The following is a 55,712-nucleotide window of genomic DNA, read 5'->3' as shown; positions in this document are numbered from 1 at the left end:
AGCAGATTGAAGTACTTCCACATCATGTCGTCGGAGATGCTCATGATCTTGGCGAACATGGTGTTACCCGCCTCGGTGATGCCGATGTAATTGTTCTTCGACTTCGACATTTTTTCGACGCCGTCCAAACCTTCCAGCAGCGGCATGGTCAAAATACATTGAGGCTCCTGGCCGAAGTCCTTTTGTAGTTCGCGCCCAACCAGCAGATTGAATTTCTGGTCGGTGCCGCCCAGTTCCAGGTCGGCTTTCAAAGCGACCGAGTCGTAACCCTGCATCAGCGGGTACAGGAATTCATGCACGGCAATCGGCGTGCCATTTTTAAAGCGCTTGGTGAAATCGTCGCGCTCCATCATGCGTGCCACGGTGTAGCGCGAAGCCAGCTGGATCATGCCGCGCGCGCCCAGCGGATCGCACCACTCCGAGTTGTAGCGGATTTCGGTCTTGGCCGGATCCAGTACCAGCGAGGCCTGCTTGAAGTAGGTCATCGCGTTTTGCTCGACCTGTTCCTTGGTCAGCGGCGGACGGGTGGCGTTGCGGCCCGATGGATCGCCGATCATCGAGGTGAAGTCGCCGATCAGGAAGATCACCTGATGTCCGAGGTCTTGCAGCTGGCGCATTTTGTTCAGCACCACGGTGTGGCCGAGGTGCAGGTCCGGCGCGGTTGGGTCCAGGCCCAGCTTGATGCGCAGCGGTACGCCGCTTTGTTCCGAGCGCGCCAGCTTCTGGGCAAACTCGCTTTCGATCAGCAACTCGTCGACACCGCGTTTGGTGATGGCGAGTGCCTCCTGTACGTTGTCGGATAACGGCAATGCTTTAGAGGGAGCCGGCGGTGTCGAAGAAGAGGTAGTCATAGTGATGTAAGCGTATTTTTCAGAAAAAGGAGGGGAGCTTCAGGAGTTTGATATAATCCTCGATCCATCAATCTTGCCGCACAAAAACTAACAAAACTCATAATTAGAAGAAATAAAACGTTCCTGAATAGTTCAAGCGGCAAATTTTAACTGATTGCATGAACCAAATACATAAATTCACAAGCTCACGCTTGTTCAGTCTGCTAGGTTCTACGCGCAAGGCGCGCATCATCAGCGCGTCTGCATTGTTTCTCGCAGTATGTGCTTTTGGTGCGGCCGGCGTAGCTCCGCTCGCGCCTGACGCATCCGATCTGCCTGTGAAGACTGTGCAGGAATCCGTAGTTGCCCCGGATCTGGCTCCCCAGATCAACGCGCTGGAACAACAGTCTTCTAATGCCCATTTCGTCCACGAAGAGAAAATCCGCGCCGGCGATACCCTGGCTACGTTGTTGACCCGCCTTGGCGTGGACGACGAAGCGGCCGAGAACTTTATCAAAAAAGATAAAGTTGCGAAAGGCGTGATGCAGCTCAAGACCGGCAAGCGCGTGCAAGCGCAGACCGATGACGAAGGCAACCTGCAGTGGCTGCGCGCCACCGTGGTGGACGGCAAGGACGATCCAGTCACCAACATCAAGATTACCCGCAAGGGCGATGGCTTTGTTGCGACCGCCGAGCCAGCCAAGCTGGAACGCCGCGTGGAAATGCACGCGCGTAACATTACCTCGACCCTGTACGCGGCAACCGATTCGAGCGAAGACGGCGCCAAGCTGCCAGACACCATCGTCAAGCAGATCATCGAGATGTTCTCGACCAACATCGACTTCCGCGGCGACCTGAAACGGGGCGACAATTTTAACGTCGTCTACGAAACTTTCTGGCAGGACGGCGAGTTCGTGCGCGCCGGCCGCGTGCTGGCGGGCGAGTTCACCAACAAGGGCATTACTTACCAGTCCGTGTGGTTTGAAGATCCGCAAAGCAAGCAAGGCGGCGGTTACTACAGCTTTGATGGCAAGTCGCTGAAAAAAGCCTTTCTGAAATCGCCGGTGGAGTTCTCGCGTATTTCGTCCGGTTTCGCAATGCGGGTACATCCGCTTTCGGGCCAATGGAAACAGCACAAAGGCATCGACTTCCCGGCGCCAACCGGCACCCCGATCCGCGCAGCAGGCGATGGCGTGATTGATTTCGCCGGCACCATGAATGGCTACGGCAACTTCATCATCATCAAGCACTGGAACAACTACACCACCGCTTACGCCCACATGAGCCGCTTTGGTACGGGCATGAAAAAAGGCGCCAAGGTCAGCCAGGGTGATGTGATCGGTTATGTCGGCACCACCGGCTGGTCGACCGGCGCGCACTTGCACTACGAATTCCGCGTGGGTGGTGAAGCCAAAGATCCAGGCAAGATGAACGTGCAGGCACAGGCGCCGCTGACGGCCGCCGAGATGAGCCGCTTCAAAGTCTACGCCAACGACATGACGCACCGCTTCGCGCTGTTGCGCCCGGCAGGCGGCGGTGGCGCAGCTACCCGCGTCGCAGCAAAATAAACACCACAGGCCAGCTCAGACTGGCCTGTTTTTTTATTTGAACACCTGCTTCAGCGATGTAGCCTCAAGCACCACCTCGCCCCACGCATCCACTTGCTCCAAGCTTGCCTTCGCCAGCTTCCTCTGAACGGTTTGCGGTAGTGGCCCAAAACGCCGTGCCAACTGCCGCTCCAGCAGCGCAACTGCCCCTTGCTTGCGGCCCTGCTTCAAACCTTGCTCCATGCCTTGTTCGAGGCCTTTCTTCAATCCCCTGAACACGCGCCGCGCCAGCGCAGCATCACGCTGGGCCTGCACTTCAATGTGCACCAAAGCCGAGTGCGGCCAGTTCCTTGTCGCGGAAGCGCGGTCGTTTTTTTCTGTCGATTTCCACACCAATATCAGGGAAGAAGAAATCCAGGAAATCGTAGACAGCGTGCGTCAGCGCCAGCTTCCAGGGCATGTCATAGCGCCCGTTGGGGGCAGTGTTGGACATCGGCCCAGTCTATCGTCGCGTCCTGTTGCCATATTGAGCGAATTCAATCGACTATAATTTTGCGTATCACTTGGGGGACGCTATGGCTTTGTATATCGGTTTAATGTCGGGCACCAGCCTGGATGGTGTGGATGGCGCGCTGGCGCAGTTTAATGGGCCAGCCATCACCACGCTGGCGGCGGCTTACATCGCGTTCCCACCGTCGCTACGCGCGGAACTGATGGCCTTGCAGGCTGCAGGGGCGAATGAGATTGAGCGCGAGGCTTGGGCTGCCAATCAGCTGGCGCAGTTTTATGCGCAGTGTGTGACTGAGTTGCTGCGCGAATCGGGCAAGCAAGCGCAGGAAGTACGCGCGGTCGCTGTGCATGGGCAGACGATACGCCATCGCCCCGAGCTAGGCTTCACGCGCCAGACTAACAACCCTGCCCTGCTCGCCGAACTGTGCGGCATCGATGTGATTGCCGATTTCCGCAGCCGCGATATCGCCGCCGGTGGACAAGGTGCGCCACTGGTGCCGGCGTTCCATCAGGCTTTGTTTGGGAGGCCGGGACAGGCGCGCGTGGTCGCCAACATTGGCGGCATCTCCAACATCAGTGTGCTGGCCGATGACGGCAGTGTGATCGGTTTCGATACCGGCCCAGGCAATGTGCTGATGGATGGCTGGATTCATCGCCATCAGGACAAGGAATACGATGCTGATGGCGCGTGGGCGGCAAGCGGCAAGGTGATTCCTGATCTGCTGACTGAATTGCTGAAGGAGCCTTATCTGGCCCTGCCTGCGCCAAAAAGTACAGGACGCGATTTGTTCCATCTTGATTGGCTCGATGCACGCTTGGCCGTGCATCCACCGGCCGCGCCGGAAGATGTGCAGCGCACGCTGACGCAGTACACCGCCGTCACACTCGCCGATGCCATCAAGGCTTACGGCGGTGGTGCAGATGCGGTCTACATTTGCGGCGGCGGGGCTTACAACAGCGTGCTGATGGACACGCTGGGCGCAGAATTGGGCAAGCAGGTGCTGGTCGCGTCCACGCAAGCGCTGGGTGTTGCGCCTAACCGGGTGGAAGCGCTGGCGTTTGCGTGGCTGGGATATCGCTTCAGCGAGCGGCTCGCCGGCAACCTGCCTGCCGTCACCGGGGCGAAAGGCGAGCGCGTTCTCGGCGCGCTCTATCCTCGTTAAGAGCGAGGGGCGGCGCTGCGGAACTGATCAGGTTGCGTCTCGCCTCGGTGATCACCCGCGCATGGATCATCTTGGTCGGACTCTGCCCCACCGCCGCCGCACATGCTGCGCACAACTGTACCAGCGACACGCCCATCATCGACGCATAATTCTGTAGCTGCAAATTCTCGCGATAATACTGGTCGATCAACTCGCGGAAACGATCTGCCAGCAGCGCCTCGGTGCCGGCCACGTGGCCAATGGTCTTAGCCACCACCTCATGCGATAGCTTGCTGATCACATTGAAAAATTCACCAGCCGATTCGGCCGCATAAGACAGCGGAATCACACGCGGCGAGGCCCACAGCTTGATGAAGTCCTGCAACTTGCTGTTGATCTGCTGCAGATACGCCACCTCGATGGTCACTACCCAGCGGTCCACATCGACCTCGTAATCGCGTCCGAACCAAAGCCAGTAGCGCATCGCGCTGTGACTGGACTTCAATGTGAATTAGCACCTTCCGTCCATCACGCAGCCAGACTTCAACCAGCTCCTTGTCACAGAAACGAGGGCTTTTCGACCAGTCGCCGAGAGCTGTCCTTTGACAGCGCGCAAAAAAACGGCGACCCGCAGGCCGCCGTCTTTGTGGACAAGTCCGAATTTATACCGAGAACGAGGAGCCGCAGCCGCAGGTCGAAGTAGCGGTTGGATTCTTGATCACGAATTGGGCGCCTTCCAGGTCATCCTTGTAGTCGATCTCTGCGCCAACCAGGTACTGGTAGCTCATCGAGTCGATCAACAGCTGTACGCCGTTCTTGACCATGGTGGTGTCGTCTTCATTGACGATTTCGTCGAAGGTGAAGCCATACTGGAAGCCGGAGCAGCCGCCGCCCTGCACGAATACGCGCAGTTTCAGGTCGGGATTGCCTTCCTCTTCGATCAGTTGGGCGACCTTTTCAGCAGCGCTATCGGTGAAAACGATAGGTGCTGGCATTTCGGCAACAGCGTTCATTTCATACTCCTACGAGAAAACAATTAAGGGTCATTATAGACCCTTGGTGTGATTTATGCTCCGCAGCCCGCAAAATCAGCGAGTTTTACGGCAACAAGGCGATTTGCGTCAAGCCAGTGGTTTCTTCCAGGCCGAACATCAGGTTCATACATTGCACCGCCTGGCCCGATGCGCCCTTGACCAGGTTGTCCTGCACCACCAGTACGATCACGGTGTTGCCGTTGTCCGGACGGTGCAGCGCCAGGCGCAGCATGTTCGAACCACGGGTCGAGCGGGTTTCAGGATGCGAGCCGAACGGCATCACGTCGACGAAGGCGCTGTCCTTATATTGGTCTTCAAACAGCTTCTGCAAGTCTTCGTTGCTGATCTCTTTGGTCAGGCGCGCGTACAGGGTCGAGTGCATGCCGCGGATCATTGGCACCAAGTGCGGGGTAAAGATCAGGCCGACTTTATCAGCGGTGAACTTTTGCAGCTGGGCCGAGGTTTCCGGAGTGTGGCGGTGACCAGCCACGCCGTAGGCCTTGAAGTTATCCGACGATTCCGAGAACAGGGTGGCGATTTCCGCCTTGCGGCCAGCGCCCGACACGCCAGATTTGCAGTCAGCGATCAGCGAGCCGGCATCGACCAGCGCGTTTTTCAGCAGCGGGTAGTAGCCCAGCTGCATGGTGGTTGGGTAGCAGCCAGGGTTGGCAACCAGACGGGCGTTCTTGATGTTGTCGCGGTTCAGTTCGGCCAGGCCGTAGGCTGCTTCTTCCAGCAGTTCCGGGCAGGTGTGGTCGATCTTGTACCATTTTTCAAAGACGGCCTTGTCCTTAATGCGGAAGTCGGCGGCCAGGTCGATCACCTTGACGCCAGCTTTCAGCAGCTCAGGCGCTTGCGCCATGGCGACGCCGTGCGGAGTGGCGAAGAACACCACGTCGCACTTGCTCAGGTCAGCCTTGTCCGGCGACGAGAAAGCGATGTTCACGCGGCCACGCAGCGAAGGGAACATATCAGCCACTGGCAAGCCGTCCTCTTTACGCGAGGTGATTGCCGTCAGTTCCACATCCGGGTGGACTGCCAACAAACGCAGCAGTTCTACCCCGGTGTATCCGGTGCCGCCGACGATGCCAACTTTGATCATGTTCTTTCCTTGAGGTGAAATGCGTGGAGAAATGGGAGCCATTTTATCAGGCAATGGCTACAGCCGTATGACGGCAGCCAGATGGAAAAAAAGCCGCCTGACACAAGGCCGGCGGCTTTTTTTGCAGTGCGCCGCAAGCAGCGCACCAGAGCGTAAAAATTAACGCTTCGAGAATTGTTTTGCGCGACGTGCTTTGCGCAGACCAACTTTTTTACGTTCAACTTCACGTGCATCGCGGGTTACGAAGCCAGCGCGTGCCAGATCACCTTTCAGGCCCGAATCGTAGTCGATCAGAGCGCGGGTGATGCCGTGACGAACTGCACCTGCTTGGCCGGACTCGCCGCCGCCGTGTACGTTGACTTTGATGTCAAAACGTTCTACGTTGCCGGTCAGTTCCAGAGGTTGACGAATGACCATCAGGCCGGTTTCGCGCGAGAAGTATTCCGACGCAGGCTTACCGTTGACGATGATGAGGCCAGTGCCAGCTTTGATGAACACACGAGCTACTGCACTCTTGCGACGGCCGGTGCCGTAATTGTAGTTACCGATCATGTCAGTTCCTTAGATTTCGAGTGCTTTAGGTTGCTGGGCAGCGTGCGGGTGCGAACCTTCGGCGTACACTTTCAGCTTCTTGATCATTGCGTAGCCCAGTGGGCCTTTTGGCAGCATGCCCTTGACGGCTTTTTCCAGAGCGCGACCTGGGAAACGCTGTTGCATTTTCAGGAAGTTGGTCTCATAGATGCCACCTGGGTAGCCCGAGTGACGGTAGTAGGTCTTCTCGGTTGCTTTGGTGCCGGTCACGCGCAGTTTGCCTGCGTTGATGATGACGATGAAATCGCCGGTATCGACGTGAGGGGTGAACTCAGGTTTGTGTTTGCCGCGCAGTCGGAGTGCCACTTCGCTGGCAACACGTCCGAGGACTTTGTCCGTCGCGTCAATCACGAACCAGTCGCGCTGGACTTCATGTCCTTTAGCGGAAAAAGTTTTCATGTGATGACTTTCTGTATATAGAAATTACCGCTCAAATGGTGGTTCCGCTAGCAACATCAGCGGACTCGGCCTTTTTATTTACTTTCCTGAGCGAATGGAAAGCCGACAATCATAACCGCTTGAAGGCTGTCAAGTCAAGCCCGATATAGCGTTCAGGCCGCGCAAACACAGGGCTGGCGCGGTCCATTACAATATGGACAAAGTTTCTTATGACGGAGAATGCAATGGAATGCAAAGTTAGCTGGAATGGCCCGTCGGGCATGAGTTTCCTGGCCCAGACCGGCTCCGGCCATCTGGTCAATATGGATGGCGCCCCGGAAGGCGGCGGCCACAACCTGGCGGCGCGTCCGATGGAGATGGTCCTGCTGGGCACCGGCGGCTGCACGGCTTACGACGTGGTGCTGATCCTGAAAAAAGGCCGCGCCGACATCCGTGGCTGCGAGTGCACGCTCAAAGCCGAGCGCGCAGACACTGAGCCGAAAGTGTTCACCAAGATTAACTTCCATTTTGTCGTGACCGGCAAAGGCCTGAAACCGGAAGCGGTGGAACGTGCCATCACCCTGTCGCACGACAAATACTGCTCCGCCTCGATCATGCTGGGCAAGACCGCTGAAATTACCCACTCGTTCGAAATCGTTGAAGTCGCCTAAGGGACAGCTATGATGAAGTCGGCTTATCTGGCATTACTGTTTAGTGTGATGTGCGCGGCAGCCCAAGCGCAGGACGGCGGCAACTCATCATCCATCAACGCCAGTGGCGACCAGCATGTCGCCACTATTCGCGGCAACGCCGGTATCGCTCAGCTGGACGACGACAAGATCGAGCTACTGCAGCGTGTGGTATATGTGAACGGCGTCTCATACGGCGCAGTGCCGGCCAACTGCGAAATCAAATTCATCGTCGCTAACGGCAAAAAGACCTTGTACGTGAACGGCAAGCCACGCACGCTGCCAGCCAAGCCGTGATCCGTCAACTCATCACAACCCTGCTGGCGTTGGGCGCCGCGCAAACCGCCTCGGCGGAGACCTACCTCACCACCAAATGCGCGCAGTTCGGGCAGCCGGAATTTCAGATCAATGTGATGAGCTCCAGCATTCCGCGCGCGGATGTGGACTGGGCGCTCTCCACGCTGGAAGGCATGGTCGCCTCAGGCGAGAAATTCAAAGCCGGCGAAACCATGCAGCTGGGCTGGATGCTGACCAAGCTGCAGGCGGGCGACAAAGGCCAGCTCATCGTCACCGAGCCGGACATGAAGTCCTTCCCCATCGTCTTCGTGGATTCGGTGGATAGCACGCTCAAGCATTTACGCAGCCAGAAAGACACCGTCGAAAGCGTCTTGGCTGCGGACGCCCTGGCCTTCCCATCATTGATTCAAGCGGTAGTCGTGCACGTCAACTACGACAAGTCACCGCGCCTGATGCTGGAAAGAAGCGCTCCGAACGGCAGGAACTCCGGCCTCAAGGTAATCGACCTGAACGACAAGACCGCATCGCCCAACAACTACACCCTGATTTCGCTGTACCAGCTGGCCAAAGAGCGGCCGGACCTGGTCAAGTTCTTTGCCATCCCGCCAGGCGTGCAAGCCACCATTGACGGCAAAATCAGCTTCAAGAAAAACGGCCAGGCCTTGCCTATCAAGCCCGGCTCATTTATTGAACTGCTAAACCGTCAGATGTAATAAGCAGTGCTGGTCATGACTTTGCCCATGACCGACATGACTTGCTGCACCGGCGCCGGCACATTGGCAGCGCCGAGATTTTGGGCGGCTTGGCCGTGTTCAATTTCATCGATGCGCATCTGGTCAACGATGGCGCGTGATTTCGCGTCTTGCGGCGGCAGGCGGTCGAGGTGGCTTTCCAGATGCGCCTCTACTTGCCGCTCAGTCTCCACCACAAAGCCGAGGCTGCGCGCATCGCCCAGCACGGCGGCCACCGTACCCAGCGCATACGCGCCGGCGTAAAACAGTGGATTCAACACGCTGATGTGCGAGTTCAGCTCGCCCAAACGCTGCGCGGTCCACGCCAGATGATCCTCTTCCTCGCGGCTCGAATGCTCGAACTGCGCCCGGATTTCTTCCGTGCGGGCAAAGCGCGCCTGCGCGTTGTACAGCGCTTGCGCGCACACTTCACCGACATGGTTCACGCGCATCAGGCCAGCCGCGTGGCGGCGTTCTGCTTCGCTCATCTCCGCATCGGCCGCGTGCGCCGCCGGCGTCGGTCGCGAGGCCGAAGCGACGCCGCTTACTACGCGCAGCGCTTTGTCGGCGCCGGCAATGAATCGGTCCAGTGGAGTGTGATGATGTGCGGCCATGGGCAAACTCGCGTCGTCAAAATAAAACGATATTTTAACTTGCGTCCGCTGCTTCGCGCAGCTGTCGCTGGCGTTCAATGTAATCGGCTACCGGACCGCGCACGTCGATCCTGGAAATGTCCTTCGCCACACCCAGGTTCAAGCCCAGCAGGAAGGGGATGTTCTCCAGCGGTACCTCGGTGCAGCATTCGCCAAACGCTTTCAGGAAGCGCTTGGACTCGACCACTCGCACCACCTTCTCGCCGCTCATGTACTGCAAGATGCTGGTGATGCTGTGGCCCTTGCCGATCGAGTGATAGATGAAGCGGTTGAAATCGCGGTCCAGCGTCTTGAAATCCAGCGCTTCCTTGGTGATCAATCCAGACAGGTAATACAGCCCCAGCGCCACACGGAAGAAACCGGTGGATTCTTCACGGTCGACGCCGCTATGCATCACCGCCAGTATTTTTTCCTTGAGTTGTGCATTCATATTTCGCCGAGCTCCCCTGTGCGACTATAACAAGAGTTTTGTAAAACCAGTAGCTTGCGTACAAGAATTTTGACATGCTATTCTTGAAACTTTCCATTTTGGGGCAACCACGATGATCGAGGTAAGGAGCCTGGCCAAACGCTTTCGCCTGCCCGCGCGCGGCGGCAAGACGGCTATGGCGCGCGATCCGCGCGATCACGACGGCTGGTTCCACGCGGTGCGCGACGTCAGTTTCCGCTGCGCGCCGGGCGAGGTACTGGGCCTGCTCGGCCCCAACGGCGCCGGCAAGACCACTACCCTGCGCCTGCTCTCCACCGCCCTCAAACCGGACGCCGGCAGCATTCACGCCAACGGCATCGACCTGCTGGAAAATCCCCTCACCGCGCGCCAGCATATCGGCTTTCTGTCCGGGTCGACCGGACTGTACGGCCGCCTGACAGCGCGCGAGAACATCGAATACTTCGGCCGCCTGCACGGCATGAGCCCTGCCTACCTGAAGCGCCGCTGCGATGAATTGTTCGAGCTGCTGCAAATGCACGAGTTCGGCAACAAGCGGGCCGACCAGCTGTCCACCGGCATGAAGCAGAAATGCGCCATCGCCCGCACCGTGGTGCACGAACCGCAAATCGTCATCCTCGACGAGCCGACCACTGGCCTGGATGTCATGTCGGCCAAAATCCTGCTGGACTTTATCGCCAGCTACAAGGCGCTGCGCATTCCGCTGATTTTCTCCACCCACCACCTGCACGAGGTGGAAAAATTGTGCGACCGCGTCTGCATCATCAACCACGGCAAGACCGCCTTCCACGGCACCATGGACGAGCTGCGCCACCTCGGCGGCAGTGCCGATTTGTATGACGCGTTCGTCGGCGTCATCCATCAGGGAAGCTGAACCATGTGGACCATCTACCTCAAGGAGTTGCTGGAACTGGCGCGCGACCGCCGCACTTTTTTCTTCACCGTTTTCATTCCCGTGTTCGGCATGCCGCTGATTTTTGGCGGCTTCGGCATGGTGTCCAGCAGCATGTTCAAACGCGCCAGCCAGGCCGACATGACCTACGCCATCTTCGGCCAGCAGCACGCGCCGCAACTGGCCGAGCGCTTCGCGAGAGAAAAAGGCTTCCACGAAATCGTGCTGGCCAGCCCGGATGAGATCAAGCCCGCCATCGCCGCCGAGCGCATCAAGTTCGCGCTGGTGATACCGCCCGGCCTCAACGGCCAGCTGGAGGCCCAGCAGCAAGGCGTCATCCAGCTGCACTACAACAGCGCCGCCACCGTTGACCTGACGCGCAAGCGTGTGATGTCCGTGATCGGCGGCGCCAACCGCGAGCTGCGCGAGCATGCCCTATCCGCGCTCAACCTCAACAAGCACCAGCTGGCGTTCGCTCTCGATCCCATCACGCTGGAAGACCACTCCACCGCCGACAAGCGCGAGCAGATGGGCGCCATCGTCGGCGGCATGCTGCCCTACGTGCTGCTGATGGTGTGCCTGATGGCGGCGATGTACCCGGCCATCGACACCGGCGCCGGCGAGAAAGAGCGCGGCACGCTGGAAACGCTGCTGCTGGCACCGGTCTCGCGCACCGCCATTGTGCTGGCCAAGTTCCTGATGCTGTTCACTGTCGGCCTGTGTTCGGCGCTGCTGATGATCGTCAGCGTGGGCGTGCTGCTGCATTTCTTTGGCCCGCAGATCGGCGGCGACCTGGTGCTGATGATGCGCGCCATCAGCCCACTCGACCTGGCGATGGTGGCGCTGATGCTGGTGCCCACCGCCGCCATCTTTGCCGCCGTGCTGCTGTCGATTTCGGTCTACGCCAAAAGCTACAAAGAAGCGGCCGGCTTGATCTCGCCGCTGATCCTGGTCACCATCCTGCCGACCTTTGTGGCGCTACTGCCCGGCGTGGAGCTGAACTGGAAATGGGCGATGGTGCCGCTCACCAACGTATCGCTGGCAATGAAGGAACTGGTCAAAGGGACAATGGACTACCGCATGTTTTCCGTGATACTCCTGTCAACTACGCTGACCGCCGGCCTGCTGCTGGCCCTGTGCCGCTGGTGGTTCAACCGCGAGCAGGTTTTGTTCAGGAATTGATTAAGTTGTCTATTCAACCATGACCCCATCCCTCCGGCCTGTTCCGCCAAATCTGCACTCTGGCGCACCATTGTGCGGCCCATCGCAATGGGACCCCGGCTATGGACCAAATTCAATACAATGCCATCATGTGAAAAGTGTGTGGTCGTGCAGAATCAGGAGTTAGCATGGAATTAAGCATCAGCAATTTGTCCAAAACCTATAGCAACGGCGTCGTTGCGCTGGACAATATTTCGCTCACGATCCCGACCGGGATGTTCGGTCTGCTCGGCCCCAATGGCGCCGGCAAATCGACGCTGATGCGTACCCTCGCCACCTTGCAGGAATGCGACTCCGGCTCGGTGTTCTTCGGCGACCTCGACGTACTCGATGAAAAGGATGAAATCCGCCGCCAGCTGGGCTACCTGCCGCAGGATTTCGGCGTCTACCCGAAAGTGACCGCTTACGAACTGCTCGACCATTTCGCCGTGCTGAAAGGCCTGAGCAACCGCCATCGCCGCCGCGAAGTGGTGGACGGCCTGCTGCAGCAAACCAATCTGTTTGAAGTGCGCCACCAGCGTTTGGGCGGCTTCTCGGGCGGCATGCGCCAGCGTTTCGGCATCGCGCAGGCACTGCTGGGCGATCCAAAACTGATCATCGTCGACGAGCCGACCGCCGGCCTCGACCCGCAAGAGCGCGTGCGCTTCCACAACCTGCTGTCCGACATCGGCGAAGACAAGACGGTGATCCTGTCCACCCACATCGTCAGCGACGTGGCCGACCTGTGCGCCAACATGGCCATCATCAACAAAGGCCATTTGCTGCTGTGCGGGCCGACGCAGGAACTGATCCACGAAGTCAGCGACAAAATCTGGGCCCGCTTCATCAACAAGGCCGACCTGCCTTCGTTCCAGCTGCGCCATCCGGTAATTTCGTCGCGCCTGCTGTCGGGCCGCACGCTGATCCATGTCTACAGCGACGATGATCCGGGCGACGGCTTTGAGGAAGCCATCGGCGATCTGGAGGATGTCTACTTCGCCACCATCGCTGGCCGCCATCGCGCCGCGAACAGCTGCGATTAAGGGCGTATCATGTTTGCCATTGCCTACTTTGAAGCGCGCCAGCGCCTCAAACTGTTATCGACCTGGGTCTACTTCTTCGGCTTCCTGGCGCTAACCATGCTGTGGATGGCTGCCGCCGGCGGCTTCTTCAAAGGCGCTTCGGTCACCTTCGGCAGCCAGCTGATCGACTCGCCGCGCTCGCTCATGTTCACCACCAGCTTCCTCGGCTCGATCGGCGTGATCGTCATCGCCGCCATGATGGGGCGCTCGGTGCAGCAGGACTTCGAGTACGACATGCAGCACTTCTTCTTCAGTGCGCCGATCAAGAAACACCAGTACATGTTCGGTCGTTTCCTCGGCGCCTACATCACGCTGGCGGCGATCTTCACCAGCATCCTGATCGGTGCGTGGCTGGGCAGCTTCATCCCCGGCATCGATCCCGAGCGGCTGGCGCATGCGGATGCAATTGCTTATGTGATCCCCTACTTTGTCGTCATCCTGCCCAACATCTTCATCTTTGGTGCGGTGTTCTTCATCCTGGCGGCGCTGACGCGGCGCATGCTGCCGGTCTATATCTCCAGCGTGGTCATGCTGATCGGCTACATGGTGGCGCCCGGCCTGGCGCGCGACCTCGACTACAAAACCTTCGCCGCCCTGATCGACCCATTCGGCACCACCGCCGTGATCCGCCTGACCGAGTACTGGCCCATCATCGAGCGCAACACCCGCTTGTTCCTGCCGGAAGGCGTGTACCTGCTGAACCGCGTGATCTGGGCTTCGGCTGCGCTGGTGGGCCTGATGGTCGGCTACTGGCGTTTCCACTTCATCGCCACCAGCGATAGCGGCCACGGCAAGCGCACCAGCACCGGCGAAGGCGAAATCCCGCAACACCTGTCGCAAACCTCCACCAACACGCAAGAGAAGCCTGACTTTCAGGCACGCAGCCTCGGCTGGCTGTTGTTGCGTTCCAGCTGGCTCAACCTGCGCGAGACTACCAAGAACATCTACTTCCTGGTGATCGTGCTGGCCGGCGTGCTGATGATGGGCGCCTCCTCGCTGGACATGGGCTCGCTGTGGGGTACCAATACTTACCCAGTCACCTACCAGGTGCTGGAAATCGTCAGCGAAACCTTCGCGCTGTTCATGATGGTGATCACCACCTTCTACGCCGGCGAACTGATTTGGCGCGAGCGCGAAGCCCACATGGCGCAAATGCTGGATGCACTGCCGGTGCCAAGCTGGCTGCCGCTGCTGGCCAAGCTGTTCGCGCTGATCGGCCTGCAGTTGGTGCTGATGGTGATCGTTATGCTGACCGGCATGGCGGTGCAAATCTTCCAGGGCTACTTCCTGCTGGAGCCGGGCCTGTACCTGCATCACCTGTTCCTGCTGCAAATGCCAGGCTATGCGCTGACAGCGGTGCTGGCGATTGCGCTGCAAGTGCTGATCAACCAGCGCTACATCGCCTACTTTGCGATGATCGTCTACTACATCATCAGCGTGACGGCGAGCAGCATCGGGCTGGATAACCCGATGCTCATCTACGGCAACATGCCGAGCATTACCTACTCCGCCATGAACGGCTACGGCCACTTCCTGCTGCGTGAACGTTGGTACGAAGCTTACTGGGGCGGTGCGGCGCTGCTGCTGACCGTACTGTCGTTGCTGTTCTGGGCGCGCGGCACCAACGACGGCTGGCGCCAGCGCCTGCAACTGGCGCGCCATGCGCTGACCGTGCCGGTGCTGACCACCATCACCGTCGGCGTGCTGATTTTCGGCGGCGCCGGCGGCGTGCTGTTCTACAACCAGTACATGGCCAACTGCTTCAAATCGACCTATTACAAGGAAGCGGAAAAAGCCAGCTACGAGCGCAAGTACAAGCAATACGCCGTGCTGCCGCAGCCGCGCATCACCGACGTCAAACTGAACGTCGACATGTGGCCGGACAAGCGCGTGCTGATCGTCAAGGGCCGCTACGTGCTGCAGAACAAAACCACGCAGCCGGTCAACGACATCATCATCACCCAGGACAACACCGTAGCGCAGTACCGCGTGCGCTTCAGCCAGGAAGTACGCAACGGCTTGCAGGACGACGATCTGGGCTTCTACACCTACAAACTCAGCAAGCCGTTGGCGCCGGGCGCGCAAATGGCGATGGATTTTGACATCAGCTACACCCCGCAAGGCATTCTCGGCCTTGGCCGCGACACGCCGGTGATCGGCAATGGCACCTTCTTCAACAACGGCATCATGCCGCACATCGGCTACCAGCAGGATTGGGAACTGAGCGATGCGAGCGACCGTAGAAAGCACAAGCTGCCGGTGCGCGAGCGCATGCTGCCGCGTGACGATGTGGGCGGCCTGGCCAACAACGCTGTCAGCAACGACGCCGACTGGATCAATTTCGACACCACCGTCAGCACCAGCGCCGACCAGACCGCGATTGCGCCAGGCACGCTGGTCAAGGACTGGAGCAGCAAGGGTCGCCGCTACTTCCACTACAAGATGGACCAGCCGATGCTGAATATGTACGGCTTCCAGTCAGCGCGCTATCTGGTCAAGCGCGACTGGTGGCAGGACGTGGGTATCGAGCTGTACTACCATCCGGGCCATGAGTACAACCTCGACCGCATGGACAAGGGCATCAAGGAATCGCTGGATTACTACACTAAAAATTTTGGTCCGTACCAGCACAAGCTGGTGCGCATCGTCGAGTTCCCGCGCTATGCGCAGTTTGCGCAGTCGTATCCAAACACCATTCCGTATTCGGAATCGGTGGGCTTTATTGCCAAGGTCAACGACAAGAATCCGAAGGATATCGACTACCCGTTCTACATCACCGCGCATGAAGTAGCGCACCAGTGGTGGGGCCATCAGCTGGTGGCCGGCAACACGCGCGGCAGCACGGTGCTGAGCGAAACGCTGGCCGAGTACTCGGCGCTGATGGTGATGAAGAAGAATTTTGGCCCGGGCAAAATGCGCCGCTTCCTGCACTATGACCTGGACCACTACCTGATCGGCCGCGCGCTGGAACGCAAGAAGGAACTGCCGCTGGCGGAAAACGAAAACCAGAACTACATCCACTACCGCAAAGGCAGCATGGCCATGTACCAGCTGCAGGAAATGCTGGGTGAGGACAAGGTCAACGGCGCGCTGAAAGAGCTCCTGAACCAGTACGGCCGCAAGTCCGGACCGTATCCGAGCGTGACGGTGCTGGTGGATGCGCTGCGCAAAATCACGCCGGCCGACCAGGCTTACCTGATCGACGACCTGTTCAACTACATCGTGCTGTATGAGAATCACGCCGTCGCGGCGACTGCACGCAAGCTGAATGATGGGCGTTACGAAGTCAGCTTCACCGTCAGCGCCGCCAAGGTGCGCGCTGGGGAGCAAGGCGAGGAGAAAGATAGCGCGCTGCGCGACTGGATCGACATCGGCATTGACGACAAAGACGGCAACAGCCTGCTGCGCCAGCGTATGCTGATCACGCAGAAGGAGAATCGCTACACGGTGGTGGTGAGCGGCCGCCCGGCCAAAGCGGGCATCGATCCAGACAACAAGCTGATCGACCGCAAGCCGGACGACAATATGATCAACGTCGAGCTACAGGCGCAGTAAGCGCAGCATGGATTCCCGCTTTCGCGGGAATGACGGCAACGCGCAACGCCGTCGTCCCCGCGCAGGCGGGGCCCCATGCTGATTAAGCGCGGAGTTGCAAGTGCCGACCAGCCGGCGCCTCGTGCAGCTTGAACACCGCCACGATGGCCGTCAGCGCATCTGCCTGATCGTGCAGCGAGCCTGCGGCGGCGGCGGCTTCTTCCACCAGCGCCGCGTTCTGCTGTGTTACCTGGTCCATCTGGCCGATGGCCTGGTTGACCTGCTCGATACCGCTGCTTTGCTCCAGCGAAGCCGAGGTGATTTCGCCCATGATATCGGTCACGCGCTGAATGCTGTCCACCACTTCGGTCATGGTGTTACCGGCCTGCGTCACCAGCGAGCTGCCGGCGTTGACCTTCTCCAGCGAATCGTCGATCAGCGTCTTGATCTCTTTAGCCGCCGCCGCACTGCGCTGCGCCAGGTTGCGCACTTCCGACGCCACCACCGCGAAGCCGCGGCCCTGCTCGCCCGCACGCGCCGCTTCAACCGCCGCGTTCAACGCCAGGATATTGGTCTGGAAAGCGATACCATCAATCACGCTGATGATGTCGGCAATCTTGCGCGACGAACCGGTAATCGCATCCATCGTCGTCACCACTTCCGACACCACGCCGCCGCCGCGCTGCGCCACTTCCGACGCCTTCACTGCCAGTTGGTTGGCCTGGCGCGCGTTGTCCGCATTCTGCTTCACCGTCGCGGTCAACTCTTCCATCGACGACGCGGTTTCTTCCAGGCTGGACGCCTGCTCTTCGGTGCGGCCCGACAAATCCAGATTGCCCGCCGCGATCTGGCTCGACGCAGTCGAAATACTCTCGGTGCCATTGCGTACTTCAGTCACGATGCCGATCAGGCCATCATTCATTTGCTGCAACGCTTGCAGCAGGCGGCCGGTTTCATCCGTGCTGGTAGCTTCAATATGCGAGGTCAAATCCTTGTTCGCCACCGCCACCGCGATCTCCACAGCCTGGCTCAGCGGCACCGTAATGCCGCGCGTCAGACGCCATGCGCATACGCCGCCCAGCACCAGCACTACCAGTCCGCACACAGTCATGAAAGTGCGGCTGCTTTCGTACTGCTCTTCAATACGTGCGGCGTTGGCGTCGATGCTCTTGCGCTGCAAATCCAGCAGGCCGCTCAGCGAACCCAGGTAAGCCTTGCCGGCCGGCGTAAAGCGCTGGTCCAGCACCTCGGCCGCCTCTTCCAGCTTGCCGTCCTTCTTCAGGGCGACAATGGCGTCGCGGGCAGACAGATAACGCTTGCGGTTATCCATCATGCCGCTGAAGATGGCTTTTTCCTCATCGCTTTCCAGCAGCGGTTCAACCTTCTTTTGCAGGCCGTTGACTTCGGCCGTGGACGAGGCAGTCTCCTCGGCAAAGAACGGGCCCAGCGACGGATCGGAGCTCTTCGAAATCGCCGAGGTGCGGCGCACGCTGGTGTGGATCAGGCGATACCAGTCCGAAATCATGCGCTCCTTGGCCAGTGGCTGCTGCATCATGTCGCGGGTGGCGCTGGCTACCGTGCTCATGTGACGGATGCCAATCACCGTCATCAACATCATCAACGCCAATACCAAGCCAAAGCCCGCCGCAAGGCGCGTGCCGATTTTCAAATTTTTCATGATGAAGAGTGCCCGCGAAGGCAATGTTGGAATTAAAGAAGCGTTACCACTATTGAAACTGCGATTCGGGTAGATGAATAATGATTTCCCGATAGAACGATAAGTTTATCACGGAAAACAATTAAGCGCTTACGCGGTGACCGAAAGCGAGTTCACGAAACCTTGGTCAAAGGAACTGGAGATGAGGGTACTGGCGAGGTTGGGATTGGTTTTGAGTACTTCCGCCCAGTTGGCGGAGGCTTGTGCGGACAGCGCGCCGCTGAGTGCGCCAGTACCGGTGTAGACACCGGAGCCGACAGCGCTGGTGGCCAGCGAGGAAACGATGCCCTGGTCCAGTGCCTGCTGGACCGAGGTCGATGCATCAACGTTATTATTCTTATCAGCCACATTGACGGGTTCTTCGACGGTGCCGGCCTGCTGCAAGGTATTGAGCAAGCCGCTGGGCGTGTACACCGTGGCGCCAGTGGAGCCACCGAGCGACGCCACCACCGCCGACTGCGCCGACAAACTCACCGCCTGCGACGTCAACGCCTCTGCCGACGTCGCCGGAGAGACGGTCGGCACATACGGCTGGTAAGCCGCATTGGAGGTAACAGTGTTGAGCGAGACGGTCATGGTGACTTCAATATAGCACTAAACCGGGCGTTTTAAAGGCGCCCGGTTTTGAGTGAAAAGAGAATCAGATTTTAGCTGCGTCGTGGTCGCGCTTGACCTTCTCGTCATGACGCTCCACTTTTTCATCGTGGCGGGCCAGTTTGGCGTCTTGCTTGTCGGTCTTGCGATGGGCGATCACTTTCTCGTCGTGCTTGATCTCCTGCTTTTGCTGCTTGATCGCTTGCTGCTCGCTGCGGCGCGCCTGGTCCATTTGCTGGGCACCTGCCAAATCGCCTTTTTTCACATCGGCATTCTCGGCGCGGGCCAGCGCATTGCGCTCGTGGCGTTCCGCTTGCAGCTGCTGCTTGCCGGCGGCGACTTCACCTTTTTTGACTGCAATCACCGCGTTGTCATGCTTGATCTCGCGGGTGTCCTGATGAATCTGTTTGGTGTCCTGGCGGATCTGCGCATTGTCTTGCTGGACTTGGGCCACTGGGGTCTGCGCAAATGCTGCAGCGCTGATCATCGAAAGCAGGCCGGTAATCATCAGGGTCTTGGTTTTCATGGCGTCGTTCCTTTTCGTTGGGTTTGCAGATCGCTGTTCATCAGCGTCTTGAGCATATAACGCGGCCTCCTCAAAGCAAGACGACCACATTTCCGTAAGAAAAGTTACGAGTTGTATCCGGCCAGCGACTGCGCCAGCTCGCGCTGCCAGCCGCTGGCCTGTGCGCGGTTCCACACCAGCGACACGTGCTCCACGCATTCAAAAGCGCAGTCAGTGACCTGGATGCGGCGCAGCTCATTGTCCGCCAGCGCGAAATCTGGCAGGTAAGCCAGCGCCTGTCCTGCCTTCACCAGCGTCAGCAGCAGTTGCAGGTCGTCGGTCCAGTAGCGGATCTTGCGCGGCAGTTGGTCGTCGCGCCAGCCGTCCGAATGCGCACCGCGCTGTACGCCACAAAACAGCGAACGCGATGGACAGGCGAAGTCGTGCTTCAACACTTCCGCCGTGTTGGCCTTCAGCTTGCGCGCCTTCACCAAGGGGTGCTGCGTACCCGCCATCAGGTGCAGTGTGATGCTGCCCAGCGGCGTGGCTTCCCACTCCTCCGACCAGTGCTCGCCGCGCCCCTCGATCACATCGCTGGTAACGATGGCGGCGTTGATGTCGCCGCGCGCCAGCGCCGCCAGCGCTTCGTCTTCGAACATGGCTTGCATGCGCAGGCTGGCTTCGGGATAGGCTTGCAGCGCTTGCGACAACATCCCGCCATGCCGCCACAGCAAAATTGCCGGGCCGCCAATACGGCTATCGATGGCGGCTTGCTCGCCCATCAGGTCGGCCTTGGCCTGGTCAGCCAGCGCCAGCAAAGTCTGCGCGCGGCTCAGCAGCAGCTGGCCGCTGTCATTCAGCACCAGTTGCTTGGCGCTACGATCGAACAACGGCTTGCCCAGCACATCCTCCAGCCGCTTGAGGGCTTTGGAGACGGCCGATGGCGTCAAATGCATCTCTTGCGCCGCCGCGCCCAGCGACGGGCGGCGCGCAGCGCTGACAAAGATGCGCAAATCGCTGAGATTCATCGTTTCCTAACGGGATACAAAAGGTGAATTTAAGTTGCTTTACTGGATATGAACATCATCATACCATTTCAGGCTATGACTACCATCTCGCAAAAACAATGGATCTACCGCCGCCAGCCGACGGGCCAGATCACCACCGACCACTACCAACTCGTCGAACAAGCGCTGGATACCACGCTGGCCGACGGCGAAGTGCTGATTGAGTCGCGCTACTTCAGCGTCGATCCCTATATGCGCATCGGCCAGTCGAGCAAGCCGACTTACGATGCCGATCCGCATCCGCTCAACACCGTGCAGCAAGGCGCCGTCGTGTCGCAAGTGCTGGCCTCCAACGCGCCTGGCTTTGCCGACGGCGACTGGGTGCAAAGCTACACCGGCTGGCAGACCCACGCCCGCGTGCACGCCAGCGCTTTGAAGCGCATCGATCCTGATCTGGCGCCGGTCACCACTGCGCTCGGCGTACTCGGCATGCCGGGCCGCACCGCGTGGTTCGGCCTGACCGAATCGGGCAAGCCGCATGCAGGTGAAGTGGTGGTCGTATCCGGCGCGGCCGGCGCGGTGGGTTCGCTGGTGGTGCAGTTCGCCAAGCGCCACGGCGCGCGCGTGCTGGGCATCGCCGGCGGTCCGGCCAAGTGTGACTGGGTGCGCAACACCCTGGGCGCCGACTGGGCCATCGACTACAAAGCCTTCAACAACGCCGACGCGCTGGGCGCGGACATCCAACGCCTGACCGGCGGCGTCGACGTCTACTTCGACAACGTTGGCGGCATGGTGACCGACGCTATCATCCCGCTGATCAACCGCCGCGCGCGCATCGTGATTTGCGGCCAGATCAGCCAGTACAGCGGCGGCCTTGAAACGCCGGAACTGGGCCCGCGCCTGCTGCACCACATGCTGTACCAGCGCGCCACAATTCAAGGCATGCTGGCGCGCGACTACCTGCACCGCATGGATGAAATGACCCGCATCGTCGGACCCTGGGTGAAAGCGGGCGAAATCGTATTTGAAGAAACCGTGATCAACGGCTTCGAGCAACTGCCATCGGCGCTGAACTCGCTGTTCACCGGCGATCACCGCGGCAAGCTGCTGGTGAAAGCATGAGGTTCGCGGCGCTCTTAGCAACGGCAATGCTGGTGAGCGGCGGCGCCTTTGCCGCCGACGTCACCTATGGCGAGCACGGCATGGCGCTATTTGGCGGCAAGGATGGCTTGTATGCCTCGCACCTGCCGATGTTCCATGCGCCGCATGATTACCAGGTCATCCTGCAAGTGCACGTGGCCAATGCCGCCACCGACGCCGCATTGCGCAAGCGCCTCGACGGCAAGACCGCCTTATGGACCATCGCGCCGGAGAAGTTTGAACTCTCGCGCCTGGCGCCACAAGCGCCGTCGCCGCTCAAGCAGTTCAAGGCCGACCTGGTGCAAGGACACTTCGAGCAAGGCGGCAAAACGCAATACGCGGCGTCGACCATCGTGGTCGACAACGTGCTCATGTTCCGCAAATTGTCGCCGGAGCAGCACGCCAGCAGCATCGCCACCTATATGCAAATCGGCAGCGGCCAGCAGCGCTATCTGGTGAAGCACATCGACGGCCGCCCCGACTACGACCACATCCTGTCCTACCGCGCCGCACCGGGCGCCGCGACTGATGACATCACCGTCATCAAACAAGACCTGCGCCAGCCGAGCCCGGCAGAACTGGCCACCGCCCTCCACACCCGCTGCGACGCCATCAAGGGCACCGTCTACTACTATACCGACGATCTCAAGTGACAGAGATAGCGCAAGCAACGCATGCAGCGGCTTGCCGGCGCATCCAGCAAAACGCGTAGTTCGGGACGTGCCGGTAGATCCTCCGGCAACCGCAGGTTCCACGCCAGGCCTGCGGCGCGCATCGCACACAACACCCACCAGCCCGGGTCCCACTCATCCACCTTCAGGCCCAGCCGCGCTGAGCCTGGAAAAGCATGGTGGTTGTTATGCCAGCACTCGCCCATCGTCAGCAAGGACGCCAGCCGGATGTTGTGCCCTTGTACAGCAGCGCCGTGCACCTCATACTCCATTGCGCCATGATTGTGGGCGAAATAGCCGATCAGCCAATGGCCGAACACGCCAGCAGTGACCCGCGCGCAAGTGCCGAAAAAAACATAAGCCCATCCGCCCCACCAGTACAGCAGTAGCGCAACCGGCAGCTGCTGCAGCATCCACGTCCGCTCCAGGAATTGATAGCAGCGGTCCTGTGCGATACGCGGTTCGATATGGATATGCGGCTCGTTCTGCAAGCGCAGCTCGCAGTTCAGCTGCCACCATGCATCGACCCAGAACGAACGGCCATGACGCAGATAGTCATGGCAATCAGGCAGACGCTGCCATAGCAAGAAACCATAACGACTTCGCCGGCGCGTACTTCACTTCACCGGCAAGAATATCGACAGGCGCGACCGCCTTCACCCTATGCTGGTCACTATGCGAGAACGACATGCTGTACCTCCTCTCAGGATATGCTGACTAGACTGCCTTCTTTTTTTGCTCAAGGCCTTGGGTTCACGCTTCAACGGCCGGCCGACGGAACAAACCTCCAGCGCATAGCCGGTCAGCGTATTGGCGAGGCTATCGGCGTTCAGCTTGTAAAACACGAACTGTCCTTTGCGCGCGCTGGTCACGAGACCTGCATGTTGCAGTATCGACAAATGACGTGAGATCGCCGGCGCGCTCATCTCAAAACGCGCCGCCAGGTCGGAAGTCGACAGCTCCACTTCCGATAAGTAAGCCAATATCTGCCGCCGTGGCTTGGACGCCAAGGCTTCGAACACGCGGTCCAGTTCCATGAATTTAAGTATTAACGAGTAAGTTAATATTTAAATCTTCTTCAAGAAGCCAGTAAAAAATTGTCAGATAATCATCATTTTAGCAAATCTTTGGAGAAATGCTCCGTTACCTGCGCGCAAAAGCCGACTGGCAGCACGTGGGGATATCAATGGCGCTGCCGTTCAGTACTCTTAATCATTAGGTCGCAATTAACATTTTTGAATGATAGTATGGTAACCATCGCGCTCCCACGAGCCGAACTACACTAGATATTTCCGCAAGAAACGTGTAAAGGAATTGAAATGCGCCGTAAAAATATGCACCAATTGAAACTGGCTGTTGCCAGTTTGGCATTCAGCGCCATTGCTATGCCCGCAATGGCCGAAATAATTGATTTTGACGACGTCAATGGTTTTGGCGACCCTCTTCTCCAAAACACATTCGTGGATCCCGGCTATCATGGATTTAACCTGACCGGCGGCTTCGGCAGCAGCAGCTGGGTCATCAGCACGGCCAAGCTTCCTACCTTCCCTCAGGACAATGCCCATTCCGGCAAGCTATACGCTTACTCCAATGCGGGAACTGACCTGCATTTGGATTCAGTCAGCGGCACGTTCCGCTTGAACGACTTTTGGGCCCGTAGCGGCGATAACGACACACCGTACAGCCTCGTCGTGACAGCCTATAAGGGAGGTGCGGAGGTGTTTTCACAAACACTGGCAATTGACACCACTTATAAGTTCTACTCCATGAATTTAGTCGACGTAGACTCTGTGCGCTTCAGTACGAACGGCGCAACGAACTTGCTGCTGGACGACATTAGCGTGAATGCCCCTACACCTGTCCCGGAACCTGCAACCTGGGGCATGCTGGTAGCTGGTCTGGCAATCGTGGCTGGCGTAGCACGACGCAAGAAAAAGCTGGCTTAACACCATCATCAACCGCAAAAAGCCCGGCCTGTTAGAGCTGGGCTTTTTCGCATCTTAATCCCCGTCCACGGAACTCGCCGACAAAGACGCGAGGTTGAACAGATTGTTAGGCCAGCGCACGGCGCAAATTGTTACCTGCTGAACATGTTGTCTGATCCATGGCGGGAAATAGATTGACCAGCGCGCCTTCCCAGTCCTTCGATTGAAGATGCACACAACATTGCTGGATGCGTCGGCTAACGCCGGTGGGCTTTAGCATCTTGCAGCCTAACGTGATTGTTCAGCGGCGGCATCAGGCGTCCACTGGAGCTCAGAAGCGAAATAAGCACGATCCTTTGCAGCCACCGTAGCCTCCATCTTCGGAAGTGCAACGGAGAGAAATTCGTCTACAGCAGTGGCAACGTCACTCGGCCCAGCGTAAAAGTACTACCTGCGGCACAAAGCGTAAGTAGGAGCAAACCAGGAAGCAAGGAAATCAAAGAAGGTAACACGCCGTCGTAGGGCCAACCGGCCAATACAATGCGAATGACCGAGCCCCCCAGGATAAGCTAACCAACAAAGCAATACTGTGCCACAGATAAAGGGACCAACGTTTTCTTAGTAAAAGGCCTACGGCTGTGACCAAAGAGATGAGAGCGGGAATCAACCAAAGAAAAGACGCAGTAGAAACCACCCACCAACCAAGGTAGATTGAAGCGATAACAAGGACTACCGCCAGAAATTTGATCGCCATGACAGATGCGCCCTAACGTTGAACTAAGCGGCTGGCCGCCCGTAAATTAAAAATATAAACCGATCTGTGTCCGGTCAGTCCGCTTGAGTTAGCTGTTGGCGCGTGCGGTTCACGAACCTAACACAAACCGGAAGCGTATGCTCTAGGTGTTTTTTGTGATCTAGCGCGGCCGGATTCAATGATAAAATTTGCAATATTCTTATCTATCCGGATTGGCACATGCACGCAACTGAACTTCGATTGATTCAACTGGCGCGGCAGATTGGTGGGGTGGCGCAGCAGGCGGCGCTGGCTTATGAACAGGCGCAGGCGGGGTTGCAGTTGGGACGGCTTTTTACGCTGGAGAGTGTCGCTACCACTGAAGGTACGCGCCAGGCGCTCGATATCGTGGACCGGCTCACAGAGCTGCATCAGGCGCATCAGCAGATGTTTGCCAAGTTTGTGCCAGCGATGATGCAGCAGATTTCGGAGGCCATCGCGGCGCTGCCGGCGGAGAAGGTGCATGAGTATGAGCAGGGCCTTATTCCATCGCTGAACACCACACTCGCGGGACAGGCGGAGTTCTACGCCAACCGCGACCGCTGGATCGCAGCGGTGCGCGAGATGTTCGCTATCGTTGATCGGAACCGCGATGTCATCAGCTTTGACGACGGCCAGATACTGTTCCATGACGATGATGTGATCGACCGCTACGAAGCCGCGCAGCAAGTCATCAACGATATCCACGAATACGAGGTCGCGCACATGCAGGAGAAGGCGGCGCGGGCGATGGCCGCCAGCGCCTATCTTGCGGCGTTAGAGAACGGCGCAGCGCAATAAGAAACGGGACCCGAAGGTCCCGTTGTTTTACTCTGCTGTGGCAGCAGCTTTTTTGACTGCTGGTTTCTTCGCTGCCGCTTTCTTGGCGGCTGGCTTTTTCACCGCAGCGGCTTTTTTCGCCGGTGCTTTTTTCGCGGCGGTTGCGGCGCCGTCGTCACCTTCGGAAGCGGCAGCGGCGGCTTTACCTTTGGCCGGCGCTTTAGCTTTGCGCTCTTCAAACTCGAAGCTGATCTTGCCGTCCTTGCCCTTCACCAGGAAGGCCTTGAACGGACGGCGCGTACGCTGCGATACAAAGCCTGGCAGCAGGTCGGTCTTGCCGTCGTTGAGCAGCTTGGCCATTTGCTCCGGCAGGATTTCCTGCTGCAGGATGATGCGGCCGCTACGGAAATCGCACGCCTTCGGTTTCGCTACGCTGTGCTCGCAAACGTAAGCCAGACCCATCTCGTACACACCACCATTGCACTTAGGGCACGGGCCCAGCGCGGTTTGGCCGGTGAAATCGACTGGTTCCGAATCTTCCGAATCGTCGTTCTGGCCGAAGTCGAACTCCAGCTTGAAGTTCTTGATCTCTTCATCTTTCACGATGCGCAGGATGGCGGCAAACGGACGGCCCATCTTCGAGCGGAAGCCTTGCAGCGGACCAATGGTGCGGTCTTTCAGCAGCTGTTCCACTTCGTCGATTTCAAACTGGCGGCCACCCGGCGTTTTGCTCATCGAGAATTCGCACTTGGTGCAGGCGAAGCGACGATAGTTTTCCTTCACCACGCCGCCGCAGTTCGGGCACGGCGTGTGCATGGTGTGGTAATCACCAGGAATCGTATCGTTGTCGTATTCCTTGGCACGCTTGACGATAATCTGCGTCATCTGCGCGATCTCGCGCATGAATTCGTCACGCGAGATTTTGCCCTTCTCCATCTGCGACAGCTTGTATTCCCACTCGCCGGTCAGCTCGGGGGCGGTCAGTTCGTTCACGCCCAAGCCGCGCAGCAGGGTCATCAGCTGGAATGCTTTGGCGGTCGGCATCAGCTCGCGGCCTTCGCGCAGCAGATACTTCTCGGAGATCAGACCTTCAATGGTGGCAGCGCGCGTCGCTGGCGTGCCCAGGCCTTTGCCGGCCATGGCGTCGCGCAGTTCGTCGTCTTCCACCAGCTTGCCGGCGCCTTCCATTGCCGACAGCAGCGTCGCCTCGGTATAGCGTGCAGGCGGCTTGGTGACCAGGCCGTTGGCGTCGACGCCATCGGTCAGCACTTTCTCGCCCTTGGCCACCGGCACCAGGCTCTTGTTGTTGCCTTCTTTTTCCTTGTCGTCGCCGTCGGCTTCCTTGCCGTAGATCGCCAGCCAGCCCGGGTTGGTCATGACCTTGCCTTCAGTCTTGAAGGTGTGGCCCGACACTTCGGTGAAGCGGGTGGTGACCTGGAACTCGGCAACCGGGAAGAACACGGCCAGGAAGCGGCGCGTCACCAGGTCGTACAGTTTCTGTTCCGGCTCGGACAGGTTCTTCGGTGCGATCGGCGTCGGGATGATCGCAAAGTGGTCCGAGATCTTGGTGTTGTCAAAGATGCGCTTGTTCGGTTTGACCCAGCCCTTGTCCAGGATCTGCTTGGCGAACTGGTGGTAGTTATTGTTCTCTTTCACCGAGTCCAGCGTCTGCTTGACGGTGTCCAGGTAATCTTCCGGCAGGTGGCGCGAATCGGTACGCGGGTAGGTCAGCACTTTGTGCTTTTCGTACAGCGCTTGCGCCAGGCCCAACGTGTTCTTGGCCGAGAAACCAAAGCGCGAGTTGGCTTCGCGCTGCAGGCTGGTCAGGTCGAACAGGCCCGGCGACATCGAGGTGGTCGGCTTGGCTTCTTCGGTGACGACGCCCTGCTTGCCGCGCACAGCCAGCGCGATGGAGTCGGCCGCAGCCTTGCTCCACAGGCGCTCAGCGCGTTTCTCAGGATCGGTTTCGTCTTTCTTGAACTTGGTGTCCAGCCAGCGGCCTTCGTACACGCCGGCGGCGCAAACGAATTCCGCGCGCACTTCCCAGAAGTCGCGCGAGACGAATTTCTTGATCTTTTCTTCACGCTCAACCACGATCGACAGGGTCGGCGTTTGCACGCGGCCCACGGTGGTCAGGTAGAAGCCGCCCTCTTTCGAGTTGAAGGCGGTCATGGCGCGGGTGCCGTTGATACCGATCAGCCAGTCCGCTTCCGAGCGGCAGCGCGCGGCATCGGCCAGCGGCATCATGTCTTCATCGGTACGCAATTTCGTGAAACCGTCGCGGATCGCGGTCGGCGTCATCGATTGCAGCCACAGACGCTGGACCGGTTGCTTGGCCTTGGCGTTCTGCGCGATCAGGCGGAAGATCAGTTCTCCTTCGCGGCCCGCGTCACATGCGTTAATCAGGCCGGTCACGTCTTTACGCTTGATCAGCTTGTTCAGCACCTTGAGGCGCGCTTCGGTCTTGGCGATCGGGTTCAGTGCAAAGTACGGCGGAATCATCGGCAGGTGCGCGAAGCTCCATTTGCCGCGCTTGACGTCATGTTCTTCCGGGACGGCGATTTCCAGCAGGTGACCGACGGCGGAGGACAACACGTACTCGTCGGATTCAAAGTACTCATCGTGCTTGGTAAAGCCGCCCAGCGTCTTCGCGATGTCATTCGCGACCGACGGTTTTTCGGCGATGATGAGGGTTTTGCTCATATTTTAGTATCTCGTTTTTAACACTTTGGGGGATTAGCATGCGCATCATACATGGATCGCAGCGCAATCTACATGTTTCCGTCACAGTCTTATCAAGACAACAATAATACGCGGATTGCTTGGCGGACTGCAAGCGTACTACGCCACAGAGCCAATTATGGCTTGATATATTGCCTACAGGGAAGTTTTATGCGGGATTAATGCAACAGGCGCGGCGCCTGGTCTTCATCCGAGCCGAACAGGTCGTCAAACATCAGGGCGTCCGGCTCTTTGCCCTGGCTCCACAGCAGCATCAGGACGATGACTTTGAGCTTGCCCAGCGAGACCGGCATTTCTTCCAGCGCCAGCGCGCGTTCGATGACGATCTCGCGCTGCAGCGGCGACAGCACTTTGGCCGATTCGAGAAATTGGATGAAGCCGATGGCAGCGCCGCCCAGTGCATCCGTTTCTTCTTCAACGTAGAAACGGGTGCCGGTGGAGGCGGCAGTCAATGCCTGTTCAACCCCGGCAATTTCCGTCAGGTCGGTCAGCCAGACCAGGGCCTCGGAGATCTCGACATCGTCAAAACCGACGGCCGACAGCTTCTTGGCCAATGCGGCCGGCTCGGGGCAGGCATCGGGACGGTAATAAGTCTCGTAGAGATAAACAAGGACGTCGAACATGGCTCTACTCTATCAGTTAAAACGAATCCGAGACAAGTGCTGTTCAAATCCGCAACCGTTGAAACATTCCGCCTGGCAAACGCTCGAGCAGGCCGGCTAACTCCAGCGCCAGCAACTGGCCTTGCAGCTCGCCGGCCGGCTGGTCCAGCCGTTCGGCCAGCAGCTCGGCTGCCAGCGGGTCGGCGCCCATGGCCTCGAGGATGCGGTCGACAAAACTGTCATCCGGCGTGGAACGTGAGCCAGCTTCGGCGTCGGCCAGCATTTGCATGTCGGCCAGCACGTCGTAGCCGGATTCCACCAGCCGCGCGCCCTCGCGTATCAATTGGTGACAGCCTTTGGAGAGTGTCGCATGAATCGATCCGGGGACGGCGTACACATCGCGCCCCTGTCCCACCGCAAGCCGCGCCGTGATCAATGAGCCGGACTGCGCCGCCGCTTCCACCACCAGCACGCCACGCGCCAGCCCGCTGATGATGCGATTGCGGCGCGGGAAGTTGTCGCGCGACGGCGGCGTGGCCAGCGGGTACTCGCTAATGATGCAGCCTTCTTCAGCAATGCGGCGGGCCAGTGCGCCGTTACGGGCGGGATAGATGCGGTCGATGCCGGTGCCCAGCACGGCGATGGTGCCGCCGGGGCCGTTCAAGCCGCCGAGATGGGCGGCGGCGTCGATGCCCAGCGCCAGCCCGGACACCACTGTCACGCCAGCCTCGGACAGCGTCTGCGCCATGCGTTCGGCATTCAGCACGCCCTGCCGGCTGGCGTTGCGCGAGCCCACCACTGCCACCGAATGGCGCGCCAGCAGTTCGGCGCGGCCTTTGATGTACAGCAGCAAAGGCGCGGCCACGATGTTGCTCAGGTATTCGGGATAATCAGGGTGGCCGAACGGCAGCAGGCGGTTGCCAGGCTGCGCTTGCCAGGCCTGCATGGCGTCCAGCCACGGTTCGGTCTCGGCGGCCGCCACGCCGGTTGGCGGCGCCAGCAAGGCATTGGCCTGGCGCGCCGTGACGACTTCCAGAAGGGCACTGCGATCGGCCGCGAAGATCTCGCTCGGCGTACCGAAGCGTTCCAGCAGCCTGTGCGCGGTCAGCAGGCCGACGCCGCCGGTCTGTTGCAGACGCAGCCAGCCCGCCAGCGCTGGCCTTGTCAATTCGGTAGGGGTATCCGTGGCTTGCACGGCGCGGCTTACTCCGGCGACTTGGCGACGTCGCCCACTGCCACCGGCGCTGTCACCTGCATGATCAAGCCGTAGGAAATATGCTTGAACGTGCGGAAGATAAACAAGCTGCCCACTTCTTCATCCGGCAGCTTGACCTGCTGCTCGCGCCCGAACCAGCTGCTCTTGGCCGTGGAATCGCTCACAGTTCTTCCTGCATGGTACAGCTGTAAAACGGTGCCGATATCGAGTCCGTCAAGCTTTCCGCGATTAATGCTGACAATCTGGTTCTGACCGGCGTGGGTAACGCCGCCGTAGATCGCCACCACGCGCGCGTCGACCGGCTGCCCGGGCGGATGCGGCGCATAGTTCTGCATTGGCGTCGGCGGCACGGCACGCAGCTGGTCGCCCTTGCCGATCTCTTCTGAGGCGGTGGCGACGGTGAAGGTGTGCACGTCAGAGCCGGCCTTGGCCTCGGCTTGCAGTTTCAGCGTGCCGAGGTAAAACGCCTCGTAGCCGATAACTTGCTTGGTAACAGGATCTTTCAACGGCGCGCCGGGACGGAACACCTGGAACGAGGTATTGTTTTTCAAGTCGCCGCGCACATAAGCCTTGTCGCCCTTGCCGAGGAACACCCTGCCCTCCTGCGTAGCGATGATGCGTGGCGCGCCTTTCAGTTCGTCATCTTCAATGATCAGCGGCTGGGTCAGGAATGGTTCGATCACGCCCGGCGGAATGGACGGCACGGCGTCCTTGCCCAGGCCTTCGGTGCGGATGCGCGGCTCCAGCTTTTGCGTCGATGGGTCGTTGACACCCTCGCCCAACTGGTTGCCCAGCCGCAGACGGCCAGCGGCACGGTCAAACCAGATAATCTGGCCCGGATAAATCCAGTGCGGATTGGCGATATCGTCACGGTTCATGCCCCACACGGTCGGCCAACACCACGGTTTTTGCAGGAACACGCCGGAGATATCCCACAGCGTATCGCCCTTAACCACCACATGGCGGTCCGGCGCATCGGCCCGGAATTCGCATTTCAGAGGCGCCGCCGAGGCCGCTGAGGCGGCGACAAACAGCGCGGCCAATGCGTAGCGGGTACCGACTATGCTAAAATTTTTCATTAATAGATCCAGTAAGTGCGCCGCAAGCACACGGCAGCAGAGCAGGAAAGCTTGCCAAATTGAATCAAATTCTGCCCATAAAACCCTGAACTAGCAAGCGAAACCGCGCTCGGGAAAACCGCGCGGCGACAGGGACATTAGCAAGGCAATCACATAGTTTTCACTTAATCATCATGGCAATTTTAAATATTCTGCGTTACCCCGATCCACGCCTGCACAAAGTGGCTGTGCCAGTCACCGCGTTTGACGAGCGCCTGGAGAAACTGGTGGCCGACATGGCCGAGACCATGTACGACGCGCCAGGCATCGGCCTGGCCGCCTCGCAAGTGGACGTGCACGAGCAAGTGGTGGTGATCGACACCTCCGAAGACAAGAGCGCGCTGGTCGCCTACATCAATCCGGAAATCCTGTGGAGCAGCGACGACAAGCAGGTCTACGATGAAGGCTGCCTGTCGGTGCCGGGCGTGTACGACGGCGTCGAGCGTCCATCCAAAGTCAAAGTGCGCGCCTTCGATGTCAAAGGCCAGCCGTTTGAAGTGGACGCCGACGGCCTGCTGGCTGTGTGCATCCAGCACGAGATGGATCACCTGAAAGGCAAGGTCTTCGTTGAATACCTGTCGCCGATGAAGCGCAACCGCATCAAGACCAAGCTGCAAAAAGAAGAACGCGGCATGCAGCGCGAAGCCCAGCTGCGCGCACAAGGCCGTCGCTTCTGATGAAAGTCATCTTCGCCGGCACCCCGGAATTTGCCGCCGTGGCTCTGCAGTCGCTGCACGAGGCTGGTTTTGAAATCCCGCTGGTGCTGACCCAGCCGGACCGTCCTGCCGGCCGTGGCATGCAGCTGCAGCCGTCGGCGGTGAAGCAGTACGCGGTGTCGAAAGGCATTGAAGTGCTGCAGCCACTGTCGCTGCGCATGGACAGCAAAGACCCGCAGCGCGCGGAAGAAGCCAAGGCCGCGCATGCACGCCTGCTGGCCACGCCGTACGACGTGATGGTTGTGGCCGCCTACGGCCTGATCCTGCCGCGCTCGACGCTGGACATCAAGCCTTGCCTCAACATTCACGGTTCGCTGCTGCCGCGCTGGCGTGGCGCCGCGCCGATTCATCGCGCGATCGAAGCGGGCGATACGGAAACCGGCATCACCATCATGGAGATGGAAGAAGGCCTGGACACCGGCCCGATGCTGCTGATCGAACGCGTCGCCATCGAAAACAGTGACACCACCGGCAGCCTGCACGACAAGCTGGCGGCGCTGGGCGGCAAGATGATTGTCGACGCGCTCAACAAGATGAAAGCCGGCCAGCTGCAAGCAACGGTGCAGCCGGAAGAAGGCGTGAACTACGCGTCCAAGATCAGCAAGGAAGAAGCCGCGCTGGACTTTTCGCAACCGGCAGTGGAGATCAGCCGCAAGATCCGCGCCTTCAATCCCTTCCCGGGTGCGCATGGCACGGTCAACGGCGTCAACATCAAGCTGTGGGGTGCGGAAGTGCTGGACGGCGGCAACGCGCAAGCCGGCAAGGTGCTGTCGGCCGATGCCCAGCATGGCATTGTGGTCGCCTGCGGCACTGGCTCGCTGCGTTTGACCCAGCTGCAAAAACCGGGCGGCAAGCGCCTGCCTGCGGCGGAATTCATCAAAGGCTTCCCGCTTGAAGGCCTGTCGTTCAGCTAAATTTTAGCAACCTCAAGCACGATCGCAGCATATTCGTTATGATGTTTTATTGCCCGACCGATTTCGCGCCGGGCCTTATAAACAAAGGGAATATGCATATGAGCGACGTGATCAATCACCTCAACTGGCGCTACGCCACCAAGAAATTCGACGCATCGAAAAAGCTCGATGACGAGAAGCTGAACCGCATACTCGAAGCCATCCGCCTGACCCCGACCTCGAGCGGCCTGCAGCCGTTTGAAATCCTCGTGGTGAAGAATGACGGCCTGCGCGCCAAAATCCGCGAAGTGGCATGGGGCCAGTCGCAAGTGACCGAGGCTTCGCACCTGCTGGTGTTCGCAGCTTGGGACAACATCACTCCAGCCCGCATCGATGCGGCATTTGATTACACCAATGAAGTACGCGGCTTCATCAACGAAGGCTGGGAAGCATATCGCAAGCAGCTGCACGGCATCGTTGCTGCACGCACTGAAGCGGCTAACTTTGACGCCGCTGCGCGCCAGGCCTACATTGGTCTCGGCGTGGCACTGGTCGCGGCCGCTGCGGAAGGCGTGGACAGCACGCCGATGGAAGGTTTCGATCCAGCCGCTGTCGACCAGATCCTGGGCCTGAAAGAACGTAACCTGCGCAGCGTGGTGATTCTGCCGCTGGGCTACCGCCAGGAAGAAGGCGACTGGCTGGTGAACCTGAAAAAGGTACGCCGTCCGCACGACAAATTCGTGACCGAGATCGTTTAATCGGCTAGTGAAATGACACGGTCGCCGTCGGCTGGCTTGCAGCCTTCGGCGATCGGCGTCCAGCCACGATGGATGACGATCTGTTTTTCGTCGTGGCACAACTCCACGCGCTCGCTTTGCGGAAAGCGGGCGCGTACAAAACTCTCGATCGTGGTCGGCAGGCTGATATGCAGCTTGAGCGCAGCGCGGTCTTCATCTGGATGATCATCCAGATGCAGCAGCGGCACGAAGTACGAGGCCAGCATCCAGAAGCGCGATCCCACTTCCACCGGTTCCGGCGCATAACCTGCATTGCGCAGCCAGCCTTGCGCGCGTTCGCGCAAATCCTCACCATCGGCCAGACTGCCCCACCCTGCGGCCAGCATTTCGATTAGCCATTGATTGCAGTTCTGGTAGCGCAAGCTGTAGGCGTAAGCATTGGCGCTGTACTGCGCCGCCAGCAGGTGCAAGGAACGCGGCGTGTCCGGCTGTAGCGAAAACACCGCTTGCGGCGGCAGATGTACGATACTCAGGTAGCCAAGCTTGGGATCATCCGTGCCCAACGCGAAACCGGCCAGGCCTTGGTCGTAAATGCGCGGGCGGTGCTCATCGCAAGCGTAGTACAGCTGGCGCGCCGACCACAGTCCCGGCTCCGAGCGCCACGCAAGGGCTGCATGAGAATAGCGGATGTTGAAGCGCGACAGATCCAGTCCGGAGCGGCTGACTAGCGCGACGTTTTCCTCACTGGCAGCTAGCTCGTCGCGCAGCACCGCGGCAAAGCGCAGCAGGCGGTCTTGCTCAGCGGCGGTCAGTTCTTGCGAGCGGTCGCAGAAGCGGCCGGAAGATGCGTGGGCTGCGCCTGCGGAAAACAACAGGCACAGCGCCAGCGTAACAGCTCGTTTCAAAGGCCCAGCGGACGCGAGGCCAGCTCGCCATGCCACTCATCGGCCAGCACAAGGTAGAACGGCTGGCGATTATCGGCGCGGCCGAACTCGATGCCGTACACGCGGTTGTGCGCATACATCGCATCGCCCACCGCCAGTTGCTGCTTGTCGAAAGTCGATTGCGGCAGGTCGAGCACGATGCGCTGTTCCGGATCATCGGCTTGCAGCGTCAGGCGAGTACGGCCGGCGCGCTCCGGCGTGACGGCGATCTGGATGATGCGGTAATCGCCATCCGCCACCTTGTGGCCGTTGTGCGAGCTGTTACTGGAACCAGTCAGCGAATCGGACACGCTACCGCTCGATGCGGAGCCGGCACTGGATGCCGACGAGGCGATGCTTTCCGCCTGGGCGGTCAAGGCCAAACCCAGCGCGGCCGCAGCGGCGATCAAACGTAAAGAGCATTTCATCAACAATTCCTCAACTCGGCAAATAAGGAATTTTACGCTATCCTGCTGTGTATGAATGGGGAGTTAGCGATGCGTGAAATCACCTGCTGGTTCGACTTTGCCAGCAACTACAGCTACCTGAGCGTGCTGCGCCTGGCGCGGCAAAAGAACGTCATCGTCCACTGGAAGCCGTTCCTGCTGGGGCCGATCTTCAAGGAGCAAGGCTGGGACAATTCGCCCTTCGTGCTGCAAAAGGACAAGGGCGACTACGTGTGGAAAGACATGCCGCGCGAGTGCGCCAAGTACGGCCTGCCGTGGCGTCAGCCATCCGAATTCCCACGCCGCTCGATCCTGGCGGCGCGCGTTGCCTTGCTGGGCGAGCACCAGCCGTGGATCGCCGAATTCTGCGCCCGCGTCATGCTGGCCAATTTCGAGCATGACGAAGACATTGGCAGTGTAGAGTGCATCGCCGCCATCTTAACCAGCATCGGCCTCGATGCGGAAGCAATCCTGGCCGCTGCACTATCCGCCGACAACAAAGCCCGCCTGCACGCCCGCACCGACGAAGCGCGCGCCCTCCACCTCTTCGGCGCCCCCACCTTCTTCGTCGGCCCCGACATGTACTGGGGCAACGACCGCCTGAGCGATGCCCTAGCCCACGCCACGCGCTGAAATGGCAGATTGTTGCGGCGATGCCTCTGTTGGCTGAAGCTTATTCAGGGATGCCGTATAATCTCAGACCGCCCTCAGCTCCAGGCGCGGTTCCCACGACCTTAGAGATATCAAATGAATAACACCGTGTCCCATACCGTCATGTCCAAGACCGATGCGCAGCTGCGCGAGATCCTCGCACGCCGCATCATGATTCTCGACGGCGCCATGGGCACCATCATCCAGCAGTACAAACTGGACGAGACCGCCTATCGCGGCGGCCCGAACGGCAAGTTCATTGATTTCGCTGCGCCCGCAGATTCCGGGGCGCGCGAGCTGTTCGTCAAGGGTAACAACGAGCTGCTGACGCTGACCCAGCCGCACGTGATTCAAGAGATCCACGAGCGCTATCTGGCCGGCGGCGCCGATATCATCGAGACCAACACCTTCGGCGCCACCTGGATTGCGCAGGACGACTACCACATGGGCCATCTGGCCTACGAGATGAACGTGGAATCGGCCAGGCTGGCGCGCAACGCCACCGCCAAGTACAGCAGCGCCGACAAGCCGCGCTTCGTCGCCGGCGCGCTTGGCCCGACGCCAAAGACCGCCTCGATCTCGCCGGACGTGAACGATCCGGGCGCGCGCAACATCACCTTCGACCAGCTGGTGGACGCTTACTACGAACAGACCAAAGGCCTGATCGACGGCGGCGTTGACCTGCTGCTGGTGGAAACCATCTTCGACACGCTGAACTGCAAGGCCGCACTGTTCGCCATCGACAAATACTACGAAGACCATCCAGCACAGGAACGCCTGCCGCTGATGATCTCCGGCACCGTGACCGACGCCTCCGGTCGCATCCTGTCCGGCCAGACCGTGCCGGCCTTCTGGAACTCGGTGCGCCACGCCAAGCCGCTGACCATCGGCCTGAATTGCGCACTGGGCGCGGCGCTGATGCGTCCCTACGCCGAAGAGCTGTCGCAAATCGCCGATACCTTCGTCTGCATTTACCCGAACGCCGGCCTGCCTAACCCAATGAGCGACACCGGCTTCGACGAACTGCCGGCCGACACCTCGGCCCTGCTGAAGGAATTCGCCGAAGCGGGCTTCATCAACGTCGCTGGCGGCTGCTGCGGCACCACGCCGGACCACATCCATGCCATCGGCGAAATCCTGTCGACCGTGCAGCCGCGCGCCGTGCCGCACGTGCCGGTAGCACAGCGCCTGTCGGGCCTGGAGCCGTTCACCATCGACGACGACTCGCTGTTCGTCAACGTCGGCGAGCGCACCAACGTGACCGGCTCCAAAGCCTTCGCGCGCATGATCCTGAACGAGCAGTACGACGAAGCCCTGAGCGTGGCGCGCCAGCAGGTAGAGAACGGCGCGCAGGTCATCGACATCAATATGGACGAAGCGATGCTGGACTCGCTGGCCGCCATGACCCGCTTCCTCAACCTGATCGCCTCCGAACCGGACATTTCGCGCGTGCCAATCATGATCGACTCGTCCAAATGGTCGGTGATTGAAGCTGGCCTGAAATGCGTGCAGGGCAAATCCATCGTCAACTCCATCTCGATGAAGGAAGGCGAGGAAGAATTCATCCGCCAGGCCAAGCTGTGCCGCGCTTACGGCGCCGCCGTCATCGTCATGGCCTTCGATGAGAAGGGCCAGGCCGATACGTTCGAACGCAAGATCGAAATCTGTGCCCGCGCCTACAAGGTGCTGACCGAGCAAGTAGGCTTCCCGCCGGAAGACATCATCTTCGACCCGAACATTTTCGCGGTCGCTACCGGTATCGAAGAGCACAACAACTACGCGGTGGACTTCATCAACGCCACCCGCTGGATCAAAGACAATCTGCCGCACGCGAAAATTTCGGGCGGCGTGTCCAACGTCTCGTTCTCGTTCCGCGGCAATGACCCGGCGCGTGAAGCGATCCACACCGTCTTCCTGTACCACGCCATCAAGGCTGGTATGACCATGGGCATCGTCAACGCCGGTATGGTCGGCGTCTACGACGACCTGCCAGCCGAACTGCGCGAGCGCGTGGAAGACGTGGTGCTGAACCGCCGCGACGACGCCACCGAACGCATGATCGAAATCGCCGGCACGCTGAAAGCCGGCGCCGGCAAGCAGGACGCCACCAATCTGGAATGGCGCAATGCACCGGTCGAAAAACGCCTGGCGCACGCGCTGGTGCACGGCATCACCCAGTTCATCACGGACGACACCGAAGAAATGCGCGCCGGCGTGGCAGCCAAGGGCGGCCGTCCGATCCACGTGATCGAAGGCCCGCTGATGGATGGCATGAACATCGTCGGCGATCTGTTCGGCCAGGGCAAAATGTTCTTGCCGCAGGTGGTGAAATCGGCACGCGTGATGAAGCAGGCCGTGGCCCACCTGATCCCGTACATCGAAGAAGAAAAGCTGGCGGAAGAAAAGCGCACCGGCATCGTCGCCAAACCGAAGGGCAAGATCGTCATCGCCACCGTCAAGGGCGACGTGCACGACATCGGCAAGAACATCGTCTCGGTGGTCCTGCAATGCAATAACTTCGAAGTGGTGAACATGGGCGTGATGGTGCCTGCGTCTGAAATTTTGGCGCGCGCCAAGGTGGAAAATGCCGACATCATCGGCCTGTCCGGCCTGATCACGCCGTCGCTGGAAGAGATGGCCCACGTGGCCAAGGAAATGCAGCGCGACGAGCACTTCCGCATGCTGAAGATCCCGCTGCTGATCGGCGGCGCCACCACCAGCCGCGCCCACACGGCAGTGAAGATCGCCCACAACTACGACGGTCCTGTGGTGTACGTGCCGGATGCATCGCGTTCAGTCTCGGTGGCGCAGTCGCTGCTGACGCCGGAATCGCGCGAGCAGTACATCTCCGATCTGGAACAAGATTACGAACGCATCCGCGAACAGCACGCCAACAAGAAAGCGCTGCCAATACTGTCGCTGGCCGATGCGCGCGCCAACAAGATGAAGCTGGAGTTTGCGCCGGTGAAGCCGAAGTTCATCGGCCGCCGCGAATTCAAGAACGTCGACCTCGGCACGATTGCCAAGTACATCGACTGGGGTCCGTTCTTCCAGACCTGGGACCTGGCTGGCCCCTTCCCTGCCATCCTGACCGATGAAGTGGTGGGCGAAGCCGCCAGCAAGGTATTCGAAGAAGGCCAGGCTATGCTGAAGAAGCTGGTCGACGGCCGCTGGCTGACCGCCAACGGCGTGATCTCGCTGCTGCCGGCCAACAGCGTCAACGACGACGATATCGAGATCTACACCGACGATACGCGCAGCACCGTGGACTTCACCTACTATGGCCTGCGCCAGCAAGGCGTGAAGCCGTTGGTGGATGGCGTGCAGCGTCCCAACCAGTGCCTGTCCGACTTCATCGCACCGAAGGACAGCGGCATCAAGGATTACATCGGCATGTTCGCCGTCACTGCCGGCCTCGGCATCGAGCGCCACGAGCAGCGTTTTGAAGACGCGCACGACGACTATTCGTCGATCATGCTGAAATCGCTGGCCGACCGCTTGGCCGAAGCATTTGCCGAGTACCTGCACGAGCGCGTGCGTACCGACCTGTGGGGCTATGCGACCGACGAGAAGCTCAGCAACGAAGAACTGATTGGCGAGAAATACCTTGGCATCCGCCCAGCGCCAGGCTACCCGGCCTGCCCAGAGCACACCGTCAAGCGCGAGATGTTCAACACCATGCAGGCCGAAGACATCGGCATGGTGCTGACCGATTCCTACGCCATGTATCCAGGCGCGGCCGTGTCGGGCTTCTACTTTGCGCACCCGGAGTCCAAGTACTTCGTGGTCGGCAAAATCGGTAACGATCAGGTGGACGATATGGTCAAGCGCCGTGGTGTCGCCAAGGAAGACGTGGAGCGCTGGCTGGCGCCCAACCTGTCGTAATCTACAGCGCGGCCATCACCACGGTGGCCGGCGTAGCGACCTCTGGCGCAGCAGGCGCCAGCAGCGTCGATTCCGGCGGCAGGCTGGCCTGAAACAGCTGCAAAGCCTGCGTGGTCAATGCCACAAAGGCGTTCTGGTGGGTGGCCAGCTGGTCCATCATCCACGCCCAGCCTTCATCGGTTTCACACAGCCACACCATGCCATCGGGGAAGCGGTCGGGAATGGCCGCCAGCGGCGCCTTCACCACGATGCGGCTTTGCGGCCCCCACAGGAAATCCGGCGGCAACTCGCGCTGCCAGCCAAAGCCATTCTTTTCAGCGTAGGTATGATTGTGGCGGAAAGTCAGGTCCACCACCTCGCGCTCGCCGACCACATCGTCAGCCGACTCGATCCAGCAGTGATAGGCGCCGCCGGCCGGATTGGCAAAGGCGGTATTGTCCATCATGCGCATCAGCTGGCCGTTGCCGCAGTCGACAGCCGCCAGGCCCGCCACCGGCCGGAATACCCGGTCTAGCACGATGCTGATCAGGTTGGACCCGACAATGGCGTACACGTGGCACAGTGAACAATAGTGTTCAGGATAGTTCTGGCGAATAACCTGATTTACGCACTGCGCCAGCAGGGATCTGACGGAATACGCCATTGCAACACTCACGAAACTGTTTGTATCCTTATGTATCGGATTGTTTCGTGGAAACTTTAGGCTGGATTACAGGGCGTAGCGCACCACGTTGTCGCTCCATTCGAACGCGGCCATTTCCAGCTCTACCAGTTCGTCGGTGGACATGGCGAGGTCGCGCAGGGTAGGCACGATCTGGCCGTCCATGTCCTCGATGCGCTCGATGCATTCGACCAGCTTGAGCAGGTCGCCGAAGAAGCCGCTACGGTCCAGCAGCGCGTCGCGCACCTCGTCGCTGACCGGGATTTGTTCCAGGATCTCCGACATGGAAATGCCGAACAGCGTATCCATCAGCGACATGATGCCGACCGTGAAGGCGATGTCGGCTGAATCGCGCTGCTTCGGCCGCAGCTTGCCAGCCAACAGCTCCAGCAGGCGGCCACGCGTCGTGGCCAGCATCAGCAGCGGCGTCATGCTGTGGCCGCGCTTGCTCGGTTCGGCGTACAGCATGATTTGCAGCCAGCGCTGCAGCTGACGGCGGCCGAGGATGGTCACGGCCTGGCTCAGCGAATCAATGCGCTGGCGCGCGCCGACAGCCGGCGTGTTCACCAGGCGCAGCAGGTTCAGCGCCAGCGACACGTCGCGCTTGATGGCGCGTTCGATTTCATTGTTTTCCGCGTCCGAGGTCACCAGGGTCATCAGCTCCATCACCGCCAATTGCGACGGCGACAGCTTCTTGCCGCTCATGATGACCGGCTTGGAGAAGTAATAGCCCTGGAAGTAATCGAAGCCGAGATCGAGGCAATTCTTGAATTCTTCGCGCGTTTCCACCTTTTCCGCCACCAGCTTTTTCTTCTCCTGGCGGAAGCGCGGCGCCAGCTTGGTCAGCGCCGACAGGGGGATGTTGCGCATGTCCATTTTGACGTAATCGACCAGCGGCAGCAGCGCCAGCACGTCCGGCGTCTCACCGGTGACGTCGTCCAGCGCAAAACTGAAACCGTGGCTAATCAGCTCGCGTATGCGGGCCAGCACGGCAGGCGTCGCCTCCATGCTGTTGGTGATCTCCAGCACCACCTTCTCACGCGGCAGGAAGGGGAAGATGTCGCTCATGATGACGCTGGCGTCCACATTGACGAAGCCCAGTGCATCGCCGATGGTTTTTTCCATGCCCAGCTGCGAAGCGTGGGCGATCACCGCCGCCGTGGCGGTCAAATCATTGGTGACATGCGCCGGCCCTACCGGAGCGTTGCGGAACAGCAACTCATAGCCAAACAGGCCCTGGTTACGGTCCAGAATAGGCTGGCGTCCCAGGTAGAATTCGCGCACGCGCAAGCTACGGGGCCCAGAATCATGTAGGGTGAGATCGATCATAAGCTTATTTTGACAGCAATGGGCTGCTGTGTCTTGCAAATTTATCTCAATCTACCGCTTGCGGGATCCCGTCTATAAATAGTTTCAGCTCACCCGGTTTGAAGGCAGTCCATTGCTCATTGGTAGTCAGTGGCTGGGTGACGATGATGGCGACGCGGTCATTGGGCGTGGTCACTTGCGCGAAGTCGACGCTCACATCTTCATCGGACAGCTTGGCCGTATCAAACGGGTGCTGGCGCACCAGATAGAACAGATTGGTTGAGCAATGGGCAAACAATTCGCCGCCCGAGGACAGCATCATGTTGAAGGTGCCATGGGTGGCAATCTCGTGCACTAGCGAACTCAGCACCGAACGCAGCTGGTCCAGCGGCGGGCGCTGCTCGCCAAAACGGGCGCGCAGCTGCTGCAGGATGTAGCAGAAGGCCAACTCGCTGTCGGTGGTGCCGACCGGGCGGAAGGCGCCGTTCAGCAGCGGTGCAAATTCCTTGAGGTCGCCATTGTGGGCAAACACCCAGTACTGTCCCCACAGCTCGCGCACAAACGGATGGCAATTCTCCAGCGCCACCTGGCCTTGGGTAGCCTTGCGGATGTGGGCAATAACGTTGGTGGATTTGATCGGGTAGCGCTTGATCAGCTCGGCGATTGGTGAGGCAATCGCGGCTTGGTGATCGACAAAGTGGCGCACGCCGGCGCCCTCGAAGAAGGCGATGCCCCAGCCGTCGTGGTGGGTATCGGTCTGGCCGCCACGCATGGCAAAGCCGGTAAAGCTGAACACAATGTCGGTCGGGACATTGCAGTTCATTCCTAGTAGTTGGCACATGGCGTGATTATAACCACGCCATGTGCTAACCGGCCCTTTTTATGCGATTAATGCAGAAGCACTGGCTGACTCATCAGCGCGTCGTAGCTGCCGAGGAATTCATCGATTTCCGCCATGGTCGGCTCGCCGGCGATCAGTTCGTTGACGTCGCGGCGGAAGTGCTGTGCCAGGATGCCGGCGATGAAGATTTCACGCTTGCCGCCCTTGTCGACGATTTCATAGCCACCAAAACGCAAGGCGTCCAGAGTCCGGTCGGCGCCGAATTCGACAACACTATATTGCTCGCTGTTGTAGATGAGGTTCATTTTGCTTCCTTTCACAAGGGGCGAAACACCTGAGGTTCCGCCTTCATGACCCAGTTGGGGTTGAAAACGGTCCATTTCAAGGTCTATCAGCGGGCGTGGGCTAGGCCGCGATGTCGTCTTGCAAATCCAGCAAGGTCCCGTAGGGCGCCTCGGACAGCCAGGAACGCAGCAGTTCCAGGTGCTCGGCGGAGGCCAGGCTGATGTAGAGCTGCGCGGGGGGACGGCGCAACACACGGTTTAATGTTACTCGCAAAATCAGATTACCGCTGCAATGGAGGCAGCCCGGAGCGATACGCAACACTTGCGGTGTGGTTTCAAAGCGATAGGGACCCTCGGCCGGGTCGAAGACAAGGGCCGAACCGCCGTCCGACAAGCCCTCCAGAATGATGACGCTGGCCCCCTCCGATGAGAGATGGGCCGCAATGGCCGCCTCGCGCGCGCCGGCGCGGGGGCCAGTGACCAGCCAGGTCGGGACCGGCGCACGGTCCGCAGCTTGGCCAGTCACGGACTCAGGCGTTCTTTTTGGCCAGTTTGCCCGGCTCCACGCCCAACTGCTTGAGCTTGCGGTACAAGTGGGTGCGCTCCAGCCCGGTTTTTTCCGCTACGCGGGTCATGCTGCCGCCTTCGCGGCCCAGGTGGTGTTCGAAGTACATGCGTTCAAAGGCGTCGCGCGCCTCACGCAGCGGCAGGTCGAACGACAGGTTGAACATGTGGTTGTCCGCACCGGCCACGGTGGCGCCGCCGCGCACTGCGATCTGCGCCGAAGCGACCGGCTGGGCGAAGCCCGGCGAGCTTACTTCTTCCGGCTGCGCCGTCGCGATCGGACGCGGCGCCAGTGCTGGCGCGCGCACGGTTTCCTGGGCACGGGTCAGACCAGCCTGCACGGCTTTCAACAGCTTTTGCAGGGCGATCGGTTTTTCCAGGAAATTCAGCGCGCCGATGCGGGTGGCCTCCACCGCCGTATCGATCGTGGCGTGGCCCGACATCATGATCACCGGCATGGTGAGCAAGCCGTCGCGTTGCCATTCCTTGAGCAGGGTGACGCCATCCGTATCCGGCATCCAGATATCGAGCAGCACCAGGTCCGGCGCACCTTGCGCACGCGCTTCACGCGCCTGCTGGGCGTTTTCGGCCAGCTGTATTGCATGTCCCTCGTCGCTCAAGATTTCCGAGAGCAACTCGCGGATACCCATTTCATCGTCAACCACCAGAATGTTTGCCATCTTCCCTTGTCCTCATTTCGCCATCTCTAGACAGCAATGATTTTTGTAATTCATAGCGCTTTAGCCATTTTGCGTCGCCGGAGCTAACTTTAACAGCAAAATCAGCACTGACGCGCCACTTCTATCGCCATGGTTCTGGATATCGATCCGTCCGCCATGTTCTTCGATAATTTTTTTCACCATCGGGAGGCCGAGGCCGGTGCCGCGCGCCTTCGACGTGACATACGGTTCAAACGCGCGCGCCAGGATTTTCGGCGCAAAACCCGGGCCGTTATCCGCGATCGCCAAGCGCACTGCGGTACGCGTGCTGCCGTCCGCGCCCTGATAATGAATGGCTTCGGTGATCACGTCAATGCGTGCTTGCGGTGCGTCGGCAGGCAGCTCGGCCATCGCGTCTTGCGCGTTCTGCAGCAGGTTGTGGATCACCTGGCGCAGCTGGGTCGGATCGCCCATCACGCGCGGCAGACCAGCGCCCAACTGCGGGTGAATAATGTCGTTTCCTTCACCGCTGATGTAGAGGTGCAGGATCTCGTCGATCAGCGCGTTCAGGTCGAGCGACTCCAGCACAGCTGGCGGGGTCTTGGCGTAGTCGCGGAAGTCGTCCACCATGCGCTTCATGGCCGCCACCTGGTTGACGATGGTGGCCGTGCCTTTGTTGAGCAGCTCGACATCGGCCGGCATCAGCTTGTCTTCCAGCTTCATCTGCATGCGCTCGGCCGATAGCTGGATCGGCGTCAGCGGATTTTTGATTTCGTGCGCCAGGCGGCGCGCCACTTCGCCCCAGGCGATCGAGCGCTGGGCCGAGATCACGTCGGAGATATCGTCGAACACCACCAGGTAGCCGCTACCGCCTTCAACTGGCAAGCGCGAACCGCGCGTCAGCAAAGTCAGGTCGTTACCTTCCACGCCGATGGCCTGGCGCGGCACTTCAATCTGGCGCTGCCAGTGCAGGCGCGTGACGTTGCGGCCGGCCGCCGACTGCGCGTTCTGCGCCGCAAACGCGGCCACAATGGCGCCGCCGAATTCCTGCAAGCCTTCGATCTCATCGAGCTTCTGGCCGATCATGGTAACGCCGGCCTGCTGCAGGATGCGCTCGACCGAATCATTGCAGCTGACCAGATGGAATTCATGGTCCAGCACCATCACGCCCGCCGACATATTGGCCAGCACCGACTCCAGGTGGGCCTTGGCGGTTTGCAGCGCTGAACGGTTGCGTTCAACCGCACTGCGGGCGTCCGACAGCTGGCGCGTCATGGTGTTGAAGGATTGGGTCAGCGTGCCTAGCTCGTCCGAAGTGGCGACGATAGGCCGCGGCGATAAGTCGCCCTCGGCCACCGCGCGCGTACCTTCGGCCAGCAGCAGCAGCGGCTGCGCCAGGTCGCTGGCGATCAGGAAGGCGCTGGCGATGGCGCCGAACACCGCCAGCAGCAGCGTCAGCGTCAGCGTCACGATGTACATTTTGCGCAGGCCGAGACGGGCGTCGAAGCGCTCCTTGTAATCAGCATAGGCGGCGCGGATGGTTTCGCCGTCGGCCGCCAGCTGGGCCGGCGCCAGTTGCAGCAGTTGCAGGTAGCGCGGCGCCAGGTGGGTGCCGTTCGGCTGCACGTGGTCGGGGATGGCGACCAGCACGCGCAGGCGCAGCTGGTTCACGGTTTCGGCCGGCAACGGCGCGTTGACCAGGTCGCTGTGCAGCTCGTTGCCGCCTTCCGGTGCGCCGTAGACATCGTCCTTGCGCACCTTGGCCATCATGTCGCGGGTCGGCAGGTCGGCGCTGAGGTTGCCGCTGCGGCTGGCGCGCGCGCTCACCACCAGCCCGCCCTCGGCGTCAACGATGATGGCGTTCTGCATGCCGGTCTGGCCCTTGACCAGCGCTGCCAGCGTGGCGCGCTCGGTGCCAAACGGACGGTCGGCCAGATCCTGCACAGTGCGATTGGCCACCACGGTCAGCTCGCCAACGGCGCGGTCGAGACCGGCGCGGCTGAGGTTGATGCCGGACTCCAGCGCCTCTTCCACCGGCACGTTGAACCAGGACTCAATCGAATGGGAAACGAACTGCACCGAGACCAGGAAGATCACCAGCCCCGGCAGCACGCCAATGGCGGCAAACAGCAGTACCAGCCGCGTCATCAGCTTGGAGCCGAACTTACCGGCCTTGAAGCGGGCGTACAGGCGGAACAGGGAGACCGCCACCAGCAGCAGCAGCGCACCGGCCACCGCCGCGTTCAGGCCCAGCAGCCAGCCGTAGTAGCGGTCGAAGAAGCCGGAATTATCGGAGGCCGAAGCCAGCAGGAACAGCAGGATACTGACAATGCCGCCGCCAACGACGAAAAAATACCGCAAGGCCGTCTTCACTTACTCGGCCCTGTACTGGAAGGACTTTTTATCGGACACCATGCGCCACTCGTTGTTGTTGAGGGCATTGACCTTGAGCGGCTTGGGCACGTAGTTGGGATCGAGGCCCATACTGAGTTTCACGTTGTAAGTTTCGCCCACCTTGAGCGCGCCGCGCGCGGCCACCAGCCAGCGATTCGGACGACGGATCAGGAATAGCGCATCTTCCAGCGAGGAGAAGCTCTGGTGCACGCTGCCGCTGACGGCGACGTTGTACTGGCGGGTCAGCACGTTGTACGACAGGCTGACGGTCTGGCGCGCAGTGATGGCTTTTTCATCGAACCAGTACCAGCGCGGGCGGGTAAATTCGATTTCGGTGTAGAAGTACAGGGTTTTGCCGTATTGCAGGGCATCTTCCATCTCGTGGCTCAGTTCAAAGCCATAAGTGGCCGAGAGGCGATAGCCGTCCTCGGTAGCCTCGACCACCGCGCGACGGATTTCCACGCCTTCGGCGGCATGCGACAGCTGCGGCAGCAAAGCCAGCAGCATCAGCAGGGATCCGATCAGAAGGCGAAAAAATCGTAAGGTCACGTGGGGGCCGGTACTCAAGAGGTTACGCATTTTTCTCAAACAGCGCGTAGAACAAACCATCGTGATCCTGCCCGGAGCCGCCGGCGGGGAGCAATTGACCGGGCGCATCCAGTCGGACAGCCTGGTTGCGTACTGCAAAAGCGGCCGCCTGCGCCTCGGATTCCTGCGGCCACAAGGAACATGTCACGAATAGCAATTTACCACCCGGTGCCAGCATCTGCCAAAGATTGTCGAGGATTTTGCCGGAAAGTGTTGCAAGTTGGAGCGCGTCGCCCTTGCGGCGCAGCCAGCGGATATCCGGGTGGCGGCGCACGATGCCGGAAGCGGTACACGGCACGTCGGCCAGAATACGGTCGAACTTTTCACCGTCCCACCAGTCGTTATGTTGGGCGTCGGCCGCCTTCAGTGCGGCTTGCAATTCCAGGCGTTCGAGATTTTCACCAACGCGGGCCAGGCGCTTGGCATCGGCATCCAGCGCGGTGACGTGGGCGTCGGCCAGTTCCAGGATGTGGCAAGTCTTGCCGCCCGGCGCGGCGCAGGCATCCAGCACGCGCATACCGTTTTGGACGTCCAGCAGCGGCGCGGCCAGCTGGGCGCCGGCGTCCTGCACCGAGACCAGGCCTTCATCGAAGCCCGGGATCAAATGTACGCCGACCGGCTTGGCCAGCCGCACGGCGTAGGGGCCGATCTGGGTTGCGGCCATGCCGGCCTCAGCCAGCTTGGCCAGGTATTGCTCGATGCTGGTCTTGCGGGCGTTGATGCGCAGGGTCAGCGGCGGCGCGGTGTTACCGGTTGCCAGCACGCCCTGCCAGTCTTGCGGCCAGGCGGTTTTAACCGCGTCGATCCACCATTGCGGATAGTTCCATTTTGCTACTGGTTGCAGCAGGACCGCGTCCAGCAGCGCCTTGCGCTCGCGCAGGAAGCGGCGCAGCACGGCGTTGACCATACCCTTGGCACGGGCGGTGTCCGGGTGGGCGTCGGCTGCCGTCACGGTCTGGTCGACGATGGTGAATTCTTCGTACGGCGGGGTGTCGTCCGGGGCCGTCATCAGCGCCAGTGCGCAGGATAGCAGCGCACCGACCAGCGCTTCCGGCGCTTTCGGCGCCATCAAGGAGATCAGAGCCTCGCTCTGGCCCAGCTGGCGCATGGCGCGGTAGGCGATATCCTGCATGGCGCCGCGCGCTTGCGGCGTGACGTCCGGCAGTTGGCCCCACACTTGTGCCAGCGCCTGCGGCAAATTGGTGCCATTCTTGACTTGGGCGATGGCATTGGCCGCGCCGATCAGGCTGTAGGCCAGCGAATCCTGCTTGAGATTAGTTTGGAAACCTGTCTGCAACGCTGGTTTCAGGTCGCGCGCATGGCTGGAGCGCATTTTCGGCGCAGCCGGCTTGGACTTGGCGGGCGACTTCAAAGAGAGCGTTGGACGCTTGTTCATATGTTAATTCCAGAATGGGTGACGGCTGTGATCGCGCAGTATACAGGAGAGCCTATGACAAGGCGATTACGACATATGTAAACACTTGTATCCGTACCGCTTGATTTGACACAAACGTAGGCGTGTTTTCAGGCGTAGTATCGGCACATGGATACCCAAATTAAATCCGAACCCACTACCAATCAAATCATTGATCGGGTAGTCACGCTGCAGGGGCAGGTGACAACGCTACAGGGGCAAATGACAACGCTGCAGGGGCAAGTGGGCACCTTCGGCGAAAGGTTGCACGACGTGGAGATTGATGTCGCGGTCATTAAGTCCAACTACTCGACGCGGGAAGATGTTGCCAATCTCGGCATCAAAATGCAGGAATCCATCGGCGCGCTGGACGTCAGGACAATGACCTTTTTCCGCGCGCAAGATGACAAAATCGCACAACTGGACGTGCGAATGGCGCAAATGGAAGCGCGGCTCATCCGGTGGTTTGTCGGCACCTCGATCACCCTCTCCGCCGTGGTTGCCACCATCGCCTTCTCGGCCGCAAAGTTTATACACTAAACAACATCCTGTTCACGACGCCGTTCGCCGGTCAACACAGTATAATTACCGCTGTTTGGCAGGCGTTGACGCGCCCGCCGTTTCCACTATCTGATGAATTTCTAAGCGCATGTTAGCCCAACAAAAACAAGACATTACCGCCCTGTTCCAGGCCGCCCTCGCCCCTATTCTCGCCGGCACCGAAGTGGTTGCCAACGTCGTGCTGGAACGACCACGCGACCCGTCGCACGGTGATGTGGCTTGTAACGTCGCCATGCAGCTGGCCAAGCAGCTGAAAATGAACCCGCGCGAACTGGCCACCAAGCTGGTCGACGCTCTGATGGCCGATCCGGCTCGCAACGGTCTGGTCGACAGCGCCGACATCGCCGGTCCGGGCTTCATCAACTTGCGCGTCAGCGCCGCCGCCAAGCAGTCGGTGGTCAAGAGCGTGCTGGCGCAAGGCGCCGCCTTTGGTGTTGCGAATGTTGGCAACGGCAAAAAAGTCATCATCGAATTCGTCTCGGCCAACCCGACCGGCCCACTGCACGTAGGCCACGGCCGCCAGGCAGCACTGGGCGACGCCCTGTCCTCGCTGTTCGTGTCGCAAGGCTACGACGTCACCCGCGAGTTCTACTACAACGACGCCGGCGTGCAAATCCAGACCTTGGCCAACTCGGTGCAAGCGCGCCTGCGTGGCCACAAGCCGGGCGACGCTGCGTGGCCGGAATCGGCCTACAACGGCGACTACATCGCCGACATCGCCGCCGACTTCACCGCCAAGAAAACCGTATCAGCATCGGACGGCGCACCAGCCACCGCCTCGGGCGATGTGGAAGACATCGAATCGATCCGCGCCTTCGCCGTGACCTACCTGCGCAATGAGCAGGACATCGACCTGCAAGCCTTCGGCGTCAAGTTCGACAACTACTACCTCGAGTCCTCGCTGTACTCGGACGGCAAAGTGGATGCCGCCGTCGACATGCTGAACAAATCCGGCAAGACCTACGAAGAAGAAGGCGCCCTGTGGCTGCGCACCGAGGACTACGGCGATGACAAGAACCGCGTGATGCGCAAGAAGGACGGCACCTACACCTACTTCGTGCCGGACGTGGCCTACCACATCGTCAAATTCCAGCGCGGCTTCCAGCAAGCGATTAACGTGCAGGGCTCCGACCACCACGGCACCATCGCCCGTGTGCGCGCCGGCCTGCAAGCGGTCAACGTCGGCATCCCGCAAGGCTTCCCGGACTACGTGCTGCACAAAATGGTCACCGTGATGAAAGGCGGCGAAGAGGTCAAGATCTCCAAGCGCGCCGGTTCCTACGTCACCGTGCGTGACCTGATCGAATGGTCGGGTGGCGGCGACATCACCAAGGGCCGCGACGCTGTGCGCTTCTTCCTGATCTCGCGTAAAGCCGACACCGAATTCGTGTTCGACGTCGACGTCGCGCTGAAAACCTCGGACGAGAACCCGGTCTATTACGTGCAGTACGCCCACGCGCGTATCTGCCGTATGCTGGAACAGTGGACCGGCGACGAAGCCACGCTGGCCAACGTCGACCTGTCGCCGCTGACCGCGCCGACCGAAGCCGCCCTGCTGGCGACCCTGGCAGCCTATCCAGAAACGCTGGCACGCGCGCAAACGGAACTGGGCCCGCACCAGATCGCGTTCTACCTGCGCGACCTGGCCGCCAACCTGCACAGCTTCTACTTCGCGGAGCGCGTGCTGGTCGACGACGAAGCACTGAAGGCCGCGCGTATCGCCCTGATGGTCGCGACCCGCCAAGTGCTGCGCAACGGTCTGGCGCTGATCGGCGTTTCGGCTCCTAACAAAATGTAATTGCGAAGGACATCCCGCACAATGAATTTCCGCTCCAGCTTTACACCTCGTTCGCAGCAGCAAGGCAACACCTTCATCGGCATCGTGATTGGCCTGGTTATCGGCCTCAGTATCGCTGTCGTCGTGGCGCTGATGATTACCAAGGGCTCGACGCCGTTCACGGACAAAGGCCATCCGAGCAAAGCAGCGGAACCAACGGCGGGACAGATCGCCGATCCTAACAAGCCAATGTACGGCAACAAGGAAGCAGCGCGCGAAGCAGCCAAGGACTTCTCGCGCGATACGCCAGCAGCACCGGCGGCTGCACCTGCCGCTCCGGCAGCACCAGTAAAACCAGCGGCCGATCAGCTGCAAGCGGTGGTCGACAAGATCCAGGCGACGCCGACCAAACCGGCAGCACCGGCCGCCGCGCCTAACGCCGCCAACGTCGCGCCGCAACCAGTGGCTAAAGCTGCTGCTGCCGCTGCCGATGCCGCAGCCGGCGATGACAAATTCACCTACTACCTGCAAGCCGGCGCCTTCCGCGAAGTGGCCGACGCCGAGAGCGCACGCGCCAAACTGGCCTTGCTGGGTTTTGAAGCCAATATCTCGGACCGTTCGACCGACGCCGGCGTGCTGCATCGTGTGCGTACCGGCCCTTATAACTCGGTCGAAGCCATGAACAAGGTCCGTGCCAAATTGTCCGAAAACGGCATCGACGTTGCCGTCATACGCAACCAAAAATAAGGAGTAACGATGCGTTTCCTGAAATTCGCCCTGACCGCAATGACCTTAAGCGCAGTTGCGCTGACCGCCGTGGCCTCCCCTGCCGATCCAAAGAACGGCGTGGAGTACAAAACGCTGGCCGCGCCGCAGCCTGTGGATACCGGCAAAAAAGTCGAGATCATCGAGTTCTTCGACTACGCCTGCCCGCACTGCGCCGCCTTCGACGAGTCGCTCAACGCGTGGGTGAAAAAACAGGGCGACAACATCGTCTTCAAGCGCATGCACATCTCGCGTCCGGGCACCGACCTGCCGCAAGAGAAAATGTACTTCACACTGGAAGCCATGGGCGTGCTGACGCCAGAACTGCACACCAAAGCTTTCAACGAAATCCACGTCAACCACAATCGCCTGAACCGCGACGAGCTGGTATTCGATTTCATTGCCAAGCAAGGCATCGACAAGCAGAAATTCATCGACACCTACCGCGGCTTCGGCGTGGCAGGCCGCGTGCGCAAATCGATCTCCATGATGGACGCCTACAACGTCGACTCATGGCCGCTGCTGGCCGTGGACGGCAAATACCTCACCTCACCGACGCTGGCTGATGCAGGCGTCAACGCCGCCAAGAATGAAGCGGAACTGCACGGCGAAGTGACGCAAGTGCTGGATGCGCTGGTCGTCAAAGCCAAGGCAGAGAAGAAGTAAGCATGGCGCCTTTGCGCGTCTTCATCACCGGTGCCTCCAGCGGCATCGGCGCCGCGCTGGCTCGCCAGTATGCGGCGCAAGGCGCCACGCTAGGTCTGCTGGCCCGGCGCGGCGACAGCCTCGCCGCCCTGATCGCCACACTCCCCAACGCAGCGCTGCATCGCGCCTACGCCGTCGATGTGCGCGATCACGCCGCCATCAACGACGCAGCGCAAGCCTTCCTCGCCTATGCGGGCGGCATCGATGTGGTGATCGCCAACGCCGGCATCTCGGTCGGCACGCTGACCGAGTATGCGGAAGACCTTCCCGTTTTCGCCGACATCATCGCTACCAATGTGGTGGCCACCGCCGCTACTTTCGCGCCCTTCATCGGCGCCATGCGCACGCAGCGCACGCCGGGACGATTGGTGGGCATCGGCAGCGTGGCCGGCATACGCGGCCTGCCCGGCGCGGAAGCCTACAGCGCCTCCAAGGCCGCCGTCATCAGCTACTGCGAATCGCTACGGCTGGAGATGAAGCCGCACGGCATCCGCGTGGTCACCATCTGCCCCGGCTACATCGATACGCCGATGACGCAACATAATCCGTACCCGATGCCGTTCCTGATGGCGCCCGAAAAATTCGCCGCTTCCGCAGCGAGTGCGATTGCCGCTGGCCGCAGCTACGCCGTCATCCCGTGGCAAATGGGCGTCGTCGCCAAGGTACTGCGCTTGCTGCCGAACTTCGTCTACGACTGGGCCTTCGGCAAGGCGCCGCACAAACCTCGCAAAACAGCACATGAGTAATCTCTCGGCATCCGCCATCAACGCGCACTGCGCCACCTCTGCCACTCACGTGGCGATTGAAGTCGTCGCCGAAACCGGCTCCACCAACGCAGACCTGCTGGCGCGCATAGGCAGCCTGAATGGCCCCACGCTGCGCATCGCTGAAAATCAAACCGCAGGCCGTGGCCGCGCCGGCCGTTCGTGGCTGTCCAAGCCCGGCGCCGCGCTGATGTTTTCGCTGGCGTGGCGCTTCAAAGGCCCGCTGCACAAAATGAGCGGCTTACCGATGGCGGTGGGCGTGGCGCTGGCCGAGACGATCGCTTCGCTGGGCGTGCCGGTACAAATCAAATGGCCCAACGACTTGCTGCGCGACGGCGCCAAGCTGGCCGGCATCCTGGTTGAAACGCAGAAGACCGACGACGCCATCTGGGCCGTCATCGGCTGCGGCATCAACCTGCTGATGCCGGACGAACTGGAAGCAGCCATCGGCCGCGAAGTGGCGAGCGCACCGTGGCTGGCACAAATGGACCGCAGCCAGCTGATGGCGGCGTTGCTTAGCCGCTCGGCCGCCGTACTGGAAGAATTCGACGACACCGGTTTTGCGCCGTTCACTGAACGCTGGAATGCACTACACGCCTGGCAGGGCAAGGACGTGGTCCTGCTGGACAACGGCGCCATATTGCAGCAAGGCCGCGCCGCCGGCGTCGACGCCATCGGCCGCCTGCTGCTGGATACGGACCAAGGCCGCGTTGAAGTTTTATCAGGCGACGTTTCGCTGCGCTTATCGGGAGCACCAACATGATTTTACTGATCGACGCTGGCAACACCCGCGTCAAATGGGCGCTGGCTGCGCCGGGCACGCCGTTGGGCGAGTGGACCACACACGGCGCCACCACCCATGCCGACACGCCACAACTGGAACTGGCCTGGTGCGAAGTCGCCGCCACGCATGGCGTCTCGCGTATCGTGATTGCCAACGTCGCCGGCAACGCGCTGCGCGTGCAGCTGGAGTATGTGCTGCAGCGCTGCCTGCCCGACATCGCGGTGGAATGGTTTGCCTCGTTGCCGGCGCTGGCCGGCGTGACCAACGGCTACCGCAATCCATCGCAGCTGGGCTGCGACCGTTTTGCCGCTGCCGTCGCCGGCCACGCACTGGCGCCGGGCGTGCGCGCCATTGTGGTCAACTGCGGCACCGCCACCACCATCGACGCCCTCACGCCGGACGGCTTGTTCCTCGGCGGGATGATCCTGCCGGGGCTTGGCCTGATGGCCAGCTCACTGGCGCGCAACACCGCGCAGTTGCCGCAGATCGCTCAAGACGGTAAGCTGCCGGATGGATTTGCGGACAACACCGACGACGCCATCCTGAGCGGCATCCTGGCCGCGCAGAGCGGCGCCATTGAACACGCCTGCGTCCAGCATCAAGCCGCCGAATGCATCATCTCCGGCGGCGCTGCTCCCTACATTGCGCCGATGCTGAAAGTACCGTACCGTATCGTCGAGAATATTGTGCTGATCGGATTACATGCTGCCGTGCGCAGCGCCGAATAAGAGGATAACCCTGTGCTGAAGTTTATTTTCTGGTCCCTGCTCGCCGTGAACGCTGCGCTGTTCGCGTATGGACGCGGCTATCTTGGCCACTTCAGCGGCAACGAGCACGAACCGGAGCGGCTGCTCAATCAACTGAACGCCGACAAACTGGCCATCATCTCGGCCGACAAAGCCAACGCCACCAGCGTGACCGCTGTCGCACCTGCATCGGCAGCGCCAGATGTGAAACCGGAGGCGTGTCTTGAAATCGCCAGCTTCGTGCTGGCCGATGCGCGCCATTTCGAAAGCCAACTGGAACCGCTGAAACTCGGCGACCGCCAGTCGCGCCACAACCTGCCGGGCAGCGAAGTATCGAGCTATATCGTTTATATTCCGCCGCAAGGCAGCAAGGAAGGCGCGGACAAAAAAGCGGGCGAACTGCGCGCGCTGGGGGTGACCAACTACTTCATCATGTCCGACAATTCGCCGCTACGCTGGGGCATTTCGCTGGGTGTATTCAAGACCGAAGGCGCGGCGCAGAACCAGCTGGCCGCGCTGATGAAACAAGGCGTGCGCACCGCACGCGTGGCGCCGCGCATGAGCGGCAGCAAACTGCTGGCCTACCAGTTCCGCGACGTCGATGCCGACCTCAAAATCAAACTGGAAAAAATCCGCGCCGGCTTCCCGAACACCGAAACCCACAGCTGCAAATAATCAGCATCCATTCCCAACTTCAGCACGACGCGGCTAGCCTGGTTTGTTCAGCCTTTTCTGTTCAATCGCGTTCGCCTGCCAAGTTCCTTGCAGCTTGGTGTCGGAGATTTCAGGCTTGTCTGGTCCGTGTTTGCGAGTCGCCAAAGCCACGATGTATGCGGCGTATGCTTGCGCAATAGACTTTTCCGTCGATGCAAATTTCTGCTTTTCGTCCATACCGCCCTCGCAAACGATCTAATTTTTAGAACAGTTTAGACAAGCCGACGAAAAATTGCAAATGAAAAATCAACTTGTAGTCGTGGCTTTAACCATGCACTTCGACAGCTTGTCGAAATACTTGAGGGCTTCTTGCGTCAGTTCGACCTGTTTGCGTCGCGTATCTTCTGTGTCGGTCAGCGTTAGCCAGCCTTTTTCTCGCATAGAAGTCAGGCGGCTGTGAACCGTGGCTGGTGCACCCAGTTCTTTTTTTCCCATCATGTCTCGAACCGACAGCCGTTCATCCTGCTGACCAGCGAGAGCCAC

General features: G+C 60.1%; 59 protein-coding genes (2 of these 59 cut by a window edge). 26 read left to right on the top strand and 33 right to left on the bottom strand.

All coding sequences use genetic code 11. The annotated features are described in order from the left end of the window. On the bottom strand, positions 1-851 hold the 5' portion of the coding sequence (tyrS, locus tag GTP46_RS02830; RefSeq protein WP_161005111.1) for a tyrosine--tRNA ligase. Its footprint begins 403 nt before the window's first position; only the first 851 of its 1,254 coding nucleotides appear in the window; the start codon lies at positions 849-851; the stop codon falls past the left edge of the window. Positions 852-1,009: 158 nt separating this feature from the next. Here tyrS and GTP46_RS02825 point away from each other — a divergent pair, with 158 nt between their 5' ends. Then, positions 1,010-2,398, top strand: a complete 1,389-nt coding sequence (locus GTP46_RS02825) for a M23 family metallopeptidase (RefSeq protein ID WP_161005110.1) — start codon at positions 1,010-1,012, stop codon at positions 2,396-2,398. Positions 2,399-2,431: 33 nt separating this feature from the next. On the opposite strand, the gene GTP46_RS02820 is transcribed toward GTP46_RS02825, so the two are convergent. Together GTP46_RS02820 and GTP46_RS02815 are read right to left on the bottom strand one after the other, a co-directional pair. Next, on the bottom strand, positions 2,432-2,704 hold the full coding sequence (locus GTP46_RS02820; protein ID WP_371869556.1) for a DUF4351 domain-containing protein: 273 nt from the start codon (positions 2,702-2,704) through the stop codon (positions 2,432-2,434). Further along, positions 2,694-2,870 carry a hypothetical protein gene (locus GTP46_RS02815; protein WP_161005108.1) on the bottom strand — a complete coding sequence of 59 codons (177 nt, stop codon included), beginning with the start codon at positions 2,868-2,870 and terminating at the stop codon, positions 2,694-2,696. Before GTP46_RS02815 ends, GTP46_RS02820 begins: the two co-directional genes overlap by 11 nt. Before the next feature lie 82 nt (positions 2,871-2,952). On the opposite strand from GTP46_RS02815, the gene GTP46_RS02810 reads away from it, so the two are divergent. After that, positions 2,953-4,050: an anhydro-N-acetylmuramic acid kinase gene (locus GTP46_RS02810; RefSeq protein WP_161005107.1), complete on the top strand. Its 1,098-nt coding sequence runs from the start codon at positions 2,953-2,955 to the stop codon at positions 4,048-4,050. Here GTP46_RS02810 and GTP46_RS02805 read toward each other — a convergent pair. From GTP46_RS02805 to rplM, 5 genes are all read right to left on the bottom strand, one after another. Further along, on the bottom strand, positions 4,001-4,513 hold the full coding sequence (locus GTP46_RS02805; protein ID WP_161005106.1) for a helix-turn-helix domain-containing protein: 513 nt from the start codon (positions 4,511-4,513) through the stop codon (positions 4,001-4,003). The genes GTP46_RS02810 and GTP46_RS02805 overlap by 50 nt on opposite strands. Before the next feature lie 178 nt (positions 4,514-4,691). Next, entirely contained in the window at positions 4,692-5,042 is a 351-nt protein-coding gene (erpA, locus tag GTP46_RS02800; protein ID WP_092279321.1) for an iron-sulfur cluster insertion protein ErpA, read from the bottom strand. Positions 5,043-5,127: 85 nt separating this feature from the next. After that, entirely contained in the window at positions 5,128-6,165 is a 1,038-nt protein-coding gene (gene argC, locus GTP46_RS02795) for an N-acetyl-gamma-glutamyl-phosphate reductase (protein ID WP_161005105.1), read from the bottom strand. A 159-nt stretch (positions 6,166-6,324) separates the two neighbouring features. After that, the gene (gene rpsI, locus GTP46_RS02790; protein WP_161005104.1) at positions 6,325-6,717 is read right to left on the bottom strand and encodes a 30S ribosomal protein S9; all 393 of its coding nucleotides are present in this window, start codon (positions 6,715-6,717) and stop codon (positions 6,325-6,327) included. Positions 6,718-6,726: 9 nt separating this feature from the next. Continuing rightward, positions 6,727-7,155, bottom strand: a complete 429-nt coding sequence (rplM, locus tag GTP46_RS02785) for a 50S ribosomal protein L13 (RefSeq protein WP_056157909.1) — start codon at positions 7,153-7,155, stop codon at positions 6,727-6,729. 224 nt (positions 7,156-7,379) lie between these two features. On the opposite strand from rplM, the gene GTP46_RS02780 reads away from it, so the two are divergent. Genes GTP46_RS02780 through GTP46_RS02770 form a run of 3 tightly spaced genes read left to right on the top strand, consistent with a single transcriptional unit; the run spans position 7,380 to position 8,833 of the window. Then, positions 7,380-7,805 carry an OsmC family protein gene (locus GTP46_RS02780; RefSeq protein ID WP_092279327.1) on the top strand — a complete coding sequence of 142 codons (426 nt, stop codon included), beginning with the start codon at positions 7,380-7,382 and terminating at the stop codon, positions 7,803-7,805. Between the two features lie 9 nt (positions 7,806-7,814). Next, positions 7,815-8,120 (top strand): hypothetical protein, encoded by a 306-nt coding sequence (locus GTP46_RS02775; protein ID WP_161005103.1) that lies wholly within the window; start codon positions 7,815-7,817, stop codon positions 8,118-8,120. After that, the gene (locus tag GTP46_RS02770) at positions 8,117-8,833 is read left to right on the top strand and encodes an immunity protein Imm33 domain-containing protein (protein WP_161005102.1); all 717 of its coding nucleotides are present in this window, start codon (positions 8,117-8,119) and stop codon (positions 8,831-8,833) included. The genes GTP46_RS02775 and GTP46_RS02770 overlap by 4 nt, the downstream gene beginning before the upstream one ends. On the opposite strand, the gene coq7 is transcribed toward GTP46_RS02770, so the two are convergent. Further along, positions 8,824-9,465 carry a 2-polyprenyl-3-methyl-6-methoxy-1,4-benzoquinone monooxygenase gene (coq7, locus tag GTP46_RS02765; protein WP_161005101.1) on the bottom strand — a complete coding sequence of 214 codons (642 nt, stop codon included), beginning with the start codon at positions 9,463-9,465 and terminating at the stop codon, positions 8,824-8,826. The two genes, GTP46_RS02770 and coq7, sit on opposite strands and share 10 nt — an antisense overlap. Before the next feature lie 34 nt (positions 9,466-9,499). Next, entirely contained in the window at positions 9,500-9,934 is a 435-nt protein-coding gene (locus tag GTP46_RS02760) for a hypothetical protein (RefSeq protein ID WP_161005100.1), read from the bottom strand. A 112-nt stretch (positions 9,935-10,046) separates the two neighbouring features. Between GTP46_RS02760 and GTP46_RS02755 the strand changes: the two genes are divergently transcribed. From GTP46_RS02755 to GTP46_RS02740, 4 genes are all read left to right on the top strand, one after another. Further along, positions 10,047-10,826, top strand: a complete 780-nt coding sequence (locus GTP46_RS02755; protein WP_161005099.1) for an ABC transporter ATP-binding protein — start codon at positions 10,047-10,049, stop codon at positions 10,824-10,826. Between the two features lie 3 nt (positions 10,827-10,829). Further along, entirely contained in the window at positions 10,830-12,026 is a 1,197-nt protein-coding gene (locus GTP46_RS02750; protein ID WP_161005098.1) for an ABC transporter permease, read from the top strand. 167 nt (positions 12,027-12,193) lie between these two features. Further along, on the top strand, positions 12,194-13,087 hold the full coding sequence (locus tag GTP46_RS02745; RefSeq protein ID WP_161005097.1) for an ABC transporter ATP-binding protein: 894 nt from the start codon (positions 12,194-12,196) through the stop codon (positions 13,085-13,087). A gap of 9 nt (positions 13,088-13,096) precedes the next feature. Further along, a complete protein-coding gene (locus tag GTP46_RS02740) occupies positions 13,097-16,681 on the top strand; it encodes an ABC transporter permease/M1 family aminopeptidase (RefSeq protein ID WP_161005096.1) in 3,585 nt (1,194 codons plus the stop codon). Between the two features lie 82 nt (positions 16,682-16,763). On the opposite strand, the gene GTP46_RS02735 is transcribed toward GTP46_RS02740, so the two are convergent. From GTP46_RS02735 to GTP46_RS02720, 4 genes are all read right to left on the bottom strand, one after another. Beyond that, on the bottom strand, positions 16,764-18,338 hold the full coding sequence (locus GTP46_RS02735) for a methyl-accepting chemotaxis protein (RefSeq protein ID WP_161005095.1): 1,575 nt from the start codon (positions 18,336-18,338) through the stop codon (positions 16,764-16,766). A 129-nt stretch (positions 18,339-18,467) separates the two neighbouring features. Beyond that, positions 18,468-18,953: a hypothetical protein gene (locus GTP46_RS02730; RefSeq protein WP_161005094.1), complete on the bottom strand. Its 486-nt coding sequence runs from the start codon at positions 18,951-18,953 to the stop codon at positions 18,468-18,470. Between the two features lie 64 nt (positions 18,954-19,017). Beyond that, the gene (locus tag GTP46_RS02725) at positions 19,018-19,497 is read right to left on the bottom strand and encodes a hypothetical protein (RefSeq protein WP_161005093.1); all 480 of its coding nucleotides are present in this window, start codon (positions 19,495-19,497) and stop codon (positions 19,018-19,020) included. Positions 19,498-19,601: 104 nt separating this feature from the next. Then, entirely contained in the window at positions 19,602-20,504 is a 903-nt protein-coding gene (locus GTP46_RS02720; RefSeq protein WP_161005092.1) for a LysR family transcriptional regulator, read from the bottom strand. A gap of 75 nt (positions 20,505-20,579) precedes the next feature. On the opposite strand from GTP46_RS02720, the gene GTP46_RS02715 reads away from it, so the two are divergent. Both GTP46_RS02715 and GTP46_RS02710 read left to right on the top strand, forming a co-directional pair. After that, positions 20,580-21,605 carry an NADP-dependent oxidoreductase gene (locus GTP46_RS02715; RefSeq protein WP_161005091.1) on the top strand — a complete coding sequence of 342 codons (1,026 nt, stop codon included), beginning with the start codon at positions 20,580-20,582 and terminating at the stop codon, positions 21,603-21,605. Next, positions 21,602-22,276, top strand: a complete 675-nt coding sequence (locus tag GTP46_RS02710) for a hypothetical protein (RefSeq protein WP_161005090.1) — start codon at positions 21,602-21,604, stop codon at positions 22,274-22,276. Before GTP46_RS02715 ends, GTP46_RS02710 begins: the two co-directional genes overlap by 4 nt. On the opposite strand, the gene GTP46_RS02705 is transcribed toward GTP46_RS02710, so the two are convergent. After that, positions 22,255-22,881 carry a fatty acid desaturase gene (locus GTP46_RS02705; protein ID WP_161005089.1) on the bottom strand — a complete coding sequence of 209 codons (627 nt, stop codon included), beginning with the start codon at positions 22,879-22,881 and terminating at the stop codon, positions 22,255-22,257. The two genes, GTP46_RS02710 and GTP46_RS02705, sit on opposite strands and share 22 nt — an antisense overlap. Before the next feature lie 69 nt (positions 22,882-22,950). Beyond that, positions 22,951-23,331 (bottom strand): metalloregulator ArsR/SmtB family transcription factor, encoded by a 381-nt coding sequence (locus GTP46_RS02700; RefSeq protein ID WP_161005088.1) that lies wholly within the window; start codon positions 23,329-23,331, stop codon positions 22,951-22,953. 282 nt (positions 23,332-23,613) lie between these two features. On the opposite strand from GTP46_RS02700, the gene GTP46_RS02695 reads away from it, so the two are divergent. Continuing rightward, positions 23,614-24,240 (top strand): PEP-CTERM sorting domain-containing protein, encoded by a 627-nt coding sequence (locus GTP46_RS02695; protein ID WP_161005087.1) that lies wholly within the window; start codon positions 23,614-23,616, stop codon positions 24,238-24,240. Positions 24,241-25,192: 952 nt separating this feature from the next. Continuing rightward, positions 25,193-25,792, top strand: coding sequence for a hypothetical protein (locus GTP46_RS02690; protein WP_161005086.1), 600 nt, complete (start codon positions 25,193-25,195; stop codon positions 25,790-25,792). Between the two features lie 27 nt (positions 25,793-25,819). On the opposite strand, the gene GTP46_RS02685 is transcribed toward GTP46_RS02690, so the two are convergent. The 4 genes from GTP46_RS02685 to GTP46_RS02670 form a co-directional block, all read right to left on the bottom strand. Next, positions 25,820-28,474: a DNA topoisomerase III gene (locus tag GTP46_RS02685; protein ID WP_161005085.1), complete on the bottom strand. Its 2,655-nt coding sequence runs from the start codon at positions 28,472-28,474 to the stop codon at positions 25,820-25,822. 197 nt (positions 28,475-28,671) lie between these two features. Then, a complete protein-coding gene (locus tag GTP46_RS02680) occupies positions 28,672-29,136 on the bottom strand; it encodes a Smg family protein (protein ID WP_161005084.1) in 465 nt (154 codons plus the stop codon). A gap of 43 nt (positions 29,137-29,179) precedes the next feature. After that, positions 29,180-30,310, bottom strand: a complete 1,131-nt coding sequence (gene dprA / locus GTP46_RS02675) for a DNA-processing protein DprA (protein ID WP_161005083.1) — start codon at positions 30,308-30,310, stop codon at positions 29,180-29,182. Between the two features lie 8 nt (positions 30,311-30,318). Then, positions 30,319-31,410, bottom strand: a complete 1,092-nt coding sequence (locus tag GTP46_RS02670) for a LysM peptidoglycan-binding domain-containing protein (RefSeq protein WP_161005082.1) — start codon at positions 31,408-31,410, stop codon at positions 30,319-30,321. Between the two features lie 173 nt (positions 31,411-31,583). On the opposite strand from GTP46_RS02670, the gene def reads away from it, so the two are divergent. From def to GTP46_RS02655, 3 genes are all read left to right on the top strand, one after another. Next, on the top strand, positions 31,584-32,126 hold the full coding sequence (gene def / locus GTP46_RS02665) for a peptide deformylase (protein WP_161005081.1): 543 nt from the start codon (positions 31,584-31,586) through the stop codon (positions 32,124-32,126). Continuing rightward, positions 32,126-33,079, top strand: coding sequence for a methionyl-tRNA formyltransferase (gene fmt / locus GTP46_RS02660; protein ID WP_161005080.1), 954 nt, complete (start codon positions 32,126-32,128; stop codon positions 33,077-33,079). The genes def and fmt overlap by 1 nt, the downstream gene beginning before the upstream one ends. Before the next feature lie 98 nt (positions 33,080-33,177). Next, positions 33,178-33,816: an NAD(P)H-dependent oxidoreductase gene (locus GTP46_RS02655; RefSeq protein WP_161005079.1), complete on the top strand. Its 639-nt coding sequence runs from the start codon at positions 33,178-33,180 to the stop codon at positions 33,814-33,816. On the opposite strand, the gene GTP46_RS02650 is transcribed toward GTP46_RS02655, so the two are convergent. Both GTP46_RS02650 and GTP46_RS02645 read right to left on the bottom strand, forming a co-directional pair. Next, the gene (locus tag GTP46_RS02650) at positions 33,813-34,700 is read right to left on the bottom strand and encodes a DUF2145 domain-containing protein (protein WP_161005078.1); all 888 of its coding nucleotides are present in this window, start codon (positions 34,698-34,700) and stop codon (positions 33,813-33,815) included. The genes GTP46_RS02655 and GTP46_RS02650 overlap by 4 nt on opposite strands. Continuing rightward, positions 34,697-35,146 (bottom strand): hypothetical protein, encoded by a 450-nt coding sequence (locus GTP46_RS02645; protein ID WP_161005077.1) that lies wholly within the window; start codon positions 35,144-35,146, stop codon positions 34,697-34,699. The genes GTP46_RS02650 and GTP46_RS02645 overlap by 4 nt, the downstream gene beginning before the upstream one ends. A 69-nt stretch (positions 35,147-35,215) precedes the next feature. Between GTP46_RS02645 and GTP46_RS02640 the strand changes: the two genes are divergently transcribed. After that, complete coding sequence (locus tag GTP46_RS02640; RefSeq protein ID WP_229258779.1) at positions 35,216-35,797, top strand: 2-hydroxychromene-2-carboxylate isomerase; 582 nt, start codon at positions 35,216-35,218, stop codon at positions 35,795-35,797. 141 nt (positions 35,798-35,938) lie between these two features. Further along, the gene (gene metH / locus GTP46_RS02635; RefSeq protein ID WP_161005429.1) at positions 35,939-39,700 is read left to right on the top strand and encodes a methionine synthase; all 3,762 of its coding nucleotides are present in this window, start codon (positions 35,939-35,941) and stop codon (positions 39,698-39,700) included. A 1-nt stretch (position 39,701) separates the two neighbouring features. Here the strand turns inward: metH and GTP46_RS02630 are convergent, their stop codons facing one another. From GTP46_RS02630 to rsmB, 9 genes are all read right to left on the bottom strand, one after another. Then, positions 39,702-40,217, bottom strand: coding sequence for a hypothetical protein (locus tag GTP46_RS02630; protein ID WP_161005075.1), 516 nt, complete (start codon positions 40,215-40,217; stop codon positions 39,702-39,704). 192 nt (positions 40,218-40,409) lie between these two features. Next, complete coding sequence (locus GTP46_RS02625) at positions 40,410-41,690, bottom strand: EAL and HDOD domain-containing protein (protein ID WP_161005074.1); 1,281 nt, start codon at positions 41,688-41,690, stop codon at positions 40,410-40,412. Positions 41,691-41,736: 46 nt separating this feature from the next. Then, positions 41,737-42,510, bottom strand: coding sequence for a class II glutamine amidotransferase (locus tag GTP46_RS02620; protein ID WP_161005073.1), 774 nt, complete (start codon positions 42,508-42,510; stop codon positions 41,737-41,739). Positions 42,511-42,557: 47 nt separating this feature from the next. Then, entirely contained in the window at positions 42,558-42,815 is a 258-nt protein-coding gene (locus GTP46_RS02615) for a BTH_I0359 family protein (RefSeq protein ID WP_161005072.1), read from the bottom strand. Between the two features lie 100 nt (positions 42,816-42,915). After that, on the bottom strand, positions 42,916-43,320 hold the full coding sequence (locus tag GTP46_RS02610; protein ID WP_161005071.1) for a GTPase: 405 nt from the start codon (positions 43,318-43,320) through the stop codon (positions 42,916-42,918). Positions 43,321-43,324: 4 nt separating this feature from the next. Further along, positions 43,325-44,038: a response regulator gene (locus GTP46_RS02605; protein ID WP_161005070.1), complete on the bottom strand. Its 714-nt coding sequence runs from the start codon at positions 44,036-44,038 to the stop codon at positions 43,325-43,327. Between the two features lie 60 nt (positions 44,039-44,098). Further along, positions 44,099-46,390, bottom strand: coding sequence for a sensor histidine kinase (locus tag GTP46_RS02600; RefSeq protein ID WP_161005069.1), 2,292 nt, complete (start codon positions 46,388-46,390; stop codon positions 44,099-44,101). Next, on the bottom strand, positions 46,391-46,918 hold the full coding sequence (locus GTP46_RS02595; RefSeq protein WP_229258777.1) for a DUF4390 domain-containing protein: 528 nt from the start codon (positions 46,916-46,918) through the stop codon (positions 46,391-46,393). Between the two features lie 64 nt (positions 46,919-46,982). Beyond that, complete coding sequence (gene rsmB, locus GTP46_RS02590) at positions 46,983-48,395, bottom strand: 16S rRNA (cytosine(967)-C(5))-methyltransferase RsmB (protein WP_161005067.1); 1,413 nt, start codon at positions 48,393-48,395, stop codon at positions 46,983-46,985. Positions 48,396-48,542: 147 nt separating this feature from the next. On the opposite strand from rsmB, the gene GTP46_RS02585 reads away from it, so the two are divergent. From GTP46_RS02585 to GTP46_RS02550, 8 genes are all read left to right on the top strand, one after another. Then, on the top strand, positions 48,543-48,953 hold the full coding sequence (locus GTP46_RS02585; RefSeq protein ID WP_161005066.1) for a hypothetical protein: 411 nt from the start codon (positions 48,543-48,545) through the stop codon (positions 48,951-48,953). A gap of 109 nt (positions 48,954-49,062) precedes the next feature. Beyond that, positions 49,063-50,772 carry an arginine--tRNA ligase gene (gene argS / locus GTP46_RS02580; RefSeq protein WP_161005065.1) on the top strand — a complete coding sequence of 570 codons (1,710 nt, stop codon included), beginning with the start codon at positions 49,063-49,065 and terminating at the stop codon, positions 50,770-50,772. Positions 50,773-50,793: 21 nt separating this feature from the next. After that, on the top strand, positions 50,794-51,498 hold the full coding sequence (locus tag GTP46_RS02575; RefSeq protein WP_161005064.1) for an SPOR domain-containing protein: 705 nt from the start codon (positions 50,794-50,796) through the stop codon (positions 51,496-51,498). 9 nt (positions 51,499-51,507) lie between these two features. After that, positions 51,508-52,182: a thiol:disulfide interchange protein DsbA/DsbL gene (locus GTP46_RS02570; RefSeq protein ID WP_161005063.1), complete on the top strand. Its 675-nt coding sequence runs from the start codon at positions 51,508-51,510 to the stop codon at positions 52,180-52,182. A 2-nt stretch (positions 52,183-52,184) separates the two neighbouring features. Next, on the top strand, positions 52,185-52,967 hold the full coding sequence (locus GTP46_RS02565; RefSeq protein ID WP_161005062.1) for an SDR family oxidoreductase: 783 nt from the start codon (positions 52,185-52,187) through the stop codon (positions 52,965-52,967). Next, positions 52,960-53,748 carry a biotin--[acetyl-CoA-carboxylase] ligase gene (locus GTP46_RS02560; RefSeq protein WP_161005061.1) on the top strand — a complete coding sequence of 263 codons (789 nt, stop codon included), beginning with the start codon at positions 52,960-52,962 and terminating at the stop codon, positions 53,746-53,748. Before GTP46_RS02565 ends, GTP46_RS02560 begins: the two co-directional genes overlap by 8 nt. After that, positions 53,745-54,497: a type III pantothenate kinase gene (locus GTP46_RS02555; RefSeq protein WP_161005060.1), complete on the top strand. Its 753-nt coding sequence runs from the start codon at positions 53,745-53,747 to the stop codon at positions 54,495-54,497. The genes GTP46_RS02560 and GTP46_RS02555 overlap by 4 nt, the downstream gene beginning before the upstream one ends. 12 nt (positions 54,498-54,509) lie before the next feature. Next, positions 54,510-55,190, top strand: a complete 681-nt coding sequence (locus tag GTP46_RS02550) for an SPOR domain-containing protein (protein ID WP_161005059.1) — start codon at positions 54,510-54,512, stop codon at positions 55,188-55,190. A 33-nt stretch (positions 55,191-55,223) separates the two neighbouring features. On the opposite strand, the gene GTP46_RS02545 is transcribed toward GTP46_RS02550, so the two are convergent. Continuing rightward, entirely contained in the window at positions 55,224-55,406 is a 183-nt protein-coding gene (locus GTP46_RS02545; RefSeq protein WP_161005058.1) for a hypothetical protein, read from the bottom strand. 69 nt (positions 55,407-55,475) lie between these two features. Next, positions 55,476-55,712, bottom strand: partial view of a winged helix-turn-helix domain-containing protein gene (locus tag GTP46_RS02540; RefSeq protein WP_161005057.1) — the 3' portion only. 120 nt of this gene lie beyond the right edge of the window; 237 of the gene's 357 nt are visible here — the last part of the coding sequence; the start codon falls outside the window, past its right edge — the gene reads right to left on this strand; its stop codon occupies positions 55,476-55,478.

The sequence above is a fragment of the Duganella flavida genome, from assembly GCF_009857445.1.
GTDB classification, from domain to species: Bacteria; Pseudomonadota; Gammaproteobacteria; order Burkholderiales; family Burkholderiaceae_D; genus Rugamonas; species Rugamonas flavida.
Note: the sequence above shows the minus strand (reverse complement) of the source record. Positions and strands in the feature narration are given on the sequence as shown.

Excerpts from the sequence above, each read along its gene's own strand:
- GTP46_RS02565 (WP_161005062.1), top strand. The coding sequence starts at position 52,185 with ATGGCGCCTTTGCGCGTCTTCATCACCGGTGCCTCCAGCGGCATCGGC.
- GTP46_RS02560 (WP_161005061.1), top strand. The coding sequence starts at position 52,960 with ATGAGTAATCTCTCGGCATCCGCCATCAACGCGCACTGCGCCACCTCT.
- GTP46_RS02825 (WP_161005110.1), top strand. The coding sequence starts at position 1,010 with ATGAACCAAATACATAAATTCACAAGCTCACGCTTGTTCAGTCTGCTA.
- argC (WP_161005105.1), bottom strand. The coding sequence starts at position 6,165 with ATGATCAAAGTTGGCATCGTCGGCGGCACCGGATACACCGGGGTAGAA.
- GTP46_RS02780 (WP_092279327.1), top strand. The coding sequence starts at position 7,380 with ATGGAATGCAAAGTTAGCTGGAATGGCCCGTCGGGCATGAGTTTCCTG.
- GTP46_RS02740 (WP_161005096.1), top strand. The coding sequence starts at position 13,097 with ATGTTTGCCATTGCCTACTTTGAAGCGCGCCAGCGCCTCAAACTGTTA.
- GTP46_RS02695 (WP_161005087.1), top strand. The coding sequence starts at position 23,614 with ATGCGCCGTAAAAATATGCACCAATTGAAACTGGCTGTTGCCAGTTTG.
- GTP46_RS02775 (WP_161005103.1), top strand. The coding sequence starts at position 7,815 with ATGATGAAGTCGGCTTATCTGGCATTACTGTTTAGTGTGATGTGCGCG.
- GTP46_RS02605 (WP_161005070.1), bottom strand. The coding sequence starts at position 44,038 with ATGGCAAACATTCTGGTGGTTGACGATGAAATGGGTATCCGCGAGTTG.
- GTP46_RS02655 (WP_161005079.1), top strand. The coding sequence starts at position 33,178 with ATGAGCGACGTGATCAATCACCTCAACTGGCGCTACGCCACCAAGAAA.
- rsmB (WP_161005067.1), bottom strand. The coding sequence starts at position 48,395 with ATGAACAAGCGTCCAACGCTCTCTTTGAAGTCGCCCGCCAAGTCCAAG.
- GTP46_RS02555 (WP_161005060.1), top strand. The coding sequence starts at position 53,745 with ATGATTTTACTGATCGACGCTGGCAACACCCGCGTCAAATGGGCGCTG.
- GTP46_RS02810 (WP_161005107.1), top strand. The coding sequence starts at position 2,953 with ATGGCTTTGTATATCGGTTTAATGTCGGGCACCAGCCTGGATGGTGTG.
- GTP46_RS02670 (WP_161005082.1), bottom strand. The coding sequence starts at position 31,410 with ATGAAAAATTTTAGCATAGTCGGTACCCGCTACGCATTGGCCGCGCTG.
- rplM (WP_056157909.1), bottom strand. The coding sequence starts at position 7,155 with ATGAAAACTTTTTCCGCTAAAGGACATGAAGTCCAGCGCGACTGGTTC.
- metH (WP_161005429.1), top strand. The coding sequence starts at position 35,939 with ATGTCCAAGACCGATGCGCAGCTGCGCGAGATCCTCGCACGCCGCATC.
- GTP46_RS02680 (WP_161005084.1), bottom strand. The coding sequence starts at position 29,136 with ATGTTCGACGTCCTTGTTTATCTCTACGAGACTTATTACCGTCCCGAT.
- GTP46_RS02735 (WP_161005095.1), bottom strand. The coding sequence starts at position 18,338 with ATGAAAAATTTGAAAATCGGCACGCGCCTTGCGGCGGGCTTTGGCTTG.
- GTP46_RS02620 (WP_161005073.1), bottom strand. The coding sequence starts at position 42,510 with ATGTGCCAACTACTAGGAATGAACTGCAATGTCCCGACCGACATTGTG.
- GTP46_RS02815 (WP_161005108.1), bottom strand. The coding sequence starts at position 2,870 with ATGTCCAACACTGCCCCCAACGGGCGCTATGACATGCCCTGGAAGCTG.
- GTP46_RS02585 (WP_161005066.1), top strand. The coding sequence starts at position 48,543 with ATGGATACCCAAATTAAATCCGAACCCACTACCAATCAAATCATTGAT.
- GTP46_RS02625 (WP_161005074.1), bottom strand. The coding sequence starts at position 41,690 with ATGATCGATCTCACCCTACATGATTCTGGGCCCCGTAGCTTGCGCGTG.
- GTP46_RS02750 (WP_161005098.1), top strand. The coding sequence starts at position 10,830 with ATGTGGACCATCTACCTCAAGGAGTTGCTGGAACTGGCGCGCGACCGC.
- GTP46_RS02615 (WP_161005072.1), bottom strand. The coding sequence starts at position 42,815 with ATGAACCTCATCTACAACAGCGAGCAATATAGTGTTGTCGAATTCGGC.
- GTP46_RS02570 (WP_161005063.1), top strand. The coding sequence starts at position 51,508 with ATGCGTTTCCTGAAATTCGCCCTGACCGCAATGACCTTAAGCGCAGTT.
- GTP46_RS02575 (WP_161005064.1), top strand. The coding sequence starts at position 50,794 with ATGAATTTCCGCTCCAGCTTTACACCTCGTTCGCAGCAGCAAGGCAAC.
- GTP46_RS02730 (WP_161005094.1), bottom strand. The coding sequence starts at position 18,953 with ATGACCGTCTCGCTCAACACTGTTACCTCCAATGCGGCTTACCAGCCG.
- GTP46_RS02700 (WP_161005088.1), bottom strand. The coding sequence starts at position 23,331 with ATGGAACTGGACCGCGTGTTCGAAGCCTTGGCGTCCAAGCCACGGCGG.
- GTP46_RS02685 (WP_161005085.1), bottom strand. The coding sequence starts at position 28,474 with ATGAGCAAAACCCTCATCATCGCCGAAAAACCGTCGGTCGCGAATGAC.
- GTP46_RS02640 (WP_229258779.1), top strand. The coding sequence starts at position 35,216 with ATGCGTGAAATCACCTGCTGGTTCGACTTTGCCAGCAACTACAGCTAC.
- GTP46_RS02720 (WP_161005092.1), bottom strand. The coding sequence starts at position 20,504 with ATGAATCTCAGCGATTTGCGCATCTTTGTCAGCGCTGCGCGCCGCCCG.
- argS (WP_161005065.1), top strand. The coding sequence starts at position 49,063 with ATGTTAGCCCAACAAAAACAAGACATTACCGCCCTGTTCCAGGCCGCC.
- GTP46_RS02595 (WP_229258777.1), bottom strand. The coding sequence starts at position 46,918 with ATGCTGCTGGCTTTGCTGCCGCAGCTGTCGCATGCCGCCGAAGGCGTG.
- coq7 (WP_161005101.1), bottom strand. The coding sequence starts at position 9,465 with ATGGCCGCACATCATCACACTCCACTGGACCGATTCATTGCCGGCGCC.
- GTP46_RS02545 (WP_161005058.1), bottom strand. The coding sequence starts at position 55,406 with ATGGACGAAAAGCAGAAATTTGCATCGACGGAAAAGTCTATTGCGCAA.
- GTP46_RS02725 (WP_161005093.1), bottom strand. The coding sequence starts at position 19,497 with ATGAAAACCAAGACCCTGATGATTACCGGCCTGCTTTCGATGATCAGC.
- GTP46_RS02760 (WP_161005100.1), bottom strand. The coding sequence starts at position 9,934 with ATGAATGCACAACTCAAGGAAAAAATACTGGCGGTGATGCATAGCGGC.
- GTP46_RS02745 (WP_161005097.1), top strand. The coding sequence starts at position 12,194 with ATGGAATTAAGCATCAGCAATTTGTCCAAAACCTATAGCAACGGCGTC.
- rpsI (WP_161005104.1), bottom strand. The coding sequence starts at position 6,717 with ATGATCGGTAACTACAATTACGGCACCGGCCGTCGCAAGAGTGCAGTA.
- GTP46_RS02805 (WP_161005106.1), bottom strand. The coding sequence starts at position 4,513 with ATGCGCTACTGGCTTTGGTTCGGACGCGATTACGAGGTCGATGTGGAC.
- GTP46_RS02710 (WP_161005090.1), top strand. The coding sequence starts at position 21,602 with ATGAGGTTCGCGGCGCTCTTAGCAACGGCAATGCTGGTGAGCGGCGGC.
- erpA (WP_092279321.1), bottom strand. The coding sequence starts at position 5,042 with ATGAACGCTGTTGCCGAAATGCCAGCACCTATCGTTTTCACCGATAGC.
- fmt (WP_161005080.1), top strand. The coding sequence starts at position 32,126 with ATGAAAGTCATCTTCGCCGGCACCCCGGAATTTGCCGCCGTGGCTCTG.
- GTP46_RS02715 (WP_161005091.1), top strand. The coding sequence starts at position 20,580 with ATGACTACCATCTCGCAAAAACAATGGATCTACCGCCGCCAGCCGACG.
- GTP46_RS02645 (WP_161005077.1), bottom strand. The coding sequence starts at position 35,146 with ATGAAATGCTCTTTACGTTTGATCGCCGCTGCGGCCGCGCTGGGTTTG.
- def (WP_161005081.1), top strand. The coding sequence starts at position 31,584 with ATGGCAATTTTAAATATTCTGCGTTACCCCGATCCACGCCTGCACAAA.
- GTP46_RS02690 (WP_161005086.1), top strand. The coding sequence starts at position 25,193 with ATGCACGCAACTGAACTTCGATTGATTCAACTGGCGCGGCAGATTGGT.
- GTP46_RS02755 (WP_161005099.1), top strand. The coding sequence starts at position 10,047 with ATGATCGAGGTAAGGAGCCTGGCCAAACGCTTTCGCCTGCCCGCGCGC.